The following is a 56,463-nucleotide window of genomic DNA, read 5'->3' as shown; positions in this document are numbered from 1 at the left end:
TCCGACCCGGTGATCCTCGACCTGATCGAGGCGGACCCGGAGGCGGCGCGCACGCCCGCGGGCCCGCACACGGCCGAGCTGATCTGCCGCTCCATCCAGGTCAAGGCCGACGTGGTCTCCAGCGACCTCAAGGAATCGGGCCTGCGGGAGATCCTCAACTACGGACACACCCTCGCGCACGCCATCGAGAAGAACGAGCGCTACAAGTGGCGCCACGGCGCGGCCGTCTCGGTCGGCATGGTCTTCGCCGCCGAGCTCGGCCGGCTCGCGGGCCGGCTCGACGACGGGACGGCCGACCGGCACAAGGCCGTCCTCGCCTCGGTGGGGCTGCCGCTGACCTACCGCGGCGACCAGTGGCCCAAGTTGCTGGAGACCATGAAGCTCGACAAGAAGTCCCGGGGCGACCTGCTGCGCTTCATCGTCCTCGACGGGCTGGCGAAGCCGACCGTCCTGGAGGGTCCCGACCCGGCCGTCCTCGTGGCAGCCTTCGGAGAGGTCACGGCCTGAGTCCACCAGGGCCGGTACGAACCCGCACGAACCGGTCTGAACCGGTCCGCGCCGGTCTGCGCCCGTCCGGGGAGCTGCCATCCCGCGACCGTGTGGCCCGGTGAGCCTCCGGGGTCATATAACGTTCTCGCATCAGTCGTGGTGGAACGATACGGAGTGGCAGCGGATGCAGCAGGGAGTGGGAGGCGGGGGCTGGGAGCCGTCGGGGAATCAGCACCCGGCGGCGCCCCCGCAGCCGCCGGTACGGCCGGTGGCGGGCTGGCCCGCGCCTCCCATGCCCGCCGGGCACGCCGCGCCCCTGGCCGCGCCGGTTCCGCCGGACGGGTTCACCGGGCACGTCCCGCTGCCGCCCGCCGTTCCCGGCACCGGCGGCGCCACCCTCGCGGTCCTGCTGATCGGCCCCGCGGGCGCGGGCAAGACCACGGTGGCCCGCCACTGGGCCGGCACCCGGCCCGTCCCCACCGCGCACATCAGCCTGGACGACGTACGGGAATGGGTCTGCTCGGGCTTCGCGGATCCCCAGGCCGGCTGGAACGACCACTCCGAGGCCCAGTACCGCCTCGCCCGCCGCACCTGCGGGTTCGCCGCCCGGAACTTCCTGGCCAACGGGATCTCCTGCATCCTCGACGACGCCGTGTTCCCGGACCGGCCGGTGGTGGGCCTCGGCGGGTGGAAGCGCCACGTCGGGCCCGCGCTGCTCCCGGTCGTCCTGCTGCCCGGCCTGGAGATCGTCCTGGAGCGCAACGCCGCCCGCTCCGGGAACAGGCGGCTCTCCGACGAGGAAGTCGCGCGGATCCACGGCCGGATGGCCGGCTGGTACGGATCCGGACTGCCGATCATCGACAACTCCCACCTGGACGTCGAGGGCACCGCCCGCGCCCTGGACGAGACCCTGGCCCGGGTCATCTCCCAGCCGGCCTACTGAACCGGCGCCCGGCACCGGGCCGGCCCCCGTACGGCCGCGCTCACCAGGCCGGATGCGCGCCGCGCTCGTAGGCTCGGAAACATGTCAGACGTGTACGCGGCCCGCCGGGGCCTGCTTCGCGACCGCTGTGCGGCCGCCGGAAACGCCGCCGCACTCATCACGCGTCCGGCGAACGTCCGTTACCTCTCCGGGGCGTCGCCGCTGGGCGCGGTCCTGCTCCTCGGTCCGGGGGGTCAGGACATGCTGTTCTGCGCCGGGCAGCCCACCGGGGAAGCCGACGAGGGGCGGCTCGACGAGAACCTGCGGCTCTCCGTGCTGGCCGGGCCCGGGGCGGATCCCGCCGTCGCGGCGGCCGACGCGGCCTCCGCGGCCCGCGCCGACTCCCTCGCCGTCGAGGAGCACCACCTCACCGTCGGCCGCCACCGCGCCCTGGGTTCGGTGGCGCCCGGACTGCGCCTGGCCGATCTGGGGACCGCGGTGGAACAGCAGCGCCTCGTCAAGGACGAGGAGGAGATCGCCTGCCTGCGGATCGCCGCCGAGATCGCCGACCAGGCCCTCGGGGAACTGCTGGAATCGATCCTGGTGGGCCGCACCGAACGGCACCTCGCGCTGGAGCTGGAACGCCGGCTCGTGGACCACGGGGCCGACGGCCCGGCCTTCCCGACCTCCGTCGGCACCGGCCCGCACTCCGGCCGCTCCCGGCACCGGCCCTCCGACCGGCGGGTCGAGGAGGGTGATTTCCTCTCCGTCTGCCTCGGCGCGAACTACCGGGGCTACCGCTGCGAGATCGGCCGTACCTTCGTGATCGGCACGACCCCCGCCGACTGGCAGATCGAGCTGTACGAACTCGTCTTCGCCGCCCAGCGGGCGGGCCGGGAGGCGCTGCTGCCCGGGGCCGCGTACCGCGATGTGGATCACGCGGCCCGTTCCGTACTCGACTCCGCCGGTCACGGGGAGGCCCTCGCGGCGTGGACCGGACACGGTGTCGGTCTCGAAATCGACGAGGACCCGCAGCTTGCACCTACGGCCATGGGTAAACTGGACGCTTGCGTGCCGGTCACCGTCGAACCGGGGGTTCACCTCCCTGGCCGGGGTGGTGTCCGGATCGATGACACGCTCGTCGTACGCCCCGAGGCGGACGGCGGTCCCGAGCTACTCACCATTACGACCAAGGAGCTGCTCGCGCTCTAGCCCGCCTCGCCGGGCTGTGCGCGCACCCGTGGTCTTCCAGTGCAGGAGATTCCCACACCGTGGCTTCCACGAACGACCTCAAGAACGGCATGGTGCTGAAGCTCGACGGGGGCCAGCTCTGGTCCGTCGTCGAGTTCCAGCACGTCAAGCCCGGCAAGGGCCCGGCCTTCGTGCGCACCAAGCTGAAGAGCGTCATGTCCGGCAAGGTCGTCGACAAGACGTTCAACGCCGGCACCAAGGTCGAGACGGCCACCATCGACCGCCGTGACATGCAGTTCTCCTACATGGACGGCGAGTACTTCGTCTTCATGGACATGGAGGACTTCGACCAGCTCATGGTCAGCAAGAAGGCCGTCGGCGACGCCGCCAACTTCCTGATCGAGGGCTTCACCGCCTCCGTGGCCCGCCACGAGGGCGAGGTGCTCTACGTCGAGCTGCCGGCCGCCGTCGAGCTGACCATCCAGCACACCGACCCGGGCGTCCAGGGCGACCGTTCCACCGGTGGCACCAAGCCGGCGACGCTGGAGACGGGCCACGAGATCCAGGTCCCGCTCTTCATCAACACCGGCGAGAAGATCAAGGTCGACACCCGCACCAGCGACTACCTCGGCCGGGTGAACAGCTAACCGTGGCTGCCCGGAGCAACGCGCGCAAGCGCGCTTTCCAGATCCTGTTCGAGGCCGACCAGCGCGGGGTCTCCGTGCGCGAGGTCCTCGCGGACTGGGTCCGCCACTCGCGGTCGGACACCGACCGCCAGCCCGCGGTGAACGAGTTCACCATGGAACTCGTCGAGGGGTACGCCGACAAGGTGGACCGCATCGACGATCTGATCGCCACCTACGCCGTGGACTGGGACCTCGACCGCATGCCGGTCGTGGACCGGAACATCGTGCGTCTCGGTGCCTACGAGCTGATCTGGGTCGACGGAACCCCGGACGCCGTGGCCATCGACGAGGCCGTCCAGCTGGCCAAGGAGTTCTCCACGGACGAGTCGCCCTCGTTCGTGAACGGACTGCTCGGCCGCTTCAAGGACCTCAAGCCGAAGCTGCGCCGCAGCGAGAGCTGACAGGCGCCGGTACGGCGAGAACGGAGGGCCCGCAGCGCACGCGCGCTGCGGGCCCTCCGTCGTACCCCCGGAGGCGCCGCAGGCCCCTGCGCGGGCATGAAAAACGGTGGGTGCCGGGAGCCTGTCGGCTCCCGGCACCCACCGGTAAACGTTTCTGCTGAGGCCTGGGGGACTAGATGTCCTCGTGCGCCACCGCGCGACGCGCGTCCGCGTCCAGCACGCCCCAGCTGATGAGCTGCTCGGTCAGGACCGAGGGCGACTGGTCGTAGATGACGGCGAGGGTGCGCAGGTCGTCCTGGCGGATCGAGAGCACCTTGCCGTTGTAGTCGCCGCGCTGGCTCTGGATGGTCGCCGCGTAACGCTGCAGCGGGCCGGCCTTCTCGGCGGGGACGTGGGCGAGGCGCTCCAGGTCCAGGCGCAGCTTCGGCGGCGGCTCGGCCGCTCCGCCGGGGGTCGTACCCGGCAGCAGTTCCTGCACCGGAACCCCGTAGAAGTCCGCCAGCTCGGCAAGACGCTGGACGGTCACCGCGCGGTCTCCGCGCTCGTAAGAACCGACCACCACGGCCTTCCACCGGCCCTGGGACTTCTCCTCGACACCGTGGAGGGAAAGGCCCTGCTGGGTGCGGATGGCGCGGAGCTTGGCCCCGAGCTGTTTGGCGTATTCGCTGGACATAACGCTCCCGGACGCTGTGACGACATGACCACGTGCGGCTCCGCCGCGCGGCTGGTAACTCACTGTGAGGTTACGCAGCGTTACTTGGATGCGTCAAGCCGAATGGTCTCCGACGCCCACGTAAGAGGGGTCCTGGTCTGCCCCGATGCCAGGTCGCGGGAATCCCCCTGGTACCGTGGAACGCGTACATCCGACGTCCTTTAAGGTCCGTCCCGTGAGGCGGAGAAGGAGGTCCTTTTCATGGACACTCAGCACGACCAGCAGGATCAGAAAACAGCCGCCGACGTCATGCGCCCCGTTCTCGAAGCGCAGGACATCGCCCGCGTTCTGACCCGTATCGCCCACGAAATCGTCGAACGCGCCAAGGGCGCCGACGATGTGGTGCTCCTCGGCATTCCCACCCGCGGGGTGTTCCTCGCCCGCCGGCTGGCCGCCAAGCTCGAAGAGATCACCGGTGCGAAGATCCCGGTCGGCTCCCTCGACATCACCATGTACCGCGACGACCTGCGGATGAAGCCGGCCCGGGCGATCGGCCGCACCGAGATTCCCGGCGACGACATCGACGGCCGCCTGGTCGTCCTCGTCGACGACGTTCTCTTCTCCGGCCGCACCATCCGCGCCGCCCTCGACGCCCTCGGCGACCTCGGCCGCCCCCGCGCGGTGCAGCTCGCGGTCCTCGTCGACCGCGGCCACCGCGAACTGCCGATCCGCGCCGACTACGTCGGCAAGAACCTCCCCACGTCGCTGCGGGAGAACGTCCAGGTCCAGGTCCAGGAGGAGGACGGCCGCGACGCCGTGCTGCTCGGCCAGCGGACCGACCGGGCAGCCGGGCAGTAGCCCCTGGCGACGGCCGGGCCCCCTCGGGGTCCGCGCCGGAGCCTGCCCTGCCCGCACCCCCAGCCAGCCCGTCTGCCCTCCCCAGGGCTTTGGCCTCACCCACGGCTTTGACCTCACCACGGCTTTGAATTCACCGACCTACGGAGCACCCGGATGAAGCGCCACCTCATCTCGGCCGCCGATCTCACGCGCGACGATGCCGTCCTGATCCTCGACACCGCCGAGGAGATGGCCCGCGTCGCGGACCGGCCGATCAAGAAGCTGCCCACCCTGCGCGGCCGTACGATCTGCAACCTCTTCTTCGAGGACTCGACCCGGACCCGGATCTCCTTCGAGGCCGCCGAGAAGCGCCTTTCCGCCGATGTCATCAACTTCGCGGCCAAGGGCTCCAGCGTCTCCAAGGGCGAGTCCCTCAAGGACACCGCCCAGACCCTGGAGGCCATGGGCGTCGACGCGGTCGTCATCCGCCACCACGCCTCCGGCGCCCCCTACCGCCTCGCCACCTCCGGCTGGATCGACGCCCCGGTGATCAACGCCGGCGACGGCACCCACGAGCACCCCACCCAGGCCCTGCTCGACGCCTTCACCATGCGCCGCCGCCTGGTCGGCAAGGACGCGGGGCTCGGTAAGGACCTGAACGGACGCCGGATCACCATCGTCGGCGACGTCCTGCACAGCCGGGTCGCCCGCTCCAACGTCCACCTGCTGCACACCCTCGGCGCCCAGGTCACCCTGGTGGCCCCGCCCACCCTGGTGCCCGTCGGCGTCGAGGCCTGGCCCTGCGAGATCTCGTACAGCCTGGACGCGGTGCTGCCGAAGTCCGACGCCGTGATGATGCTGCGCGTGCAGCGCGAGCGGATGAACGCCGCCTTCTTCCCGACCGAGCGCGAGTACTCCCGCCGCTACGGCCTGGACGGCGCCCGCATGGCGCGGATGCCCGAGCACGCCATCGTGATGCACCCCGGCCCGATGGTCCGCGGCATGGAGATCACCGCCGAGGTCGCCGACTCCGACCGCTGCACGGTCATCGAGCAGGTAACCAACGGCGTCTCGATCCGCATGGCCGTCCTGTACCTGCTGCTCGGAGGCTCCGAGCCCGCCGTCACCACCACCAGCACGCCCCGCACCGAGGAGAGCAAGTAAAGATGAGCAAGATCCTTATCCGTGGCGCGAAGGTACTCGGTGGCGACGTCCAGGACGTCCTGATCGACGGCGAGACCATCGCCGCCGTCGGCACCGGCCTCGACGCCGGCGACGCGACCGTCATCGAAGCCGAAGGCCAGGTCCTCCTCCCCGGCCTCGTCGACCTCCACACCCACCTGCGCGAGCCCGGCCGCGAGGACTCCGAGACCGTCCTCACCGGCACCCGCGCCGCCGCCTCCGGCGGCTACACCGCCGTCTTCGCCATGGCCAACACCTTCCCCGTCGCCGACACCGCCGGCGTCGTCGAGCAGGTGTGGCGCCTGGGCAAGGAATCCGGCTACTGCGACGTACAGCCCATCGGAGCCGTCACCGTCGGCCTGGAGGGCAAGCAGCTCTCCGAGCTGGGCGCCATGCACGAGTCCGCCGCCCGCGTCACCGTCTTCTCCGACGACGGCAAGTGCGTGGACGACGCCGTGATCATGCGCCGCGCCCTGGAGTACGTGAAGGCCTTCGGCGGCGTCGTCGCCCAGCACGCCCAGGAGCCCCGCCTCACCGAGGGCGCCCAGATGAACGAGGGCATCGTCTCCGCCGAGCTCGGCCTCGGCGGCTGGCCGGCCGTCGCCGAGGAATCGGTCATCGCCCGCGACGTCCTGCTCGCCGAGCACGTCGGCTCCCGCGTCCACATCTGCCACCTCTCCACCGCCGGCTCCGTCGAGATCATCCGCTGGGCCAAGTCCCGCGGCATCGACGTCACCGCCGAGGTCACCCCGCACCACCTGCTCCTCACCGACGAGCTCGTGCGCTCGTACAACCCGGTCTACAAGGTCAACCCGCCGCTGCGCACCGCGGCCGACGTCCTGGCCCTGCGCGAGGCGCTGGCCGACGGCACGATCGACATCGTCGCCACCGACCACGCCCCGCACCCGCACGAGGACAAGGACTGCGAGTGGGCCGCCGCCGCCATGGGCATGGTGGGCCTGGAGACCGCGCTCTCCGTCGTCCAGCAGACGATGGTGGAGACCGGACTGCTCGACTGGGCGGGCGTCGCCGAGCGGATGTCCTTCGCCCCGGCGCGCATCGGCAGCCTTCCGAACCACGGACGCCCCGTCTCGGCAGGTGAACCCGCGAACCTGACCTTGGTCGATACCTCGTACCGTGGTGTCGTGGACCCCGCACACTTCGCCTCCCGCAGCCGCAACACGCCTTACGAGGGCCGTGAGCTGCCGGGTCGCGTCACTCACACCTTCCTGCGGGGCCGGGCAACGGTCGTGGACGGGACGCTGGCGTGACACCTGCAGTAATCCAACTGGCCGCCGAGGCCGCCGAGCGACAGTCGGCGGAGGTGACGGACTGGGGCGCCCGCATCGCGTGGGTGATCGGTCTGCTCGTCTTCATCGCGTTCGTGTACTGGCTGATGCGGCAGGGCTGGAAATGGCGCGGCACCCTGCAGAGCGATCTGCCCGAGCTGCCCGCCGCCCCGGGCGGTCTCCCCGAACACCGGCTGGCCCTGACCGGCCGGTACCACGGGTCCACCACCGCCGGGCAATGGCTCGACCGGATCGTCGCCCACGGACTGGGCGTCCGCAGCCGGGTCGAGCTCACGCTCACCGACGCGGGCCTCGACGTGGTCCGTCCGGGTGCCACCGACTTCTTCGTACCGGCCGCGCAACTGCGCGGCGCCCGCCTCGACAAGGGAATCGCGGGCAAGGTACTCACCGAGGGCGGTCTCCTCGTCGTCACATGGGCGCACGGCGACAGGCTGATCGACTCCGGATTCCGCTCCGACCGCGCGGCGGAACACGCCGCATGGGTCGAAGCGATCAACGACATGAACCACTCAATCACCACGACGGAAGGCGCCGAACGATGACGACCTCCACCAGGGGAGCAGCCAAAGCTCCCGCCGTACTCGTCCTGGAGGACGGTCGGATCTTCCGCGGCCGCGCCTACGGCGCTGTGGGGGAGACCTTCGGCGAGGCCGTGTTCTCCACCGGCATGACCGGCTACCAGGAAACCCTCACCGACCCGTCGTACCACCGGCAGGTCGTCGTGATGACCGCCCCGCACGTGGGTAACACCGGAGTCAACGACGAGGACCCCGAGTCCTCCCGCATCTGGGTCGCCGGGTACGTCGTACGCGACCCCGCCCGCGTCCCCTCCAACTGGCGCTCGGTGCGCTCGCTGGACGAGGAGCTCGTCAACCAGGGCGTCGTCGGGATCTCCGGCATCGACACCCGCGCCCTGACCCGCCACCTGCGCGAGCGCGGCGCCATGCGCGTCGGCATCTTCTCGGGCGAGGCCTGGGAGGGCGTGCGCGACGAGGCGCTGCTGGCCAAGGTCCAGGCCGCCCCGCAGATGAAGGGCGCCGACCTCTCCGCCGAGGTCGCCACCAAGGAGACGTACGTCGTCCCCGCGATCGGTGAGAAGAAGTTCACCGTCGCCGCCGTGGACCTCGGCATCAAGGGCATGACCCCGCACCGGATGGCCGAGCGCGGCATCGAGGTGCACGTGCTCCCCGCCACCGCCACCGTCGAGGACGTGTACGCGGTCAACCCCGACGGCGTGTTCTTCTCCAACGGCCCGGGCGACCCGGCCACCGCCGACCACGCGGTCTCCGTCATGCAGGGCGTCCTCGCCCGCAAGACCCCGCTCTTCGGCATCTGCTTCGGCAACCAGATCCTGGGCCGCGCGCTCGGCTTCGGCACCTACAAGCTGAAGTACGGCCACCGCGGCATCAACCAGCCGGTCCAGGACCGCACCACCGGCAAGGTCGAGATCACCGCGCACAACCACGGCTTCGCCGTGGACGCGCCCCTCGACAAGGTGTCCGAGACCGCCTACGGCCGCGCCGAGGTCTCCCACGTCTGCCTGAACGACAACGTCGTGGAAGGCCTCCAGCTGCTCGACCAGCCGGCCTTCTCCGTCCAGTACCACCCCGAAGCCGCCGCCGGCCCGCACGACGCCGCGTACCTCTTCGACCGCTTCACGTCTTTGATGAACACCGCCCAGATGGAGGCCGATCGTGCCTAAGCGCACCGATATCCAGTCCGTCCTGGTCATCGGCTCCGGCCCGATCGTCATCGGCCAGGCCGCCGAGTTCGACTACTCCGGGACCCAGGCCTGCCGCATCCTCAAGGCCGAGGGCCTGCGGGTGATCCTGGTGAACTCCAACCCCGCCACGATCATGACCGACCCGGAGATCGCCGACGCCACGTACGTCGAGCCGATCACCCCCGAGTTCGTCGAGAAGATCATCGCGAAGGAGCGCCCCGACGCGCTGCTCCCGACCCTCGGTGGCCAGACCGCGCTGAACACCGCCATCTCCATGCACGAGCAGGGTGTGCTGGCGAAGTACAACGTCGAGCTCATCGGCGCCAACGTCGAGGCGATCAACAAGGGCGAGGACCGCGACCTCTTCAAGGGCGTCGTCGAAGCCGTCCGCGCCAAGATCGGCTACGGCGAGTCCGCCCGCTCGGTCATCTGCCACACGATGGACGACGTCATCCAGGGCGTCGACACCCTCGGCGGCTACCCCGTCGTCGTGCGCCCCTCCTTCACCATGGGCGGCGCCGGCTCCGGCTTCGCCCACGACGAGGACGAGCTGCGCCGCATCGCCGGCCAGGGCCTGATGCTCTCCCCGACCACCGAGGTGCTCCTGGAGGAGTCCATCCTCGGCTGGAAGGAGTACGAGCTGGAGCTGATGCGCGACACCAAGGACAACGTCGTCGTCGTCTGCTCCATCGAGAACTTCGACCCGATGGGCGTCCACACCGGTGACTCGATCACCGTCGCCCCGGCGATGACGCTCACCGACCGCGAGTACCAGCGGCTGCGCGACATCGGCATCGCGATCATCCGCGAGGTCGGCGTCGACACCGGCGGCTGCAACATCCAGTTCGCGATCGACCCGGTCGACGGCCGCGTCATCGTCATCGAGATGAACCCGCGCGTCTCGCGCTCCTCGGCGCTCGCGTCGAAGGCCACCGGCTTCCCGATCGCCAAGATCGCCGCCAAGCTGGCCATCGGCTACACGCTCGACGAGGTCCCCAACGACATCACCGAGAAGACGCCGGCCTCCTTCGAGCCGTCCCTCGACTACGTCGTCGTCAAGGCCCCGCGCTTCGCCTTCGAGAAGTTCCCGCTCGCCGACGCCACCCTCACCACCACCATGAAGTCGGTGGGCGAGGCCATGGCCATCGGCCGCAACTTCACCGAGGCCCTGCAGAAGGCCCTGCGCTCGCTGGAGAAGAAGGGCTCGCAGTTCACCTTCGTCGGCCCCACCGGCGACAAGGAAGAGCTCCTCGCCACCGCGGTCCGCCCCACCGACGGCCGCATCAACACCGTCATGCAGGCCATCCGCGCCGGCGCCACCCAGGAAGAGGTCTTCGAGTACACGAAGATCGACCCCTGGTTCGTCGACCAGCTCTTCCTCATCAAGGAGATCGCGGACGAGCTGGCCGCCGCCGACAAGCTCTACCCCGAGCTGCTCGCCGAGGCCAAGCGCCACGGCTTCTCCGACTACCAGATCGCCGAGATCCGCGGCCTGCGCGAGGACGTGGTCCGCGAGGTCCGCCACGCGCTCGGCGTCCGCCCGGTCTACAAGACGGTCGACACCTGCGCCGCCGAGTTCGCCGCGAAGACCCCGTACTTCTACTCGTCCTACGACGAGGAGTCCGAGGTCGCCCCGCGCGAGAAGCCCGCGGTCATCATCCTGGGCTCCGGCCCGAACCGCATCGGCCAGGGCATCGAGTTCGACTACTCCTGCGTCCACGCCTCCTTCGCCCTCAGCGACGCCGGCTACGAGACCGTGATGGTCAACTGCAACCCGGAGACCGTCTCCACCGACTACGACACCTCCGACCGCCTGTACTTCGAGCCGCTCACGCTCGAAGACGTGCTGGAGATCGTCCACGCCGAATCGCTGGCCGGCCCCATCGCCGGTGTCATCGTCCAGCTCGGTGGCCAGACCCCCCTGGGCCTCGCCCAGGCGCTGAAGGACAACGGCGTCCCGGTCGTCGGCACCCCGCCGGAGGCCATCCACGCCGCCGAGGACCGCGGCGCCTTCGGCCAGGTCCTCGCCGAGGCCGGCCTGCCCGCCCCCAAGCACGGCACCGCCACCACCTTCGCCGGCGCCAAGGCCATCGCCGACGAGATCGGCTACCCCGTCCTCGTACGCCCCTCGTACGTGCTCGGCGGCCGCGGCATGGAGATCGTCTACGACGAGGACCGACTGTCCTCGTACATCGCCGAGTCCACCGAGATCTCGCCGACCCGCCCCGTGCTGGTCGACCGGTTCCTCGACGACGCGATCGAGATCGACGTCGACGCCCTCTACGACGGCCACGAGCTCTACCTCGGCGGCGTCATGGAGCACATCGAGGAAGCCGGCATCCACTCCGGCGACTCGGCCTGCGCCCTGCCCCCGATCACCCTCGGCGGCTACGACATCAAGCGCCTGCGCGCCTCGACCGAGGCCATCGCCAAGGGCGTCGGCGTCCGCGGCCTGATCAACATCCAGTTCGCGATGGCGGGTGACATCCTCTACGTCCTGGAGGCCAACCCGCGCGCCTCCCGGACCGTCCCCTTCACCTCGAAGGCGACCGCCGTACCGCTCGCGAAGGCCGCCGCCCGCATCTCGCTCGGCACCACCATCGCCGAGCTCCGCGAAGAGGGCATGCTCCCGAAGACCGGCGACGGCGGCACCCTGCCCCTCGACGCGCCGATCTCCGTCAAGGAGGCCGTCATGCCGTGGTCGCGCTTCCGCGACATCCACGGCCGCGGCGTCGACACCGTGCTGGGCCCGGAGATGCGCTCCACCGGCGAGGTCATGGGCATCGACTCCGTCTTCGGCACGGCGTACGCCAAGTCGCAGGCCGGCGCCTACGGCCCGCTGCCCACCAAGGGCCGCGCCTTCATCTCCGTCGCCAACCGCGACAAGCGCACGATGATCTTCCCGGCCCGCGAGCTCGTCGCCCACGGCTTCGAGCTGATGGCCACCTCCGGCACCGCCGAGGTCCTGCGCCGCAACGGCATCAACGCCACCGTCGTGCGCAAGCTCAGCGAGGGCGAGGGCCCGGACGGCGAGAAGACCATCGTCCAGCTCATCCACGACGGCCAGGTCGACCTGATCGTCAACACCCCGTACGGCACCGGTGGCCGCCTCGACGGCTACGAGATCCGTACGGCCGCCGTGGCGCGCGGAGTCCCGTGCCTGACCACGGTCCAGGCGCTCGCCGCGGCCGTCCAGGGCATCGACGCGCTCAACCGCGGCGACGTGGGCGTCCGCTCGCTCCAGGAGCACGCGGAGCGGCTGACCGCGGCCCGCGACTAGTAGCCCGTACGAAAGGGGGGCACCGGCGACAGCGACCGGTGTCCCCCCTTTCATGAGGACCAAAGGGATATTTCGGACGATGTACAAACTGTTCTTCAACCTCGTCTTCAAGCGGATGGACCCGGAGCAGGCCCACTACACGGCCTTCCGCTGGATCCGCCTCGCGGCCCGCACGCCCGTGCTGCGCACCTTCGTCGCCGCGGCCCTCGCACCCCGCTACGCGGAACTGCGCACCGAGGCCCTCGGACTGCGGATGCACGGCCCCTTCGGTCTCGCGGCCGGCTTCGACAAGAACGCCGTCGCCATCGACGGCATGTCGATGCTCGGCTTCGACCACATCGAGATCGGCACCGTCACCGCCGAACCCCAGCCCGGCAACCCGAAGAAGCGGCTGTTCCGGCTGGTCCCGGACCGCGCGCTGATCAACCGCATGGGCTTCAACAACGAGGGCTCGGCGGCCGTCGCGGACCGCCTGGCCGCCCGCAATCCGGTCTTCAAGACGGTCGTCGGCGTCAACATCGGCAAGACCAAGGTCGTCCCCGAGGAAGAGGCCGTCGCCGACTACGTCGCCTCCACCGAGCGCCTCGCCCGGCACGCGGACTACCTCGTCGTCAACGTCTCCTCCCCGAACACCCCGGGCCTGCGCAACCTCCAGGCCACGGAGTCGCTGCGGCCCCTGCTGAGCGCCGTGCGCGAGGCGGCGGACCGCGTCGTGACCGACCGGCGGGTCCCGCTGCTCGTCAAGATCGCGCCGGACCTCGCGGACGAGGACGTGGACGCGGTCGCCGACCTGGCCCTGGAGCTGGGTCTGGACGGCATCATCGCGACGAACACGACGATCGCCCGCGAGGGCCTGGGCCTGAAGTCCGACCCCTCGCTGATCAAGGAGACCGGCGGCCTGTCCGGCGCGCCCGTCAAGGAGCGCTCCCTGGAGGTTCTGCGCCGGCTGTACGCCCGCGTCGGCGACCGGCTGGTCCTGGTCGGCGTCGGCGGCATCGAGAACGCCGAGGACGCCTGGCAGCGGATCCTGGCCGGCGCGAGCCTGGTCCAGGGCTACAGCGCCTTCATCTACGAGGGCCCCTGCTACGCCCGTGCCATCCACAAGGGCCTGGCCGCGCGCCTGGCCGCCAGCCCGTACGCGACGCTCGCCGAAGCGGTGGGCGCGGAAACCCGAAAGGCCGCCCTGTGACCTCTGCCCCCGTCATCCCCTTCGGTACGCGCCTGCGCGCGGCGATGGACGCCCGTGGGCCGCTCTGCGTGGGCATCGACCCGCACGCGGCGCTGCTGGCCTCCTGGGGCCTGAACGACGACGTCGCGGGCCTGGAGAAGTTCTCCCGCACGGTCGTCGAGGCGCTGGCCGACTCGGTCGCGGTCTTCAAGCCGCAGGCGGCGTTCTTCGAGCGGTTCGGATCGCGCGGCATCGCCGTACTGGAGCAGACCGTGGCCGACGCCCGTGCGGCGGGCACGCTGGTCCTCATGGACGCGAAGCGGGGTGACATCGGCTCGACGATGGCCGCGTACGCGGAGACCTTCCTTTCGCCCTCCTCGCCGCTGTTCTCCGACGCGCTGACGGTCTCCCCCTACCTCGGCTACGGTTCGCTGAAGCCGGCCGTCGACCTGGCGCGGGAGTCGGGGGCCGGTCTGTTCGTCCTGGCGCTGACCTCCAACCCGGAGGGCGCGGAGGTCCAGCGGGCGGTACGTGAGGACGGCCGCTCGATCGGCGCGACGATGCTGGCGCACCTCGCGGCGGAGAACGCGGGGGCCGCCCCGATGGGCTCCTTCGGAGCCGTGGTCGGGGCGACGCTGGGGGACCTGTCCTCCTTCGACCTGGACATCAACGGGCCGCTGCTCGCCCCCGGCATCGGGGCGCAGGGCGCTACCGCGGCGGACCTCCCGGCGGTGTTCGGCGCGGCCGTCCGCAACGTCGTCCCGAACGTGTCGCGGGGCGTCCTGAAGCACGGCCCGGACGCGGCCGCGCTGCGGGCTGCCGCCCATACCTTCGCGGAGGAGATCCGCGCGGCCGTGGCGGCCTAGCCCGTCGGCGGCGCCGCTGCGCGGGGCGAAGTCCCCGACCCACCCTTCGCCCGTTCCCCGGGGCTCCGCCCCGGACCCCGCTCCTCAAACGCCGGAGGGGCTGGATTTTGGCTGACGTCAGCCTGCGCGTGCGCGCGGCCGGATTGCCCGCAGGGCAATTCCAGCCCCGCCGGCGTTTGAGGCGCGGGGTCTGGGGCGGAGCCCCAGGAAGGGTCCTCGCCCCGCGCAGCGGCAACCGGTGTGCGGCCAGGGCGTAGGGCCCGGAGGGTGGGGGCTTCGGACCGGTGCGGTGCGGGGCGGGCCCGGGCGATCATGGGGTGGGGGGTCAGGCCCCCTACCCCGGACGGAGCGCCCCGCGTGCCCCCAGTACAGACCGTCGCCACCATCCGGCGGATCACGCCCGTCGGGGCCTACCACCACCTCGTCCTCGACGCCCCCGGCGTGACCGGCGTGCGCCCCGGCCACTTCGGAGCCCTCGCCATCGGCGGCCGGGACACGAGCACGCTGCTCCGCCGCGCGCTCTCCATCCACCGCGCCGACCCCGCCACCCGCACCGTCGAGTTCGTCTTCGCCGAGGCCGGCCGCGGGACCAGGGCGCTGGCCGCGCACCACCCCGGCGACACCGTGGACCTCATCGCCCCCCTCGGTACCCCCTTCCCGCTCCCCGACGGCCCGGTCGGCGCGGTCCTCGTCGCCGGCGGCTACGGCAGCGCCCCGATGTTCGCCCTCGCCGAGGAGATCCTCGGGCGCGGCGGCCGGGTCGCCTTCGTGCTCGGCGCGGCCACCGAGGACCGGCTGTTCGGCGTGGAGCGGGCCGAGGCCCTCGCCGAGCAGGTGTACGTGGTCACCGACGACGGTTCGGCCGGACGCCGGGGCCGGGTCACGGACGTGCTCCCCGAGGCCATCACGGTGACCGGCGCCACCGAGGTCCACTCCTGCGGCCCGATGGGCATGCTCAAGGCCGTCACGGAGGTCGCCACGGCCGCCGGAGCATCCAGTCACACCGCCGTCGAAGAGGCCATGGCCTGCGGGATCGGGATCTGCATGAGCTGCGTCCTGCCCGTCACCGGCCCCGACGGCGTCACCCGTTTCCTTCGCTCCTGCACATCCGGACCCGTTTTCGACGGCACCACCGTCCGCTGGGACGACGCCGGAACGCTGCCCGAGGACCTCGAAGGCGCGGCCGCCATGACCCCGAAGGCGAGCCACCGGTGAATCCCCTGAACCCCGAAGACGTGGACATGTCCGCGCCCCTCGGTGCCCGTGTCACCCTCCCCAACCCCGTCTCCACCGCCTCCGGCTGCGCCGGCTACGGCCGAGAGCTGCACCGGTTCACCCCCCTGGACGAGCTCGGGACCATCACCACCAAGACCGTGATGCCGTACGTCCGCTCCGGCCGCGCCACTCCCCGGATGGCCGAGACCCCCAGCGGGATGCTGAACTCCATCGGGCTCCAGGGCTCCGGCATCGACCGCTTCGTCGAGCACGAGCTGCCCTGGCTGGCAGAGCGCGGGGCGCGGGTCCTCGTATCGATCGCGGGGGAGCGTACGGAGGAGTTCGCCGAGGCGGCCGCCCGGCTGACCCGTCAGCCCGCAGTGGTCGGCATCGAGGCCAACATCTCCTGTCCCAACGTCGCGGACCGCGGCCTCGTCTTCGCCTGCGACGCCGATGCCTCCTTCGAGGTGGTCAAGGCGGTCAAGGCGGCGGCCGACCCCGCACTGCCCGTCTACGCCAAGCTGACCCCCGACGTGACGCGGATCACCGACATCGCGGCCGCCTGCACGGAAGGGGGCGCCGACGGGCTCTCGATGATCAACACGGTCCTCGGGATGACCATCGACACCGACACCATGCGCCCGGCCCTCGCCGGGGTCACCGGAGGCCTCTCCGGCCCGGCGATCCGGCCCGTCGCCGTCCGCTGCGTCTTCCAGGTGTACGGCGCGATGCTGGCCGGCGCCGTCCGGCGGGTCCCGATCCTCGGGATGGGCGGGATCGCCTCCGGCCGGGACGCGCTCGAGTTCGTCCTCGCGGGCGCTTCGGGCGTGGCGGTGGGGACCGCCCTGTTCAACGATCCGTCCGCGCCCCTGCGGATCCGCGACGACCTCCGCGCGGCACTCGCCGGACGCGGGATCGGGGCGTTCGAGGACGCCGTCGGACTGGCTCATCGCACTCTCTGACGAAATTCGAACGTCCTTCACCGGACAAATCCGGGGTGTTTTGTCCGTGATGTACGGTTCAGTGGAGGCTGACCAGGACTTTTCGTCCGTTCTCGCTGACTGGAGCGGTCATGGCCGCTAGTCTCCGAGCAGAGTGAACGAGCAGCGATCGAGCACCACCGCTGTTCGGGCGCTCGCCTGGTGTGATGCCTTCCGGCATTCCACTGGTCCGTATCCGACAGTTCGACATCCGAGGTGACGTAGGCGTGGCTCTTCCGCCCCTTACCCCTGAACAGCGCGCAGCAGCGCTCGAAAAGGCCGCCGCGGCTCGCCGGGAGCGGGCCGAGGTGAAGAATCGACTCAAGCACTCCGGCGCCTCCCTGCATGACGTCATCAAGCTGGGGCAGGAGAACGACGTCATCGGCAAGATGAAGGTTTCCGCTCTCCTGGAGTCCCTGCCTGGCGTCGGCAAGGTGCGCGCCAAGCAGCTCATGGAGCGCCTCGGCATCTCCGAGTCCCGGCGTGTCCGAGGTCTCGGTTCCAACCAGATCGCCTCTCTGGAGCGCGAGTTCGGCGGCAACGCCGCCTAAGGCGTCGTCCGAAGTTCTCCCGGCGTTCTCAGGCAGTCCCGAGAAGCTGGATAATCGCTCTATGGCAGCAGAGGTTCGTCCGCGGCTGACCGTGCTCTCCGGCCCTTCGGGGGTCGGCAAGAGCACGGTCGTCGCGCATATGCGCAAGGTTCACCCCGAGGTCTGGCTCTCGGTGTCGGCCACCACCCGCAAGCCGCGGCCCGGTGAGCGACACGGAGTCCACTACTTCTTCGTCAACGACGACGAGTTCGACAAGCTGATCGCCAATGGCGAGCTGCTGGAGTGGGCCGAGTTCGCGGGCAACCGCTACGGCACACCGCGCGGCGCAGTGCTGGAACGCCTGGAAAACGGCGAGCCGGTCCTGCTGGAGATCGATCTCCAGGGCGCACGGCTCGTGCGCGAGTCCATGTCCGAGGCGCAGCTCGTCTTCCTGGCTCCTCCGAGCTGGGACGAACTGGTCCGCCGGCTCACCGGCCGGGGCACCGAATCCGCGGAGGTCGTCGAGCGCAGGCTCGGTGCCGCCAAGATCGAACTGGCTGCCGAATCCGAGTTCGACACCACCCTGGTCAACACCTCGGTCGAGGACGTGGCGCGCGAGCTGCTAACGTTGATGAATGTCGTCTGATCGTTGACCGGTGTTCAATCGGTCCGGACGGTCCGAATCCGACACATCTAGGTCTTACCCCATCTTCGGAAGGTAGAGCGTGTCCTCTTCCATTACTGCGCCCGAGGGCATCATCAACCCGCCGATCGACGAGCTGCTCGAGGCCACGGACTCGAAGTACAGCCTCGTGATCTACGCGGCCAAGCGCGCGCGTCAGATCAACGCGTACTACTCGCAGCTCGGTGAGGGCCTGCTCGAGTACGTCGGCCCGCTGGTGGACACCCACGTCCACGAGAAGCCGCTTTCGATCGCGCTGCGCGAGATCAACGCGGGTCTGCTGACCTCCGAGGCCATCGAGGCCCCGGCTCAGTAAGGCACGAGTTTTCCTTTCACCACAGGCCCGGCAGAACATCTGCCGGGCCTGTGGTGTGTCATAGGTGTTCACAGGTGTCGTGGTGCCGTACAGGTGTGACGGCGGTCGTCAGCCGAAGGGGCGTGTGTGGTGGGTAAGCCGAAGGTCGTGCTCGGAGTCAGTGGCGGGATCGCCGCTTACAAGGCGTGCGAGCTGCTGCGCCGGCTGACCGAGTCCGGGCACGACGTACGCGTGGTGCCGACGGCGGCGTCACTGAACTTCGTCGGGGAGGCCACCTGGGCCGCCCTCTCCGGGAACCCGGCCTCCACCGAGGTCTGGGAGAGCGTCCACGAGGTGCCGCACGTGCGCATCGGGCAGAGCGCCGACCTCGTCGTCGTCGCCCCGGCCACCGCCGACATGCTCGCCAAGGCCGCCCACGGGCTGGCCGACGACCTGCTCACCAACACCCTGCTCACCGCGCGCTGCCCCGTGGTGTTCGCACCCGCGATGCACACCGAGATGTGGGAGCACCCGGCCACCCGGGAGAACGTGGCCACGCTGCGCCGCCGCGGCGCCGTGGTCATCGAGCCGGCCGTCGGCCGGCTCACCGGCAAGGACACCGGCAAGGGGCGGCTGCCCGACCCCGAGGAGATCTTCGAAGTCTGCGCGAGCGTATTGAGAAGGCACAGCCTCGCCCGCGGGGTGGCCGAGCCCGACCTCGCCGGCCGGCACGTGGTGATCAGCGCGGGCGGCACGCGCGAACCGCTGGACCCGGTCCGCTTCCTCGGCAACCGCTCCTCCGGCAAGCAGGGGTACGCCCTCGCCCGTACGGCCGTGGCCCGCGGGGCCCGGGTCACCCTGGTCTCCGCCAACACCGCGCTCGCCGACCCGGCCGGGGTGGACCTCGTACGGGTGGGAACGGCCCTGCAGCTGCGCGAGGCCGTGCTCAAGGCCGCCGCGGACGCCGACGCGGTGGTGATGGCCGCGGCCGTGGCCGACTTCCGGCCCGCCGAGTACGCGGGCGGGAAGATCAAGAAGAAGGACGGGCAGGACCCCGCACCGGTCGCCCTCGTACGCAATCCGGACATTCTCGCGGAGATTTCCGCCGACCGGGCCCGGGAGGGTCAGGTCGTGGTGGGTTTCGCGGCCGAGACCGACGACGTACTCGCCAACGGGCGGAGCAAGCTCCTCCGCAAGGGGTGTGACCTTCTCGTCGTCAACGAGGTGGGTGAAGCGAAGACCTTTGGTTCCGAGGAGAACGAAGCGGTCATCCTGTCCTCCGACGGAAGCGAGCTCGCCGTCCCCTACGGTCCGAAGGAAACGCTCGCAGACGTGATTTGGGATCAGGTGGCACCGCGCATCGGAGCGCGACGCGCCTGAGCGGAGGCTCTTTCCGCAGACTGATCCTTGAGTAAGAATGGAGTGTCGCAGGTCACACGGCTCCCATAGGGCGAGACGGGTGGTCCGGCGAACGGTGGCGACCGATAAACTGCAGCCGGAACGTGATCGGGCGCAGCCTCCGATGTGGTTCCACCAATATTTCAGCCAGCAGCCGCTGCAACCCCAGGGAGCGTTGTGTCCCGTCGCCTGTTCACCTCGGAGTCTGTGACCGAGGGTCACCCCGACAAGATCGCTGACCAGATCAGCGACACCATTCTCGACGCGCTCCTCACCGAGGACCCGACCTCGCGCGTCGCCGTGGAGACCCTCATCACCACCGGTCTCGTCCACATCGCGGGAGAGGTGACGACGAAGGCCTACGCGCCGATCGCGCAGCTCGTCCGCGACAAGATCCTCGAGATCGGCTACGACTCCTCGAAGAAGGGCTTCGACGGCGCCTCCTGCGGCGTGTCGGTGTCCATCGGCGCGCAGTCCCCGGACATCGCGCAGGGCGTCGACACCGCGTACGAGAAGCGGGTCGAAGGCGACGAGGACGAGCTCGACAAGCAGGGTGCCGGCGACCAGGGCCTGATGTTCGGGTACGCCTGCGACGAGACCCCCGAGCTCATGCCGCTCCCGATCCACATCGCGCACCGCCTGTCCAAGCGGCTGTCCGAGGTCCGCAAGAACGGGACCATCCCGTACCTGCGTCCCGACGGCAAGACCCAGGTCACCATCGAGTACGACGGCGACAAGGCCGTCCGCCTCGACACGGTCGTCGTGTCCTCGCAGCACGCGGCGGACATCGACCTGGACTCGCTGCTCGCCCCGGACATCCGCGAGTTCGTGGTCGAGCACGTGCTGAACCAGCTCGTCGAGGACGGCATCAAGCTCGACACCGAGGGCTACCGCCTGCTGGTCAACCCGACCGGCCGCTTCGAGATCGGCGGCCCGATGGGCGACGCCGGCCTGACCGGCCGCAAGATCATCATCGACACCTACGGCGGCATGGCCCGTCACGGTGGCGGCGCCTTCTCGGGCAAGGACCCGTCCAAGGTCGACCGCAGCGCCGCCTACGCCATGCGCTGGGTCGCCAAGAACGTCGTCGCCGCCGGTCTGGCCTCGCGCTGCGAGGTCCAGGTCGCGTACGCGATCGGCAAGGCCGAGCCCGTCGGCCTGTTCGTGGAGACCTTCGGCACGCACAAGGTCGACGTCGAGAAGATCGAGAACGCCATCGGCCAGGTCTTCGACCTGCGCCCGGCCGCGATCATCCGCGACCTCGACCTGCTGCGCCCGATCTACGCCCAGACCGCCGCCTACGGCCACTTCGGCCGCGAGCTGCCGGACTTCACCTGGGAGCGCACCGACCGCGTGGACGCCCTGCGCACCGCTGTCGGCCTGTAGCACCGCGTAGTACCCGCCTGATCGACGGACGGCCCCGGACCCTTGCGGTCCGGGGCCGTCCGCGTGCGGCGCCCCGTCCGCCGTTGTCGGTGGGGTTTGGTAAGAATGCGGGTGTGAGCAGCACCAATGACGCGGGGGAGCAGAGCGGGCCGGGCGGTCCGCCGGAGCAGCTCGCGCTGATGCGGGAGATGGTCGCCGAGGCGAAGGCCAAGGCGCCCAAGGCCAAGCCGCGGACCTGGCGCGGGGCCTCCGTGGCCGAGGAACTGCCCGTGGCCCGGGTCCTCGTGAACAAGGGCGTGCTCCACCTCGACCGCCTCTTCGACTACGCCGTCCCCGCCGAGCTCGCCGAGTCCGCCCAGCCCGGCGTCCGCGTCCGGGTCCGCTTCGGCGCGGGCTCCCACCGGGTCCACGGCGGCCGCCGCGAGGGCGGCGGGCTCATCGACGGCTTCGTCATCGAGCGCCGCGCCGAGTCCGACTACAACGGAGCCCTCGCCGCCCTCGCCCAGGTGGTCTCGCCCGAGGTCGTCCTCGGCCCGCGCATGCTCGCCCTCGCCCGCGCCGTCGCCGACCGGTACGCCGGCAGCCTCGCCGACGTGCTCCAGCTCGCGCTGCCCGCGCGCAGCGCCCGCGCCGAGGCCAAGCCCTCGCCCGAACCGCTGCCCCCGCCCGCCGCGCCCGAGCCCGCCGGCTGGGAGCGGTACGGAGCCGGCCCCGGCTTCCTGCGGGCACTCGCGGGCGGCGGAACCCCGCGTGCCGTGTGGACGGCCCTGCCCGGCCCCGGCTGGGCCGACGAGCTGGCCCGCGCCATGGCCGCCACCCTCGCCTCCGGACGCGGCGCCCTCGCGGTGGTCCCCGACGGGCGCACCGCCGCCCGGGTCGACGCGGCGCTCACCGCCCTGCTCGGCGAGGGGCGGCACGCGCTGCTGACCGCCGAGTCCGGGCCGGAGAAGCGCTACCGCCAGTGGCTGGCCGTCAGCCGGGGCTCGGTGCGGGCCGTGGTCGGCACCAGGGCCGCGATGTTCGCTCCCGTACGGGACCTCGGGCTCGTCGCCGTCTGGGACGACGGAGACTCCAGCCACAGCGACGTCCACGCCCCCTTCCCGCACGTACGGGAGGTGCTGGAACTGCGTGCGGTCACCGACGGCTGCGCCTTCCTGGTGGGCAGCACCAGCTGCACCGTGGAGGCCGCGCAGCTCGTCGAGTCCGGCTGGGCCCGCCCGCTGGTCGCCGACCGCGAGACGGTACGCACGTACGCGCCCCGGATCCGGACCGTCGGCGACGAGCTCCTGGCCCGTGACGGAGCCGCCCGGGCCGCCCGGCTGCCGAGCCTCGCGTGGGAGACCGTACGGGAGGGCCTGAAGGCGGGGCCCGTGCTCGTACAGGTGCCCCGGCGCGGCTACGTGCCCCGGCTGGCGTGCGAACGGTGCCGGACGCCGGCTCGGTGCACGGTCTGCGCGGGACCGCTCGAGGCGCCCGACACGCGGGACCTGCACTGCGGGTGGTGCGGGCGGGCCGAGCCGGCCTGGCACTGCGAGGAGTGCGGATCGTTCCGGCTCCGGGCCCAGGTGGTGGGCGCGCGGCGGACCGCCGAGGAGCTGGGGCGGGCCTTCCCGGCCGTCCCCGTACGGACCTCCGGACGCGACCACATCCTGGACGAGGTGCCGGACCGGCCCGCGCTGGTGGTGTCCACGCCCGGCGCCGAGCCGGTCGCGGCGGGCGCCGGGTACGCGGCGGCGCTGCTGCTGGACGGCTGGGCCATGCTGAGCCGGCCCGACCTGCGGGCGAGCGAGGACGCGCTGCGGCGGTGGATCGCGGCGGCCTCGCTGGTACGGGGGGACGGGCAGGTGGTGGTCGTCGCCGAGCCGACGCTGCGGCCCGTCCAGGCACTGGTGCGGTGGGATCCCGTCGGGCACGCGGTCCGGGAACTCGCCGAGCGGGCGCAGCTCGGGTTCCCGCCGGTCTCCCGGATGGCGGCGGTCGCCGCCGGCAGCGCCGAGGTCGTCACAGCGTTCCTGGCGGGGGCCGGGCTGCCGCCGGACGCGGAGGTCCTGGGACCGGTGCCACTGCCCGGGCTCCGGGGGGAGCCGTCCGCGGGGGAGCGTGCGCTGGTCCGGGTCCCGCCGGGGAGCGGGGCCGCGCTGGCGGCCGCGCTGAAGGCGGCGCAGGTGGCTCGGATGGCGCGGGGGGTTCCGGCGGCGGAGGCGGTCCGGATCCGGATCGATCCGCTGGACATCGGCTAGGCGCGGCCTGCCCGCTTGGCCTGGGCAGGTCCGGGCTGGACAGGCGGGGCCTGGCCCGGACAGGCGGGCCCTTCGGGGCCGTCCCCTACCCGCCCTTCGCCCGTTCCCCGGGGCTGGGCCCCGGACCCCGCCGGCGGGGCTGGATGCATTCAGCCCGTCCGGCGTTTGAGGACCGGGGTCCGGGGCGGAGCTCCGGTTTCGGGAAGGGGCGGGGTGGGGGAAGCCGCCCGCAGGGCGACGGGCGGGACCCGCCGGGGACGACGGAAGCCCCCGGCGGGGCGGCCTCGTGGGTCGCTCCGGCGGGGGCTGGAGGCCGTCGGGGGTCGGCGTCCCGGCGGCTGGGGGTCAGCCGTTGCGGGGGCCGGGGAAGGCGCCGGGGCGGGACGCGCCCGCCTCCTCGCGCACCGGCTGCGGCGGCACCGAGCGCGCCGCCGGGACGGTGGGCAGGGGGCCCAGGGTCCGGGGCGTCGTGCCCTCGGCCAGCGGCTCCCGCTCGGCGGACTCGGCGCTCTGCGCCCGCCGGGCGCCGTAGCGCCGGTGGACGGCCTGCTTGGTGACGCCGAGCGCCGAGCCGACCGCGTCCCACGAGAAGCCGAGCGAGCGGTCGAAGTCCACCGCGGCGGTGACCAGCGTCTCGACGCTGTCCCGCAGCTCCTGCGCGAGGCGGACGGTGGGCGCGGGTGCCCGGCCATAGACGACGAAGCCCGTGGAGGGGCCTGAGCGGCGCGGGCGGTAGACGTTGCCGAGCTGGGCGGTGAGCGTACGCAGAGCATCCACCTGCCGGCGAACCCGCTCGATGTCCCGCACCAGGAGGTGCAGGCTGGCCCGTGCTTGGGCGTCGTGGGTGGCGTGGTCGGCCATGAAGAAGCCTCTCGAACCGGTGCTGAAGAGCGGATAGGGCCGCAGACACCGTTCTGTTTCGCGGCCCGTTTCGGTCAATCTCTCTTGACCAACGCGCTACCCGGTGGGCAGGTCACGCTGTGGGGGCGTGTCGGCATATGCGAGGAGCGCGCGTGTGTGCGTACGCCCCCTCGGGCGGGCACCGCGACGCAGGTGGGACCGTGGGCGGACAGACCATAGACTGATGTGCTGCTGACAGCCGAGATAGCGAGGTAGACCCCAGTGAAGCTCGTCTTCGCAGGCACCCCCGAGGTCGCCGTGCCCGCCCTGGACGCTCTGATCGCCTCCGGGCGCCACGAGGTCGCCGCCGTCGTCACCCGGCCCGACGCGCCGGCCGGCCGAGGCCGTCGCCTCGTCGCCAGCCCCGTCGCCGAACGCGCCGAGGAAGCCGGCATCGAGGTGCTCAAGCCCGCCCGGCCGCGCGACCCGGACTTCCAGGCCCGGTTGAGGGAGATCGGGCCCGACTGCTGTCCGGTGGTCGCGTACGGGGCGCTCATTCCCAAGGGTGCCCTGGACATCCCCAAGCACGGCTGGGTCAACCTGCACTTCTCGCTGCTGCCCGCGTGGCGCGGTGCGGCGCCCGTACAGCAGTCGATCATGGCGGGGGACGAGGTCACCGGCGCCTCCACCTTCCGGATCGAGGAGGGGCTGGACACCGGCCCCGTCTTCGGCATCCTCACCGAGGAGATCCGGCCCACCGACACCAGCGGCGACCTGCTGACCCGCCTCGCCTTCGCCGGTTCCGGGCTGCTGGTCGCCACCATGGACGGCATCGAGGACGGCACCCTGCGAGCGGTCGAGCAGCCCGCCGACGGGATCTCGCTCGCGCCGAAGATCACGGTCGAGGACGCCCGGGTCGACTGGAACGCGCCCGCGATGCGCGCCGACCGGCTGGTGCGCGGCTGCACGCCGGCGCCCGGCGCCTGGACGGTCTTCCGGGGCGAGCGGCTCAAGCTGATCTCGGTCGGACTGGTCGCGGACCGGACCGACCTGAAGCCGGGCGACCTCAGCGTGGCCAAGAACAACGTCTACGTCGGCACCGGCTCGCACGCCGTGGAACTGCTCTGGGTGCAGCCGCAGGGCAAGAAGCCGATGAAGGCCGCCGACTGGGCGCGCGGGGTGCGGATCGCTCCTGGTGAGCGCTTGGGCGGCGGGGCCGACGTAGGCTGATTTTCGTAGTGAGTAGTCCGTAGTCCGTAGTCCGTGTGCGTAGTCCGTAGTGCGTGGTTCCTGGTTTGTAGTTCCTGGTTCCTGGTTCCTTGTACTTCGGTTCTTGCAGTTCTTCCCGTAACCCCCGGAGCACCTTTCACGTGAGCGAGCAGCCTCGTAGCAAGCCGGCCAAGACGGCCAAGCCGTACCGCAGGCCCAAGAAGGACCCCGTCCGGATGTTGGCCTTCGAGGTGCTGCGGGCGGTGGACGAGCGTGACGCGTACGCGAACCTCGTGCTGCCCCCGCTGCTGAAGAAGGCCCGCAAGGACGAGACCTTCCAGGCGCGGGACGCTGCGCTGGCCACCGAGCTCGTGTACGGGACCCTGCGCCGCCAGGGCACGTACGACGCGGTCATCAAGGCCTGCATCGACCGGCCGCTGCGCGAGGTCGACCCGCCGGTGCTCGACGTGCTCTCGCTCGGCGCGCACCAGCTGCTCGGGACGCGGATTCCCACGCACGCGGCGGTGTCCGCGAGCGTGGAGCTGGCCCGGGTGGTGCTCGGCGACGGGCGGGCGAAGTTCGTCAACGCGGTGCTGCGGAAGATCTCCGCGCATGACCTGGAGGGGTGGCTGGAGAAGGTCGCCCCGCCGTACGAGGACGACGCGGAGGAGCACCTCGCGGTGTTCCACTCGCACCCGAGGTGGGTCGTCAGCGCCCTGTGGGATTCGCTGGGCGGCGGCCGCGCCGGGATCGAGGACCTGCTGGAGGCCGACAACGAGCGGCCCGAGGTCACGCTGGTGGCGCGGCCCGGGCGGTCCACCGCACAGGAGCTGCTGGAAGCGGTGGGCGAGGACTCGGCGCTGCCCGGGCGCTGGTCCCCGTACGCGGTCAGGATGGCCGAGGGTGGCGAACCGGGCGCCCTGGAGGCGGTGCGCGAAGGCCGCGCCGGTGTCCAGGACGAAGGCAGCCAGCTGGTGGCGATGGCCCTGGCGGCCGTCCCGGTCGAGGGCCGCGACGAGCGCTGGCTGGACGGCTGCGCGGGCCCGGGCGGCAAGGCGGCGCTGCTCGCCGCGCTCGCCGCCCAGCGAGGGGCGTTCCTGCTGGCCTCCGAGAAGCAGCCCCACCGTGCCCGGCTGGTCGAGCGGGCGCTCGCCGGCAACCCCGGCCCGTACCAGGTCATCACGGCCGACGGAACGCGCCCGCCGTGGCTGCCGGGTTCCTTCGACCGCGTCCTGATGGACGTGCCCTGCTCCGGCCTGGGCGCACTGCGCCGCCGGCCGGAGGCGCGCTGGCGCCGCCGGCCGGAGGACCTGGAGAGCTTCGCGCCGCTCCAGCGCGGGCTGCTGCGCGAAGCCCTGTCGGCCGTCCGGGTGGGCGGCGTCGTGGGCTACGCGACGTGCTCCCCGCACCTGGCGGAGACCCGGGTGGTCGTGGAGGACGTGCTGAAGGGACGGGGCGCGGGTGCGGCCCCGATCGCGGCGGAACTGATCGACGCACGCCCGTACATGCAGGAGGTCCCGGCCCTGGGCGACGGCCCGGACGTACAGCTGTGGCCGCACCTGCACGGGACGGACGCGATGTACCTGGCGCTGATCCGCCGGACCGGGTAGCCGGGCAGCCGGGTAGCCGGGTAGCCGAGGTCGCGTTACGCGACGGCGGTTCCCTCCAGCTCGACCAGCTGGCCGGGGATCGCCAGCCGCGTCACGCCGAGCATGGTGGTGGTCGGCGCCACCCCGGCGGCGCCCAGCCGCGCCGCCAGCACGCCGTAGTGCCGGAAGAGCACGTCGACGTCGGTCGTGTAGACGTTGAGGCGGACGAGATTCGCCAGGGACATGCCTGCCTCGGCGAGCACGGCCTCCACGTTGTCGATGCTCAGCGCCAACTGCGCCGCCATGTCCCCGTCGTGCTCGGGCTTGCCGTCCGCGTTCATCGCGGTCTGCCCCGAGAGGTACAGGGTCCGGGTCTGGCCGGAGACGACCTCGCCCTGGTTGAAGCCCATGTCGACCGACCAGGTCACCGGGTTGACTGCGGTTCGTTGCATTGCCATGTCTGGTCTCCATCGGGTGGGTGGTGGTGTGGGTGCGTGGTGTGGGTGCGTGCGTGGGGGTGGGGGTGCGGTGGCCCCGTTGGCGCCGCCGGTTGTTCTGTTGACGAGCCTCGCAGCGAATCACGACACCCTCTGTCGTGTATTCCGATAATGTTTTTGCATGCGCGCAGACCGGTTGGTCTCGCTGGTGCTGCTGTTGCGTCAGCGCGGTCGGCTGACTGCGGACACGCTGGCCCGCGAGCTGGAGGTGTCCACCCGTACGGTGCTGCGCGACATCGAGGCGCTGTCGGCTGCCGGGGTGCCGGTCTACGCGGAACGCGGCCGACACGGTGGTTTCGCGCTGTCTCCCGGATTCCGGACCGAGCTCACCGGCCTGAACCACGAAGAGACCCTTGCCCTGCTGGCCGCCGGGTCGGGGCGCGGCGAGCAGGTGTTCGGCCTGGGCTCGGCGCTCGCTTCGGCGATGCGCAAGGTGGTCGACGCACTGCCCGAGAGCCACCGGGCCACGGCGAGCGACGCGGCCCAGCGATTTCTCGTGGACCCGGAGGCCGATCTGCTCTCGCGCCGGCTCGTCGCCGAGGAGGTGCCCGGAACCACGATGGTCGAGGTCCGGCGCGCGGTGCTCGCCGGACACAAGCTGCGGATCCAGTACGCGGCCACGGGCGAGCCGCCACAGTGGCGCACGGTGGACCCGATCGGGCTGGTCACCGTACGGGACCGGGGCTACTTGCTGGCCACGAAGTCCGGCGAGGACCGCACCTACCGGCTGTCGCGCGTGCTGGCCGCCGAGGAACTCCCCGAAGCGGCACAGCGACCGAACCGGGTCGACCTGGACCGGATCTGGCGGGAACGCTCCGCGCAGTTCCTCTCCGGCGGCGACCACATCGTCGTGCTGGTCCGGGTGAACCCGGCGCGGCGGGAAGACCTGCTGAACACCGCACTGGCGGTCCGTGCGGAAGAGCCCGACGCAGACGCGGACGGCTGGCTGCGCCTGGAGGTGACCTTCCAGGATTCACGACATGCCCAGTGGGCCCTGTGGCAGCTCGGCATGGACGGGGAAGCCCTGGCCCCGCAGTCGTTGCGCACGTTGCTGCACGACCGGGCTGCGGCGGTCGCGGCACGCTATGGGGGGTTGCCTCGGGGGGCGGGGGGGAGCGAGGAGGGGGCGGTGGGCTGCGGGTGAGTGTGCTTGTGCTGCGGGTGGGGTGGTGGCTTTGACAGTGGTTCGGGGGGCGTCCCGGTAGTCCAGTGTTCTTTCGGCGTGGGCCGGTCCCTCAAGGGCGCTCCCTTCGGTCGCGTCGCTTCGCGATGGCCTTCGGCCACCCTTGACCGACCGACCCACGCCGAAAAGCCACAAGACTTCCGGGATCCCCCCGGGGAACGGCCGGGAGGGAAGTGTGGGGAGGAGCGGCCTCGTCTGACATGCGCAGCCCCCAAGGGCCGGTGGTCATCTGGACACGGCCCCGGCAGGACCGTGACCTCGGCCGGTACGAACGCGCGGGGCGATCAGAGCATCCAGGACCGGGCGCCTGAACACCCTTCCCGTGACCGTCGACCGCCACCATGAGCGAGAGAGTGACGAGAAGGGCTTCAGGGTCGGTGGGCGCGACAGATTGCTACACACTCCCACTCGGCCAAGCGACTACCGACCGTCCGTGGCTGATCTAGGGAGGTCTTCTGTCAACTATCGGAGAGGTTGTCGCGGAGATCCTCGGCGCGGAGGAGATCGTCGGCCAGGGAGATGCGGTCGGTGGCCGGGAGGGGGATCTGGTCGGCCTCGGACAGGAGGCGGGCGGCTAGAGGGGTGTCGCCCAGGTGGACGGCCATGGCGGCGCGGAGGATCAGGGCTTTGACGCGGGACGGGGGAGGCACGTCGGAGGAGAGGAGGCGGTCGAGGATCTTGGCGGCGGCTGCGTAGTCCTCTTTGGAATCCCCGAGGAGTGAGGCCATGTGGAGGGCTTTGGCCACCGGTTCCTTCGGAACCGGTGAGTGGTGGAAGTCTTCGCTGATCGGTTGGCCGATGCGAATGCTGTTGCCGCCCGGGTCGGCCATGATGAACTGCCGCATCCCGTAGGTGGTGTCCTTCAGCGGACCGATCCGGGGGAGGCCACGGGTCGGGATCCTGCCGAGTTCTTGCTTCAGTCCCTTGCGGAACTTCGCGTACAAGCCATCGACGTCGTCCGTCGTGATGTAGCACGCGCCGTACGAAGCGGCCGGCTCGAAGCCTTTCAATGCCGCGAACTGCAACTCGACTTCACCGTGCTGCACGACGGCATAGGCGTACGGACGTTCTTGGTAGAACGTGACCTCGAAACCTATGGCCTTGTAGAAGTCGACTGTCTCAGGGATGGACCTGCAGGGGAGCATCGCGGCTAGTTTCTCGTTCATCCTCCGACCGTAGAACCAGCATCTCAACTAGTCAAACTTGATTAGTTCCTTCCCTCTTCGCCCCTCGGCCACGGACGGTCGGTAGTCGCTTGGCCGAGTGGGAGTGTGTAGCGATCTGTCGGGCCCACCGACCCTGAAGCCCTTCTCGTCACTCTCTCGCTCATGGTGGCGGCCGACGGTCACGGGAAGGGTGTTCAGGCGCCCGGTCCTGGATGCTCTGATCGCCCCGCGCGTTCGTACCGGCCGAGGTCACGGTCCTGCCGGGGCCGTGTCCAGATGACCACCGGCCCTTGGGGGCTGCGCATGTCAGACGAGGCCGCTCCTCCCCACACTTCCCTACCGGGACGCCCCCCGAACCACTGTCAAAGCCACCACCCCACCCGCAGCACAAGCACGCCCACCACCACCCCCGCTCCCGCCCTCCACCCCCAGTTCCGGGGTAGTGGCCGGAAGGCGTTGGCGGCATGGCACGCTTGGGGCATGGCCGTTCAGATCAATCCCAGCATCTTGTCCGCCGACTTCGCCCGGCTCGCCGAAGAGGCGAAGGCCGTTCAGGGGGCCGACTGGCTGCATGTCGACGTCATGGACAACCACTTCGTCCCGAACCTCACCCTCGGCGTGCCGATCGTGGAGTCGCTGAGCCGGGCCACGGACATCCCGCTCGATCTGCACCTCATGATCGAGGACCCCGACCGCTGGGCCCCCCAGTACATCGAGGCCGGTGCCGGCTCCGTGACCTTTCACGCCGAGGCCGCCGCCGCGCCCGTGCGGCTCGCGCGGGAGATCCGGGCCAAGGGGGCGCGGGCGTCCATGGCGCTGAAGCCCGCGACGCCGATCGAGCAGTACGAGGACATCCTTCCCGAGCTCGACATGCTGTTGATCATGACCGTGGAGCCCGGCTTCGGCGGTCAGCCCTTCCTCGACATCATGCTGCCCAAGATCCGCCGGACCCGGGAGCTGATCTCCAAGCACGGCCTGGAGCTGTGGCTGCAGGTCGACGGAGGGGTCTCCGCCACGACCATCGAGCGGTGCGCGGAGGCCGGCGCGGACGTGTTCGTGGCGGGCAGCGCGGTCTACGGAGCGGTCGATCCGGCGGCAGCCGTACGCACGCTGCGTGACCAGGCGGGTGCGGCGATCGCCGCTGCGCCCTGGGCTTGCAACCACTGAACCAAGGCTTGGTGAACAGCTCGGTGAACGGGAGCTGTCCAGGCTGATCAACGGCCGTCGGATCTGACAGGATGAACGGCGAGTCGAGAGTGTGAACACGAGAGTGTGAACAGCAGTGAGGAGAACGCGGTGTCTGCAATGTCGGCGGGACGGTCAGCCCTGCGGATGGGACCCGCGGAGCTGGTGCAGGCGGCGGCCATGGCGCGCCGCTTCTACCTGGAGGGGAAGTCCAAGATCCAGATCGCCGAGGAGTTCGGCGTGAGCCGCTTCAAGGTGGCCCGGGTCCTGGAGACCGCCCTGGAGCGCGACCTCGTACGCATCGAGATCCGCGTGCCGGCCGAGCTGGACGCGGAGCGGTCCGACGCGCTGCGCGCCCGGTACGGGCTGCGGCACGCCGTGGTCGTGGAGTCCCCCGCCGATGCCACCGAGGACGCGCCGGACCCGGAGAACCTGGGTGCCGTGGCCGCCGATCTGCTGGGTGAGCTCGTCAACGAGGGGGACGTGCTCGGCCTCGCGTGGGGGCGGTCGACCATCCACATGGCCGCCTCCCTGCACCGGCTGCCTCCCTGCACCGTCGTCCAGCTGACGGGCGTGTACGACGCCGGTACGGCCGAGCGCGGCTCCGTGGAGGCCGTGCGCAGGGCCGCGCAGGTGTCGGGCGGGGACGCGCACCCGATCTACGCGCCGATGCTGCTGCCCGATCCGGCCACCGCGGCCGCCCTGCGGAACCAGACGGGGATCGCCCGGGCCTTCGAGTACTTCGACAAGGTGACGGTCGCCGCCGTCTCCATCGGGTCCTGGGAGCCGGGCATCTCGACCGTCCACGACATGCTGAGCGACGAGGAGCGGGCGCACTACGCCTCGCTGGGCGTCGCCGCCGAAATGTCCGCCCACCTGTTCGACGCCGAGGGGCGTCGGGTCGGGCGGGACCTTGGCGAGCGGTGCATCACCGTGGAGGCCGACCGGCTGCGCCGGATCCCCGAGGTCGTCGCCATCGCCGGCGGGCTGCGCAAGGCGTCCGCGATCGGGGCGGTGCTGCGCTCGGGGCTCGTGACGAGCCTGGTCACCGACACTGCCGTCGCGGACTACCTGCTGACCGAATCGGAGCCCGGTTTGCGGCCGGCGCTGGAGCGGGCCGACCCCGACGAGTGATTGTTCGGATTGGTCCGATTGTCCGGACGAATGCCGGTCAAACGCGGGCACGTGATGTTCGCCGATGCGGATGGTGCCGTAATTGAGATCCGAACGGCGGACCGTTGGGCGGCCTGCTGGGCGCATACTGGGTGCAATGACAAAGTCCGCAGTACCTCGCCGCCACCTGCCGTCCAGCCCGTTCAAGGCCCCCGTGGAAGCGCCGCTCCGGCACTTCAGCGTCGGCGACCGGGTTACTCACGATGAGCACGGCCTCGGCCGTGTCGTCGCCGTTGAGGAGGGGATCGCTGTCCTCGTTGAATTCGGGCCTGAGGTCCGTAAGCGCATCCTGAGTCCGTACACCAAGATGGCCGCCCTCTGAAGCCATCGCGCGATTCGCGGGCGAATCGGATATTTGGCACGATCGGTGCATGATCTTTCGGAACGTGCCCCGATCGTTGCTGCGTGTGCTGGGGGCCGTGTTCCTCTGCGCGGCGCTGGTCGGTGCGGTGGGTTGCAGCGGGAAGAAACCCGCGCCTGCCGCGGCCACCAGTACGAGCGCGAGCGCCGGCTCCGGCGTTGACGTTGCCCCGAGCGGGGCGGCGAGTTCCGCTGTGCCGACGCCCGGATGGGCGAAGGGGATGGCGACGGTACGGGCCTCGGCATTGCCGCAGCAGGCCCGGGACGTCCTTGCGCTGATCGACAAGGGCGGGCCGTACCAGTACCGGCAGGACGGGACCGTCTTCGGCAACTTCGAGAAGGTCCTGCCGCAGAAGAAGCGCGGCTACTACCACGAGTTCACCGTGAAGACGCCCGGTGAGCGGGACCGTGGGGCCCGGCGGATCGTGACCGGTGGGGGCGGGGAGTTCTTCTACACGGACGACCACTACGAGACCTTCAAGGCGGTTCTCCGATGACTCTGGACCCGCGGCCCCTGGACCCCGCGCTCGAAGCGGCCGAGGCCGCCGGCTGGGCGACCGTACGGCTGGATCTGGGCGGCGTACGGAGCAAGGCGGAGCTGATGCGGCGCGTGGGGCTCGCGCTGGAGGTTCCCGAGTACTTCGGGGGGAACTGGGACGCGCTGGCCGATGCGCTGAGGGATCTGTCGTGGTTGCCGGCTGCGCCGGGGCGGCTGTTCGTGGTGACCGCCTGGCGGGCGTATGCGGAGGCTCGGCCTGCGGACTGGGAGACGTTGAGCGAGATCCTGGAGGAGGCCGTCGATTTCTGGCGGGCCGAGTCCGAGGACGAGGGTGCGGGGCCCGGACTGACGGTGCTGCTCGCCGAGTCCGGCCCGGGGCCGGCTGCCGGGGCGCCGCCCCGGACCCCGCGCCTCAAACGCCGGCGGGGCTGATTTTGCCCCGGCGGGGCCGGATGGCGCGCCGGGGCTGAAGGATTCGTGGCTCCGCCCCGGACCCCGCGCCTCAAACGCCGGCGAGGCTGGATTTGCCCGGGGCTGGAGCTGTCCCCGGCGGAGCTCAGGGGCTCCGCCGGGGGCTGGTGGGTCAGGACTTCGGGATCCAGGGTGGGGTTTGGCCCCAGGACCAGACCGGGATGTCGGCCGCGTCGACCGGGGGTGGGTTGGGGCCCGAGTAGATCAGGGCCATGCGGGTGCCCCATTCGATGTAGTACGCGAAGACCGCGCGGAACTCCGGGTCCGTGGGGAGGCCCACCTCGTCGGCCGTGTCCGTCAGGAGGTCCACCCAGCGGCGGCGCTGCTGCTCGGTGATGCCGCGGCCCAGGTGCTTGGTGGCCATGTGCTGGTGGCCGCCGTGGGCGGCGGTGTACTGCTTCGGGCCGCCGAAGACCTCCGCCAGCCAGACCGCGACGTGCTGGGGATGCTCGGAGTCCATGCCCGCGAAGACCGGGGCGAGGATCTCGTCCTGCAGGGCTCGGGCGTAGAAGACGTCCGTGAGGCGGTTCATCGCCTCCGCGCCGCCCATCCATTCGTAGATGGTGGGCGTGGTGTCCGGTGTGGTGCTCATGACGGGGTGGAAGCCTTTCCGGGGCCGGCCACCTTGGTGACGAGGTAGTGCTGCATTTCCTCGATGGCCGTGACGTACGGGCGGATCGCGCTGAAGAACGCGGGGAAGTGCTCGCCCTTGCGGAATCCGTTCAGGTGGGCGTCGATCGAGGTCCAGCGGATGCGGAGGATGTAGCGCTCGGGCTCTTCCTCGCAGCGGGCGAGTTCGTAGTCGATGCACTCCGGCGAGGCGGCCAGGGCCTCGGAGGCCCTGACGTACGCCTCTTCGAAAGCCGGCTGATCGTCCAATGCGATCCGGTAGCGGATGTATTCGACGGTGGTGGTCATGGTGCGGGCCTCTCCCTGGGGTCGGGCGTTGATCGCCGGTGGTCCGTGCCAGGCTTGCGCGATCTTGCGGGCGCGGGGAGATCTTTCGCCGTTATGACCCGGACTTCTGGGAGTCGGCGAGGTCCGGACCCTCCGCGCGGACCTGCTGGACCCGGTCCAGGGACTCGCGCAGGTCCGTCAGCCAGGTGTCGGTGTTGCGCCCGACCAGGCGGACGCACCAGGCCAGGGCGTCGGCGCGGCTGCGGGCGACGCCGCCCGCGACCAGGGTGTCGAGGACCTGGCGCTCGGGCTGGCGCAGGCGGGTCATGACGGGGACGGCGAGGTGGGTGAAGAGGGTCTGCTCCTCGCCGGACCGGGCGGCCCAGGACACCTTGCGGCGGTAGAGCTCCTCCGCCTCCCGGGCGACGTCCATGCGCTGTTCGCGGGTGCGCTCGCGGAAGGCGGCGACCGATTCGTTGTCGGGGATCGCGCCGACGACGGTGATCTCCTCCCGGTCGACCGTGACCGAGAGGAGCGAGGTGTAGACGTCCACCGGCAGGTGCTCGGCGAACCAGGTGCGGAGCTGTTCGTTCTGCTCGGTTGTAATCATGTAATCAACGGTGCGTCCGGTCGCTCCTTGATCGCAAGTGGGTCGGCTCCGTGTTCGCTCTCAGCCCATCGAGCGGTAGCGGTGGATCAGGGAGACCGCCATGGCTCCCTCGCCCACGCCCGAGGCGACCCGTTTGACCGAGTGGGCCCGTACGTCCCCCGCCGCGAAGACCCCGGGGACGCTGGTCTCCAGCGGGTACGGGGCGCGCTCCAGGCTCCACTCCGCCGGGAGTTCGCCGCCGTTGGAGATCAGGTCCGAGCCGGTGAGGACGAACCCGTACTCGTCCCGCTCGACCACCCCGGCCAGCCACCCCGTGTGCGGGCGGGCGCCGATGAAGGTGAACATGAAGCGGGCCGGGATCTCCTTGTCCTCGCCGGTCTCGGAGTCGTGGAGGGTCAGGCGTTCGAGGTGGTCCTCGCCGTGCAGGCTGACGACCGTCGTGCGGACCCGCACCTCGATGTTGGGGGTGCGCTCGATCTCGTCGATCAGGTAGCGGGACATGCTGTCGTCGAGCGAGGCCGCGCGGACCAGGATGGTGACCCTGGCGGCGTACTTGGCGAAGTGCACGGCGGCCTGGCCGGCCGAGTTGGCCCCGCCGACGATGAACACGTGCTGCGAGATGCACGCCGAGCTCTCGGTGGTCGCCGCGCCGTAGTAGAGCCCGGCGCCCTCGAATCGGTCGGCGCCGGGGGCGTCCAGGCGGTTGTACGAGACCCCGGTGGCCAGGAGCACCGTCTCGGCGCTGATCTCCGTACCGTCCGCCAGGGTCAGGATCTTCGCCGGGTCGTCGCGGGTCAGCGAGGTCACCTCCACCGGGTGCAGGATCTCGGCTCCGAAGCGGGAGGCCTGGATGGTGGCGCGGCGGGTCAGGTCGCCGCCGGAGAGACCCGAGGGGAAGCCCAGGTAGTTCTCGATCAGGCTGGAGGTGCCCGCCTGGCCGCCCGGGGCGCGGGAGTCCAGCATGAGCGTGGACAGGCCCTCGGAGGCCGAGTAGACGCCGGCCGCGAGGCCCGCCGGGCCCGCGCCGACGATGACGCACTCGTAGTGCGGGCGCGAGGCGGTGGTGGCCAGCCCCAGGCGCTGGGCGAGCTGCGTGTCCGTCGGCGCGGAGAGCACCGACCCGTCCGGGAAGCGGACCAGGGGCAGCGCGGCGTCGGGCTGGGCGGCGGCGATCACGGTCAGCGCCTCGGGGTCCCGCTCGACGTTGAGGAAGCGGAAGGGCTGGCCGTTGCGGGTGAAGAAGTCCCGGACGGCGTGGGTGCCGGGGGAGACCAGGTGACCCGCGACGATGATCCCGTCGTACGCCGGGCGGTAGGTGGCGAGCCAGTCGGACAGGAGGTCGTCCAGGACCGGGAAGAGCCGCTCGTGCGGGGGGTCCCAGGGCTTGAGCAGGTAGTAGTCCAGGCGGACCCGGTTGATGGCGGTGATCGCCGCGTCCGTCTCGGCGTACGCGGTGAGGAGCACGCGTCGGGCGTCGGGGAACCGGCTGACGGCCTCCAGCAGGAACTCGACCCCGGTGACGTCCGGCATCCGCTGGTCGACGAGGAAGAGCGCCGGGTCGTGGCCGCGCTCGTCGAGGGAGTCCAGGATCTTGAGGGCGTCGGCCGCCGAGGAGGCGCCGAGCACCCGGTAGCGGTCGCCGTACGCGCTGCGCAGGTCGCGGCGGACGGCGCGCAGCACCTGCGGGTCGTCGTCCACGGCCAGGATGACGGGCTTGCGGTTCTCCGCGCGCGCCGCGGCTTCGGCGGTCGCGGTGGCGGTGCTCGTGGGCGCGGTGCTCGAAGGCGCGCTGGTCGTGGGCGTGCTGCTCGTCGGCGTGCTGCTCGTGGGCGCGGTGCCCGCGGCAGCGGCGCTCTCCGGGGCCGCGCTCACGCCGGGTCCAGCATCAGCTTGTCGGCGTAGCACCAGGCCCAGTCCTCGCCGGGCTCGTGGGAGGCCGCGATGGGGTGCGCGGTGGTCCCGTAGTGCCTGGTGGCGTGACGGTTCTTCGAGGAATCGCAGCAGCCGACGTGCCCGCAGCTCAGGCACATCCGCAGGTGCACCCAGGTGTCACCGGAGACGAGGCACTCCTCGCAGCCCTCGGTGCCGGGTTTCACCGGACGTATCGACTCGATGTGGGTGCACAACAGGTCCATCGTCATCGTCCCCGTCCCTCTCTCGCGCGATCGCGCTCTCGCGCTTCGCGCCCGTGATTGCAGCGCGCCCGTGATTCCGGCGCGTCCAGACCATAAGGCGGGGCCCCGACGACGGTTCAGGTATTCGGCCGAAGTCAGGTAGTCCGGAAGCTACTTCATGACATCGCCGGACGACTTCCTGAGGTGCCCCCATGACCTGGGCGACTACCTCACGAAGTCGCACACCAGCGCTTTGACGGGAACCCCCGGCGCGGCCAGTGTGGGGGACGCCAACGACAACAGGCGGCGCCTGGAGGAATCCGTGAGCAGAAAGATTCTGGTCATTGTCTCCGAACACGGTTACTGGGCCGAGGAACTGATCGGCCCCGTATCGCAGTTCGACGAGCAGGGCTATGAAGTCGTATTCGCCACGCCGACCGGAAAGCGTGCCCACGCTCTCCCGCCGAGCCTCGACGCGAACTACATCGATCCTCCGCTGGGACGCTCGGTCACCACCGAGGAGAACGCCCGGCTGGGCCGGGAGTTCGAGCAGTCGAGCCGACTCGACTCCCCCCTCGACATCGAAGCGTGGGCCCCCGAGCGCCCGTACACGAGCGACTCGGCCTATCTGCCCAAGCTGGAGCAGTACCACCGCGATCTGGACAAGCTCCAGGCCGACATCGCCGGTTTCGACGCCGTGCTCATCGTGGGCGGCAGCGGTCCGATCGTGGACCTCGCCAACAACGAGCGCGTGCACGCCCTGATCCTCGCCTTCAAGAACGCGGGCAAGGTCGTCGCGGCCGAGTGCTACGGCGTCGCCTGCCTGGCCTTCGCCCGGGACTGGGGCGACCGCCGCAGCATCATCTGGGGCAAGCACGTGACCGGCCACTGCAAGGAGTACGACTACAAGGACGGCACCGGATTCCTCGGCACCGATTTCAACATGGGGCCGCCGCCGTATCCGCTGGAGTACATCCTGCGCGATGCGACCGGGCCGCGCGGCGCGTACCACGGGAATTTCGGCCATCCCCTTTCGGTGATCGTCGACTTCCCGTTCGTGACCGGTCGTTCGACCCCCGACTCGTATCTCACGGGGCAGAAGATCGTGGAAGTCCTGGAGAACGGTCTCACCCGGTACGGCTGGTAATTCCGGTAACTCCGGCACGACGGTAAGCAAAGGAGGGGGAGTTCGATGGGTTCTGGAGCCACTCCCGGACGGGAAAGGCTGATCGAGCAGTTCAAGGCCGACGGCCTGGACGTCATGTTCGGAAATCCGGGGACGGTGGAACAGGGATTCCTCGACGCGGTCGACGCGGCGGAGGACTTCCACTACGTCCTCGCCCTCCAGGAGACCGTGGCCGCCGGCATCGCCGACGGCTACGCCCGGGCCACCGGCGGGGCGGCGCTGCTCCAGCTCCACTCCGGGGTGGGGCTGGGCAACGGCATCGGCATGCTCTACCAGTCGCTGCGCGGCCACACCCCGCTCGTCGTCGTCGCCGGTGACGCCGGGGTGCGCTACGACGCCATGGACGCGCAGATGGCGTCCGACCTGGTGGCGATGGCGAAGCCGGTGACCAAGTACGCGACCCGGGTCACCGACCGGCATTCCGTGCTGCGCACCATCCGCCGGGCGGTGAAGATCGCCCTGACCCCGCCGCGCGGCCCGGTGTTCGTGGCGCTGCCGATGGACGTGCTGGACGAGCTCAACTCCGAGCTCGTACTGCCCGCCACGGTGCCCCTCACGGACGTGGCCCCCTCGGCCGCCTCGGTGGGGCGGGCGGCCGAGCTGCTGGCCTCCGCCGAACGGCCGGTGGTCCTCGTCGGGGACGGGGTCTCGCTCTCCGGGGCGCAGCGCGAACTCGTCGCCGTCGCCGAGCTGCTCGGCGCCGACGTGTACGAGGTCGACTCCTCCGAGGTGAACATCGCGGCCTCGCACCCGCTGCGCCGCGGTCAGACGGGCCACATGTTCGGCCCGCACAGCAAGGAGCTGATCGGGGACGCGGACGGGGTGCTGATCGTCGGCACCTACGTCTTCCCCGAGGTGTTCCCGGAGCTGGAGAGCCCCTTCCGGGCCGGTGCGAGGGTCGTGCACATCGACCTGAACGCCTACGAGATCGCCAAGAACCATCCGGTGGACCTCGGGCTCGCCGCCGATCCCCGGCAGGCGCTGCGCGCGCTGGCCGGCGTACTGGAACACGTGCTCACCCCCGCGCAGCGGGCGGCGGCGGCCGGGCGGCTGGACGCGCGGACCCGGGAGCGGGTGCGGGCGGGCCAGGCCGAGCGGGAGGCCAGGGACGCGGACGGGTCGCCGATGGCGGTGTTCCTGCGGACCCTGGCCGAGCGGACGGGCGGGGACCTGATCGTCTTCGACGAGGCGCTGACCACCTCCCCGCTGGTCACCCGGTACCTGCCGCCGGAGCGGCCGGGCGACTACCACCTCACCCGGGGCGGATCGCTGGGCGTGGGCTTCCCGGGCGCGGTCGGCGTCAAGCTGGCCCGGCCGGAGCGGCTGGTCGTCGGTTTCGCCGGCGACGGCGGCTCGATGTACACCTACCAGGCCCTGTGGACCGCGGCCCGGCACGGCATCGAGGCCAAGTTCGTGGTCTGCAACAACCGCAAGTACCGGCTGCTGGACGACAACATCGCCCAGTACTGGCGGGAGCGGGAGATCCCGCAGCACGGTTTTCCGGGCTCCTTCGACCTCTCGCACCCCGAGATCGACTTCGCCGCCCTGGCCCGGTCGCTCGGGGCGGGCGGGATGCGGGTGGAGAAGCCCGACGAGGCGGTCGCCGCGGTGGGCCGGATGCTCGCCCACCCCGGGCCGTTCCTCGTGGACATCCAGATCTGACACGGCCGGATCCGACAACGCCGGATGTGAGCACCGCCGGATCCGACGCACCACACCCGCACGGACCCACGCAGAGCACGGACAGACAGGAGGAGACCGCATGCCCGCCGAGCGGCTGACCGAGGACGCGATCCGCGTCTTCGCCGAGAAGTGGTACGTGGCCCTGGACCAGCACGTCCGGCCGGACCAGGTGCTGGCCCTGATCACCGAGGACCTGGAGTTCAAGGTCCCGGAGGACACCTTCCTCGGCCACCAGGGCTTCGGCCGCTGGTACGAGGCGGTCACGAACCGCTTCTTCGACGAGGTGCACACGGTCACGAAGGTGGAGCCCGTCATCGAGGGCGACCGGGCGGTCGTCCGGGTCCTCGTCAACTGGCAGGCCAAGATCTGGGACCCGCCGGCCGCCCGCAGCGTGTGGCTGGGCTTCGACGCCGACCAGACCTGGACCGTGGTCGCCGGCCCCGACGGGCCGCTGATCCGGCAGTACACCGTCAACGAACTGGCGCCCATGCCCGGTTCCGCCTCCCTCTGAGTGCCGTAGGAGAAGCGACGATGACCGAAGTGACACGGGAGCGGGTCGAGGCGGCGTACCGCGCCCTCGGCTCCGGCGACCGGGCCAGGATCCTGGAGTACTACGCGGAGGACCTGCGCTGGCAGGTCCCCGGCAACCACCCGCTCGCCGGCTGGTACGAGAGCCTGGACGCCTTCCTGGAGCTGATGGGCCAGACCCACAAGCTCACGGGCGGCACCTTCCGCATGGACATCGAAGCGGTTCTCGTCGGCGAGGACTGCAGCGCGGACGTCTGCCGCAACGTCGCCGTGCGCGGCGGCGCCGACGAGTCGAGCCGCTCCCCGTACGAGCGGATGGACTACCCGGTCTTCCACTTCATGCGCTGGCGCGACGGCCGGATCGTCGAGGGCCACGACGGCCTCTTCGGCGACACGGCCACCGCCTTCAGCCAGTTCTGGGCGCCCTTCGCCCCGGACGGAACCCGCAGGGACCAGTAGGGGGTTGAGCGCCATGGACGCGCGGCAGATCTTGCAGAAGTACTACGAGTACGCCAACGCCGGTGACTGGGACAGCTGGTGTGACCTGTTCGCCGAGGACCAGGTCATGGACGAGCAGCTCGCCGGCCACATCGAGGGCCTGGAACTGCTCCGGTCGATGATGAAGGGCATGGGGACGATGTACCGGGTCTTCCGCAACGAGCCCGTGCACTTCCTCGTCGACGGTGAGAAGGCCGCGGCCGTCTCCCACCTGACCGCGGTCACCCCCTCCGGGGAGGAGATCGAGGCCGAGGTCATGAACTTCTTCCGGATCGTGGACGGAAAGATCGCCTACATGGCGAACTACCACGACACGGTTCCCTTCCAGGTGCTCGGCCAGGGCTGAGGGGGCGCGCGATGGCCGTGGATGAGTACGACTACATCGTCGTGGGATCCGGCACCGCCGGCAGCGTCCTCGCGAACCGCCTCTCCGAGGATCCGGACGTCACCGTCCTGGTCCTGGAGGCGGGAGCGGGCCGCATCCCTCCCGAGGTGGACGATCCGTCCTCCTGGTACAAGCTGCTCGGCGGGCCCGTCGACTGGGGCTACACCAGCGTCCCGCAGCCCGGTCTGGACGGCCGCCGCACGTACGAACCGCGCGGCAAGGCCCCCGGGGGCAGCAGCAACCTCTACATCATGATGCACATCCGGGGCCACGCCTCGGACTTCGACAACTGGGCCTATCAGGGTGCGGCCGGCTGGGCGCACGAGGACGTACTGCCCTACTTCTCGCTGCTGGAGGGCCAGGAGGACGTCACCGCGCCGACCACCGGCACCCGCGGGCCGCAGCGGATCACCCACGCGGGGCGGCACGGCCCCAACCCGGTCTCCCGCGCCTTCATCGACGCCGCCGTCGAGCTCGGCCACGAGGAGATCGCCGACTTCAACACCGACGGGCCGCGGCGCGGGCTCTTCGGCACCGGCTGGCACCACATCGACGTGGCCGACGGTCGCCGCCAGGGCGTCCTCGCCGCCTACCTGGAGCCGGCCCTCGACCGCTCCAACCTGACCCTGCGCACCAGTGCGCAGAGCACCCGGCTGCTCTTCGACGGGGACACCTGCACGGGTGTGGAGTACGTCCAGCTCCAGGCTCCCGCGGAGATCCCGGGGCGGACCGTGCGCGACGGCCACAGTGCGGCGGCCGAGCCCGGGCCGCACACCGTCCGGGCCCGCCGGGAGGTGATCGTGGCCGCCGGGGCGATCGAATCGCCGAAGCTGCTGCTGCTCTCCGGGATCGGGCACCCCGAGCAGCTGCGCGAGCACGGCATCGGGACCGTCGCCGCCCTGCCCGGGGTCGGGGAGAACTTCCACAACCACGTCCTGACCGGGCTGATGGCCGAGGTCACCCAGGAACTGCCGCCGCCCGCACAGAACCTGTCGGAGAGCGCGCTGTTCCTCTCGTCCCGGCCGGGGCTGCCGGCGCCGGACCTGCAGATCGCCTTCGTGCACGTGCCGTTCGACGTGATCGTCGGCCGGGACCACCCGAACACGGTGTCCATCCTGCCCGGGGTCGTCCGTCCCGTCTCGCGGGGCTGGATCAGGCTGGCGAGCGCCGATCCGCTGGCCCACCCGCTGATCAACCCGAACTACCTGGGCGACCGCTGGGACCTGGAGCGGATGGTCCAGGGCGTCAAGACCGCCCGGGAGCTCTTCGCCACCTCCGCCTTCTCGCCCTGGTACAAGCAGGAGCTCCAGCCCGGACCCGGCTACGTGTCCGACGAGGACCTGCGCACCTTCGTGAAGCAGAAGTCGGAGAGCTACCACCACCAGGCCGGCTCCTGCCGCATGGGCATCGACGACCTCGCCGTCGTCGACCCCGAACTGCGGGTGCACGGCGTACGGAACCTGCGCGTCGTCGACGCGAGCGTGATGCCCGCCGTCCCGTCGGGCAACTGCCACACCGCCATCGCGATGATCGCCGAGCGCGCGGCGGACTTCCTGAAGGGGGTGTCCCGTGTCTGACGTGGTCCTGCGCGAGGGTGCGCTGACCGGAACCCGGATCGCGGTCCTGGTCGAGAGCGACTTCTACGAACCGGAGATCTTCTACTACGGCCGCCGGTTCGCGGAGGAGGGCGCCGAGGTCGACTTCCTGACCCGGCTGTGGGGCAACGACTCCATCACCTTCTCCGGGCACGAGTACCGGGCGCCGTTCACCGCGACGCAGTCCCTGGAGGGGCTGAGCGACGAGGAACTGCGCCGGTACGCGGCGATCATCGTGCCCTCGGGCATGGTGGCCGACCGGCTGCGGTACACGGAGGACGTGGACGTACTGGCGCCGGCGACGGAGCTGCTGCGCCGGGCCTTCGAGGAGCCGACGGTCCTCAAGGGGATCATCTGCCACGGCATGTGGCTGGCCGCCTCGATCCCGGACAAGGTGCGCGGCCGCAAGGTCGTCTGTCACAACAACCTCATCGGCGACGTCCGCAACATGGGCGGCGAGTACGTGGACGAGGACGTGGTGGTCGACGGCGACCTGGTCACCGGCCGCACCGGGGCCCACCACCACCTGTTCGCCCGCCGGATCATCGAGCTGATCGCCGCCGACCGGGGCGCGCGGGGCGCTCGCGGCGCAGGGGGCGTACCGGGCGCGCGGGGCACGGCCTGATGGCCCCGATGGTCTGGTCGCACGTGGGACTGAACTGCGCCGACCAGAAGACCACCGAGGACTTCTACACCCGGTACTTCGGCTTCGCCCGGGCCCGGGTGGTCGACCTCGGAGACGCCCGGATCATCTTCCTCCGCCAGGGGGACGTGTACCTGGAGCTCTTCGCGGCGGGCACCGAGCCGCCCGCCCGGGAGTACCACGACGGTCCGGCGGCGCCGGGCCGGATGCGCCACCTGGCCTTCCAGACCGACAGCGTGGACGCCTTCCTGGCCACGCTCGGCGACGCGGCCGAAGTGACCCTGGGGCCACTGGACTTCGACGACTTCATCTGCGGGTGGCGGACCGTGTGGGTCCGCGATCCCGACGGGGTGATCGTCGAGGTCAGCCAGGGATTCGAGGACGAGCAGGGACACGAGGACGAGCACGGCCACGAGGACGACCGTGCGCCGATGGGCTCCCACCACGACAAGGACGGTGCATGACATGGCGGACGCCGTGAGCTTCTCCTTCTCCGACACGATCGCCGGCTACGTCGGCCGCTTCGACTCCGAGTCCAGGCTGCTGCGGCTGAAGACCTCGGACGGCCGCGAGTTCGACGTCTCGCTGGCCGGGGACCCCAGCGCCGAGCTGGTCCGCAACCTGGACGAGCCGTACATCGACGCCTCCGGGCACATCGACGAGATGCTCTCGCCGGGACGGTTCCTCTACGTCTACGGGGTGCACTACCCCGAGCAGGGCGGCCGCTTCGAGGCCAAGCGCCTGGTGTTCCTGGGCCGCGGGGCCGAGGACTACCGCTTCGAGGAGCCCAGCTGGTGGATCAAGCAGATCGAATCGCTGGCCGACTTCTACAAGCGGGCGCAGTTCGGCGACGGGCCGGTGGACTTCACCGAGTACCGCACCGAGATCCGGCTCGGCGGTGACAAGACCGCCAGCCACGTCCAGGAGACCGACACGATCTCCCGCCTGGTCTACGGCATGGCCTCCGCCTACCTGCTGACCGGCAAGGACGAGTACCTGGAGGTCGCCGAGCGCGGCACCGAGTACCTGCGCAAGCACATGCGCGTCGTGGACAGCGAGGAGGACGTGGTCTTCTGGTACCACGGCATCAGCGTCGACGGGGACAGCGAACGCAAGCTGTTCACCTCGGAGTTCTCCGACGACTACGACGCGATCCCGATGTACGAGCAGATCTACGCGCTGGCCGGCCCGATCCAGACCTACCGGATCACCGGCGACATCCGGATCAAGAACGACGCCGACGCCACCATCCGGCTGTTCGACAAGTTCTTCAAGGACCCGGAGCAGGGCGGCTACTACTCGCACATCGACCCGATCCTCTTCAGCGCCGACCACGAGTCCCTCGGGGAGAACGCGGAGCGCAAGAACTGGAACTCGGTCGGCGACCACGCGCCCGCGTACCTGATCAACCTGTACCTGGCGACCGGGGAGCAGCGCTACGCGGACTTCCTCGAGTACACCTTCGACACGATCGCGGACAAGTTCCCGGACTACAAGAACAGCCCCTTCGTCCAGGAGCGCTTCTTCCGCGACTGGTCCCACGACACCGCGCACAGCTGGCAGCAGAACCGTGCCGTCGTCGGACACAACCTCAAGATCGCCTGGAACCTGATGCGGATGAACTCGCTGAAGGCCAAGCCGGCCTACGAGGAGCTCGCCCGCAAGATCGGCGAGATCATGCCGGCCGTCGGCAGCGACGTGCAGCGCGGCGGCTGGTACGACGTGGTCGAGCGCGTGAAGTCGGGGGACGAGGAGACGTATCGTTTCGCCTGGCACGACCGCAAGGCCTGGTGGCAGCAGGAGCAGGCGATCCTCGCCTACCTCATCCTGAACGGCACCGTCGGCGGCGACGCGAACCTGCGCGAGGCCCGGCAGGCCCAGGCCTTCTACAACACCTTCTTCCTCGACCACGACGAGGGCGCCGTCTACTTCAACGTGCTCGCCAGCGGTACGCCGTACCTGCTCGGGACCGAGCGGCTCAAGGGCAGCCACTCGATGTCCATGTACCACTCGGCGGAGCTCTGCTACCTGTCCGCCGTCTACAACAACCTGCTCATCAACGGCCGGGAGATGGACTTCCACTTCCAGCCCGACCCGACGAACCTGCCCGACCGCGTGCTGCGCGTCTCGCCCGACCTGCTCCCCGCCGGCTCGGTGCGGATCGCGTCCGTCGAGATCGACGAGAAGCCGTACACGGACTTCGACGCCGACGGACTCACCGTCCGGCTGCCCGACGTCCAGGGCCGGGTCAAGGTCAAGGTCCGGCTGCGCCCGACCGCCCAGTAGCGCTCAACGGGGGCGCCCCACTCAGAGGGGAAAGCAATGACCCTGAACGTGAAGGAACGCCGCAACAAGACGGGCATCGTGCTCGTCGCCACCGGCGAGATCAACAGTGAGACCTCCGGATCGCTGCTGCAGACACTGCTGCCGCTGGTCCGCGAGGGCCGGCCGCTGCGCATCGACCTGACGGCCGTCACCTACGTCTCCAGCGCCGGGCTGCGCACGCTGCTCGTCGTCTACCGCGAGGCCCAGCACGCCGGGGTCGCCGTCACCCTCTACGGGGTGAGCGAGGAAGTCCGGTTCGTCATGTCGGCCACCGGATTCCTCGACTTCTTCTCGACCGGGGAGGCCGAGGCGGCCGCCGCCAAGACGGCCGCCAAGACGCCCGCCAAGACGGCCGCCAAGGCCGCGCGATGAGCGAGCCGGCGTCCGAACAGGTGCTGCGCGTCGACGCGTACCCGACCCACGAGGTGGGCGGGTACCGCGTCCGCGCCGGCAAGCCGTTCCCCTTCGGGGCCAACGTGGTCCCCGGCGGGGTCAGCTTCTCCGTCTTCTCCGACCAGGCCACCTCCATGACCCTGGTCATCTACAAGCGCGGAGAGCCCGAGCCGACGGCCGAGCTGGAGTTCCCCCAGGAATTCCGCACCGGCAGCGTCTTCGCCATGACGGTCTTCGGCCTCGACCACGAGAACATCGAGTACGGGTACCGGGCCGACGGACCCTACGACCCCGTCACCGGGCACCGCTTCGACGCCCGCCAGGTGCTCTCCGACCCGTACGCCCGGCTGATCGCCGGCCGGGACGTGTGGGGCGTGGAGCCGGACCGCAGCCGCGGCTACCAGTACCGCTCCCGCGTCTGCCTCCAGGACTTCGACTGGGGCGACGACACCCCGCTGGGCATCCCCGCCGAGGACCTCGTCGTGTACGAGACCCACGTGCGCGGCTTCACCCGGCACCCCTCCTCGCAGGTCACCGCCCCCGGCACCTTCGCGGGGCTGCGGGAGAAGATCCCGTACCTGAAGGAGCTCGGGATCAACTGCATCGAGCTGCTGCCGGTGTTCGAGTTCGACGAGAGCGACAACCCGCGCACCAACCCGGAGACGGGCGAACAGCTCTTCGACTACTGGGGCTACAACACCGTCTCCTTCTTCGCCCCCAAGGCCGGCTACGCGGCCACCGGACGCTACGGCATGCAGGGCGACGAGTTCCGCACCCTGATCAAGGACCTGCACGCGGCCGGCATCGAGGTCATCCTCGACGTCGTCTTCAACCACACCGCCGAGGGCAACGAGCAGGGCCCCACCATCTCCTTCAAGGGGCTCGACAACGCCACGTACTACATGCTCACGCCCGAGGGGTACTACTTCAACTTCAGCGGCACCGGCAACACCGTCAACTGCAACCACCCCGTCGTGCGCAACTTCGTCCTCGACTGCCTGCGCCACTGGGTCGCCGACTACCACATCGACGGTTTCCGCTTCGACCTCGCGGCCATCCTCGGCCGCTCCCCGGACGGCACCCCGCTGCCCAACCCGCCGCTGCTGGAACTGCTCGCCTACGACCCGGTGCTGCGGCACACCAAGCTCATCGCCGAGGCCTGGGACGCCGGCGGCCTCTACGAGGTCGGCAACTTCCCGGCGTACGGCCGCTGGGCGGAGTGGAACGGCAAGTACCGCGACACCGTGCGCAGCTTCCTCAAGGGCGACCCCGGGGTCACCGGGGAGCTCGCCACCCGGCTCGCCGGCTCGCCCGACCTGTACTCCAGCCGCGGGACCTCGGCGTCGGTCAACTTCCTGACCGCGCACGACGGTTTCAGCCTGGCCGACCTGGTCTCGTACAACGACAAGCACAACGAGGCCAACGGCGAGGGCAACAACGACGGCGGCAACGACAACGCGAGCTGGAACTGCGGGGCCGAGGGGCCGACCGACGATCCCGAGGTGGGCGCGCTGCGGCTGCGCCAGATGAAGAACGCCCTGGCCATCCTCTTCACCAGTCAGGGCATCCCGATGCTGCTGTCCGGCGACGAGGTGGCGCGCACCCAGCAGGGCAACAACAACACGTACTGCCAGGACAACGAACTGTCCTGGTTCGACTGGAGCCAGGTCGACGAGAACTCCGAACTGCTCCGGTTCACCCGGGAGATGATCGCCTTCCGCAAGCGCCACCGCGAACTGCGCTCCACCTCCCACCCCACCGGACAGCTCCGCGACACCCTCGGACTGCCCGACATCAGCTGGCACGGGGAGCGGGCCTGGCAGCCCGACTGGTCGGCGGAGAGCCGGCTGCTGGCGGTGGCCCGCTGCGGCACCGGTGACGACGACGTGGTGTACGCGGCCATGAACTCCCACTGGGAAGCGCACGACCTCGAACTGCCCGCCCTCCCGGGCGGCCGCAGCTGGCACCTGTTCGCGGACACCGGGGCCGAGGCCCCGCACGACATCCGCACCCCCGGCGCCGAACTCGAACTGGAGAACGCCGGCAAGTACCTGATCGGCCCGCGCTCGGTCGTGATCCTGGTCGGCCGCACGCCCGACACCGAGCTCTAGCCCGCGCTCTAGTGCTGTGACCCACGCACCGAAGGAGACCTGACATGCCGCTTTCCGTGTCCCTGAGCATCGAGGGCGACACCACCGTGATCGAGCTGGAGGGCGAACTGGACGCCAAGACCGCGCCGGACTTCCACCAGACCATCGAGAAGGCCGCCGGTCACGGCACCAGCACCGTCGAGATCCGCATGGCCGGGGTCGGCTACATGGCCAGCGCCGGACTGCGCTCCCTGGTCTTCGCCCAGCAGAAGGTGGGGGAGCACGTCACCATCAAGGTGGTCGGCGCCATCGAGCCCGTGTCCCGGACCATCCGGACGGCCGGTCTCGACCGCAGCATCGTGCTCACCGACGACTGAGTCCGATGGACGAGGCGGTCAAGACGGCGAGGATGTCCGCCGAGCTGGAAGTACCCGCCACCCTGGGGGCATTGGGCGACATCGCCGCGCTCGTCCTGCGGCTGGCCGGCGGGGCGGGCCTGGGCAAGGGCGCCTCGTACCGGATCCGGCTGGCCGTGGACGAGCTGGCCACCAACATCGTGATGCACGGGTACCGGGGCGGCGACGGACGGATCACCGTCCGGGGCCGCTCCGGGCCGGGCCGGGTACAGATCTCCATAGAGGACCGCGCCCCGGCCTTCGACCCCGTCCAGGGGCGACTGCCGCCCGAGCCGCACACCGCTCCCGAGCGGCGGCGGATCGGTGGACTCGGCATCCACCTCGCACTGACCAGCGTGGACGAGTTCGACTACGTACGCAGGGACGGCCGCAACATCAGCACGCTGACTGTGATGGCTGAGGGGACGGACCCATGCCCTCCACGACCGTGATCATCCTCGACGAGTATCCGCCACCACCCCTCGAACTCCTCGGAGCGCTGGAGGAGATGGGCGCGGAACTCGTCCCGCGCACGCTGGCCGACCTGCTGGCCGGCCCCCTGGAGGAGCTGCCCGAAGCGGACGTGCTGCTCGCCCCCGCCCAGGCCGACGGGGAGTCCGTACGGACCGTCGTACGCAGACTGCGCCGCTGGGGCGGGGCACCCATCGTGGTCGTCTGGACCGTGACGGAGTTCGCCGCCCTGGAGGAACACGTCCGGATCGGCCACGACTACCTCGTACCGCCCTTCCTGCCCGCCCTCGTCGGGGCCCGGCTGCACAGCTGCTCGGAGCGCGCCGGACTCGGCCGCACCCTGCGCGAAGCCGACGCCCGCGCCGAACTGATGGGCTACGAGAAGGAACTGGAGATCGGGCGCGAGATCCAGGCCGGGTTCCTGCCGGAATCACTGCCGGTCCCCGAAGGCTGGGAGATCGACGTGTGCTTCCGGCCCGCCCGGCAGGTCGCCGGAGACTTCTACGACGTCTTCGAGCTCTCCCGCGGCCGGCGCCTGGCCTTCGTCGTCGCCGACGTCTGCGACAAGGGGGTCGGAGCCGCGCTCTTCATGGCGCTCATCCGCTCCCTGCTGCGGCACACCGCCGAGAACAGCGGCCTCCAGCACCTGGTGGCCGCCGGCCGCACCGGCAACAGCCGGCGCATCCCCGTGGTGGGTGCCACACCGCTGCTCAACGCGGTCACCGCGACCAACGGCTACCTGACCCGCAACCACCTGCGGCAGGGCTACTTCGCCACCCTCTTCTTCGGGGTGCTCGACCCGCTCACCGGATCCCTCGTCTACATCAACGGCGGCCACAACCCGCCGCTGCTGCTGGACGCGGACGGGGGCGAGCCGCGCACCCTGGAGGTCACCGGACCCGCCGTCGGGGTGCTCCCGGACTGTGTGTACACGCTCGGCTACGCCCAGTTGAACCCGGGTGACACGCTCTTCGTGTTCACCGACGGAGTGCCCGAGGCGCGCTGCCCCAGCGGCAGTTTCCTCGGCGACGAGCGGATGCTGGAGCTGCTGGCCGGCCCCCCGGTCAGCGGCAGGGAGGTGGTCGACCGGATGGACACGGCCGTACGCGAACACACGGGAACAGCCGAACAGCACGACGACGTCACCATGCTGGCCCTGCACCGGCCACGCGCGGCGCGGGGGCCGCACGCGGACGGCGCCGATCGCCAGGTCGTGGCCTGATGACCCTGACCATCGTGGTGCACTCGTACCGCGGCGGTACCGGAAAGTCCTCGGTACTGGCGAACCTGGCCCTGCTCCTCGCGGGCGAGGGACGCCGGGTGGGGGTGATCGACACGGACATCCAGTCGCCCACCCTGGACCTGCTCTTCCGGCTGCGCCCCGGCCCCTCGCTCGCCGACTACCTGCTCGGCCGGTGCGAGATCGAGGCCGCCGCCCAGGAGGTCCAGCGCGGACGACCGGGCGGCGGCCGCGGGAGCCTGTACGTCGTGCCGGCGCGGACCGGTACGGCGGCCCTGCGGGAACTCATGACCACCGGCTACGACGTGGGGCTGCTGCCCGAGGGCTTCGACCGGCTGGCCGTGCACCACGCCCTGGACGTCCTGCTGCTCGACACCCATGCCGGGCTCAACAACGAGTCGGTCACCGCGATGGCCAGCGCCGACGTACTGCTGATCATGGCCCGGGCCGACCGGATCGACCTCCTCGGCGTCGAGGAGACCATCGCCCTGACCGGCCGGCTCGCCTGCCGGCGGACCCTGGTGATGAGCATGGCGCCCGAGGGCATCGACCGGGCGGCAGCCCGGCGGCGGGCCGAGGAGGTCTACCGGACCCCCCTGGCCGGAATCCTGCCCTACGTGCCGGAAATGGCCGCGCTCTACGGGGAACGCATATTCTCCGAAGCCCATCCCGACCACCCCCTGGTCGGTGAATTCCGCACCATCATCTCGGCGTTGGACGCACGTGACGAAGTATCGCGTGCCTGACGTCTCCCCCTTACGCCCCTAGCGGGGGGCGTGTTGAATCGGCAGCGAATCGCGCAGCCAGATGAAGGAGAAGAGTCATGAAGATTCTCGTCGTCATGACGGCCAAGGCCACGCTCCATCTGCTGGACGGGGAACAACACCCCTCGGGTTTCTGGGCCGAGGAATTCGCCGTTCCCTACACCCTCTTCAAGAACGCGGGTCACACCGTCGACGTGGCGACGATCGCGGGCGAGACCCCGACGGTCGACCAGACCAGCATCGACCCCCAGTTCCTCCAGTGGGTCCGCCCCCAGGGCTCCGCGGACACGGACGCGGCCAGCGCCGCGGAGTACAGCCGCGTCATAGAGAACACCCCGCAGCTGAGAAACCCGATCGCCCTGGAGACCCTGGGCGAGAAGGACATCGCCGACTACGACGGCATCTACATCAGCGGCGGCCACGGGGCCATCGGCGACCTGCCCAAGTCCGACGAGCTCGCGCAGATCCTGCGCTGGGCCATCGCCCAGGACAAGCCGCTGGCCACCGTCTGCCACGGGCACACCGCCCTGTTGGCCCTGCGCGACGGCGAGGGCCAGTGGCCCTTCGCGGGCTACCGGATGACCGCCTTCTCGCACAGCGAGGAGCTCGTCACCAACATGGCCGGCCGCCTCCCGCTGATCCTGGAGGCCGAACTCACCCGGCTCGGCGCCCGCTACGAGAAGGCCGAAGCGATCTGGGACTCGCACGTGGTGGTGGACCGCAAGCTCACCACCGGCCAGAACCCCTACTCCTCCAAGGCCCTCGCGGAGACGTTCTTACGTCAGCTCGCGCAGGCCTAGCGCCCTGCCCCTCGCACCCGAAACCGGAAGGCAGCCACAGCCATGACCAAGCGCGCGCTCAGCGACCAGCCCTTGGCCAACCCCGGGAAACTGTTCATCGGCGGCACCTGGGTCCCCGCCCGGGACGGCCGTACCGAACCGGACATCAGCCCCGTGGACGGCCAGGAGATCGTGCCGGTGGCCCAGGCGGCCGCCGCCGACGCGGACGCGGCCGTGGCCGCCGCCCGCACGGCGTACGAGGAAGGTCCCTGGAGCAGACTGTCCGCGCAGGAACGCGCGCTGCGGCTGAACCGGGTCGGGGAGCTCATCGAGCGCGACCTGGAGGAGATCGCCCTGCTGGAGACGGTGGACATGGGCAAGCCGTTCGCCTTCTCCTCCACGGTCGACGCCCCCATGGCCGCCCAGCTCATGCACTACTACGCCGGCGCCGTGACCCGGGTGGACGGCTCCTCCCGGGCCCCGGCCGGCGGGCAGCTCGCGTACACCCTGCGCGAACCGCTGGGCGTGGTCTGCGCCATCACCCCCTTCAACTTCCCGCTGCTCCTGTCGATGACGAAGATCGCCCCGGCCCTCGCGGCCGGGAACACGGTGGTCCACAAGCCCTCGCCCGCCACCCCGCTCACCGCCCTGAAGATCGCCGAGCTGTTCCAGGAGGCGGAGATCCCGGACGGCGTGCTGAACGTCATCACCGGTCCGGGCGTGGAACTGGGCGAGACCCTCACCGGCCACCCGGGCATCGACAAGATCGCCTTCACCGGCTCCACCTCGGTCGGCCAGTCGATCATCCGCAAGGCGGCCGGCACTCTGAAGAAGGTGACGATGGAGCTCGGCGGCAAGTCCGCCAACATCGTCTTCGCCGACGCCGACCTCGACGCCGCCGAGGAGCTCGCCTTCTTCGGCATCTACTACAACAAGGGCGAGATCTGCACCGCCGGCTCCCGGCTGCTGCTGCACCGCCCGATCCACGACGAGATGGTCGAACGGCTCGTGGCCCGCGCCGCCGCCCTGCTGCCCGGAGACCCGCGCGACCCGGCCACCCTCTTCGGACCGCTCGCCCACCGCGGACAGTTCGACAAGGTCAGCTCGTACATCGAGGTCGGCGAGAAGGAAGGCGCCGTCCTGCGCATCGGCGGCACCGGCTGGACCCCCGAAGGGGCCTCCTCCGAAGGCCTGTACTTCCTGCCGACCATCTTCACAGGCGTCGACAACTCCATGCGGATCGCCCAGGAGGAGATCTTCGGACCCGTCCTGTCGATCATCCCCTTCGACACCGAGGAGGACGCCGTACGCATCGCCAACGACAGCGCGTACGGCCTCGCCGCCGGCGTCCACACCAAGGACCTGCGGCGCGCCCACCGGGTCGCCTCGCAGATCAAGGCCGGCACGGTCTGGGTCAATTGCTACAACCAGTACGACCCCGCCGTGCCCTACGGCGGCTACAAGGCCTCCGGCTACGGGCGCGAGTGCGGCCCCGAGTCCCTGGAGAGCTACACCCAGACCAAGTCGGTCTGGATCGGAATGGACTGACACCCGCCTGATCCCCCCGCACCCACCTGAGGAGCCCTCATGCGGATCGGCATCATCGGCACAGGCCGGATCGGATCGACCCTGGCCAGGATCCTCGTGGCGGCTGACCACCAGGTCGTGCTCGCCAACGCCCGGGGCCCGCAGAGCCTCGCGGCCCTCCTCGGCGAACTGGGCCCCGCGGCCTCGGCGGCGCACCCCGCCGAGGCCGCGGCCCGGGCCGAAGTCCTCGTACTGATGCTGCCGTTCGACAGCGTCCGGGGGCTGCTGGAGCAGGAAGCCGTACGGGACACCGTGCTGGTGGACGCCACCAACGCGTTCAGCGGCCCCGGCGCCCCCCGGGATCTCGGCGACCGGGGATCCAGCGAACTCGTCGCCGAATGGTATCCGGGGACCCGGATCGTCAAATCCCTGAACACCATGCATTTCGAGACGCTCGCCGTCGCCGGCACCGCGCCGGGCCCGCGTCTGGCCCATTTCACGGCGGGCGACGACGGAAAAGCCAAAGAAATTGTCGCGGGAATCATCACGGATCTCGGATTCGCTCCCGTGGACACCGGCCCGCTGCACTCCGGAGGAATTCTCCAGCAGCCCGGCGGGCCCCTCTTCAACCGGCCGCTCACGGAAGCGCAGGCGCTGGCATGGACCTCTCACTGAATGTCAACGGAAGACCCGAGCAGTTCGCGGCGCAGCCGAACGAACTGCTCGTGGAACGGCTCCGCGACGGCCTCGGACTGACCGGCACCAAGGTCGGCTGCGACACCGGACAGTGCGGAACCTGCGTCGTCCGGCTCGACGGCCGCTCCGTCAAGAGCTGCCTGATCCTCACCGCGGCGGCCGCCGGCTCCGCGGTGACCACCATCGAGGGGGTCACCACCCCCGGCGGTGAACTCAGCGGCCTCCAGGAGGCCTTGCGCCAGGAGCACGGAACCCAGTGCGGCTTCTGCACCCCGGGGATGGTCATGGCCCTGGGCGAACTGGTCGACGGCACGGCCGACCGCGAGGCGCCCACCGAGCCCGAGATCCGCGAGTGGCTCACCGGCAACCTGTGCCGCTGCACGGGCTACCACAGCGTCGTACGGGGCGTGCAGCGCGCCTGCTCCGCCGCCCGCGCGGACGCCCCCGCGCAGCCGGCCACCGCCGCCGCGTCCGGACAGGAGGGGTGACGGAGATGACCACAGTGACGGGGGAGACCTCGCCCCAGGGGGGCGGAGTGCTGGGACAGCCGCTGGACAGCCGCGAGGATCCGCAGCTGCTGCGCGGCGAGGCCACGTACGTGGGTGACATCGACCTGCCGGGCACCGCCCACATGGCGATCCTCGGCAGCTCCGTGGCCCACGCGAAGATCCTCTCCATCGACACCAAGGCCGCCGAGCAGCTGCCCGGCGTGCTGAAGGTGGCCACCGCGGCCGACTTCACCGACGTCATGCCGCTGCCCTGCATCTGGATACCCGGCGGGGTCGAGAGCCACTTCCCGCCCCACCCCTACGGACTTCCCGGCTCCCGCCCGGTGCTGTCCGGCGACACCGTGCGCCACGTCGGCGACCCCATCGCCGTGGTCGTCGCCGAGACCCCGCGCCAGGCCGCCGCCGCGCTCGCCGCCATCTCCGTCGAGTACGAGCCGCTGACCGTGGTGACCCGCGCCGACGAGGCCCTCGCCGAAGGCGCTCCCCAGCTCCACGAGGCCGTCCCCGGCAACCTGAACGCGTACTGGACCTGCGGCGACAAGGACCGCACCGACGCGGCCATCGCCGCGGCCGAGGTCACGGTAGAGCTCGATCTTGTCAACCAGCGCACCATCAACAGCCCCATCGAGCCGCGCGGCGCGGTCGGCGACTACAACGCCGCCACCGGCGAGTACACGCTGTACGCCTCCACCCAGGGCCCGCACAACCACCGCTTCCTGCTGTCCGCCCTGGTCCTCGGCATCCCCTTCAACAAGCTCCGGGTCGTGGCCCCGACCGTTGGCGGCAGCTTCGGGACCAAGGGGTACCTGTACCCCGACATGCCGCTGGTCCTGCTGCTCTCCAAGGCGCTCGGCAGGCCCGTGAAATGGGTCGACACCCGCACCGGGCTGATGAACTCCACCGTCCAGGGCCGCGACCACCGCCAGCACGTCACCCTGGCCGGCACCCGCGACGGCCGGATCACCGCCGTGCGCTGCACGAGCTACGCCAACCTCGGCGCCTACCCCTCCACCATCGGCCCCGGTGTCGCCACCGCCCTGATGGGCCGCTCCATCAGCGGCATGTACGACATCGACGCCGCGTTCTGCGAGGTGTACGCCGCCTTCACCAACACCGTCTCGCTCGGCGCCCAGCGCGGCAGCGGGCGCGCCGAGGCCGCGTTCCTGATGGAGCGGCTCGTGGACCGCTACGCCTCCGAGATCGGCATGGACCCGGCGGCGGTGCGCCGCAAGAACCTGGTGCCCAAGGAGAAGTTCCCGTACGACAACGGCCTGGGCTGGACCTACGACTCGGGCGACTACCAGCTCAACTTCGACCGGGCCATCGAGCTCTCGGGCTACGCCGACATGCCCGCCCGCAAGACCGAGGCCCGCGCCCGCGGCAAGCGGCTCGGCGTCGGCATCGCCTCCTACGTGGCGATCTGCGGGGTCGGCCCCTCCACCCGGATGTCCAAGGAGGGCATGCTCGGCGGGACCTGGGAGAGCGCGAACATCCGCGTCCACCCGACCGGCGAGGTCACCGTCACCGTCG

General features: G+C 70.7%; 58 protein-coding genes (2 of these 58 running past the window's edge). 49 read left to right on the top strand and 9 right to left on the bottom strand.

The features are described 5' to 3' along the window. The 5 genes from aroB to nusB form a co-directional block, all read left to right on the top strand. A protein-coding gene (gene aroB, locus OG247_RS09220) for a 3-dehydroquinate synthase (RefSeq protein WP_327251780.1) crosses the window boundary here: on the top strand, positions 1-507 show its 3' end. The gene continues 585 nt to the left of window position 1, outside the view; the window shows 507 of its 1,092 coding nt (coding positions 586-1,092); its start codon lies off the left edge, out of view; the stop codon is at positions 505-507. 166 nt (positions 508-673) lie between these two features. Continuing rightward, complete coding sequence (locus OG247_RS09215) at positions 674-1,432, top strand: AAA family ATPase (protein WP_327251779.1); 759 nt, start codon at positions 674-676, stop codon at positions 1,430-1,432. A gap of 81 nt (positions 1,433-1,513) precedes the next feature. After that, positions 1,514-2,623: an aminopeptidase P family protein gene (locus OG247_RS09210; RefSeq protein ID WP_327251778.1), complete on the top strand. Its 1,110-nt coding sequence runs from the start codon at positions 1,514-1,516 to the stop codon at positions 2,621-2,623. Positions 2,624-2,682: 59 nt separating this feature from the next. After that, a complete protein-coding gene (gene efp / locus OG247_RS09205) occupies positions 2,683-3,249 on the top strand; it encodes an elongation factor P (protein WP_327251777.1) in 567 nt (188 codons plus the stop codon). Between the two features lie 2 nt (positions 3,250-3,251). Next, the gene (nusB, locus tag OG247_RS09200; protein ID WP_214948214.1) at positions 3,252-3,689 is read left to right on the top strand and encodes a transcription antitermination factor NusB; all 438 of its coding nucleotides are present in this window, start codon (positions 3,252-3,254) and stop codon (positions 3,687-3,689) included. A 172-nt stretch (positions 3,690-3,861) separates the two neighbouring features. On the opposite strand, the gene bldD is transcribed toward nusB, so the two are convergent. Beyond that, the gene (bldD, locus tag OG247_RS09195) at positions 3,862-4,362 is read right to left on the bottom strand and encodes a transcriptional regulator BldD (protein WP_069929708.1); all 501 of its coding nucleotides are present in this window, start codon (positions 4,360-4,362) and stop codon (positions 3,862-3,864) included. A 240-nt stretch (positions 4,363-4,602) separates the two neighbouring features. On the opposite strand from bldD, the gene pyrR reads away from it, so the two are divergent. From pyrR to OG247_RS09115, 16 genes are all read left to right on the top strand, one after another. After that, positions 4,603-5,199: a bifunctional pyr operon transcriptional regulator/uracil phosphoribosyltransferase PyrR gene (gene pyrR / locus OG247_RS09190; RefSeq protein WP_327251776.1), complete on the top strand. Its 597-nt coding sequence runs from the start codon at positions 4,603-4,605 to the stop codon at positions 5,197-5,199. A gap of 153 nt (positions 5,200-5,352) precedes the next feature. Next, positions 5,353-6,342: an aspartate carbamoyltransferase catalytic subunit gene (locus OG247_RS09185; RefSeq protein WP_327251775.1), complete on the top strand. Its 990-nt coding sequence runs from the start codon at positions 5,353-5,355 to the stop codon at positions 6,340-6,342. Positions 6,343-6,344: 2 nt separating this feature from the next. Further along, the gene (locus OG247_RS09180) at positions 6,345-7,631 is read left to right on the top strand and encodes a dihydroorotase (RefSeq protein ID WP_327251774.1); all 1,287 of its coding nucleotides are present in this window, start codon (positions 6,345-6,347) and stop codon (positions 7,629-7,631) included. Beyond that, on the top strand, positions 7,628-8,212 hold the full coding sequence (locus tag OG247_RS09175) for a PH-like domain-containing protein (protein ID WP_327251773.1): 585 nt from the start codon (positions 7,628-7,630) through the stop codon (positions 8,210-8,212). Before OG247_RS09180 ends, OG247_RS09175 begins: the two co-directional genes overlap by 4 nt. Then, positions 8,209-9,372, top strand: a complete 1,164-nt coding sequence (gene carA / locus OG247_RS09170; protein WP_327251772.1) for a glutamine-hydrolyzing carbamoyl-phosphate synthase small subunit — start codon at positions 8,209-8,211, stop codon at positions 9,370-9,372. The genes OG247_RS09175 and carA overlap by 4 nt, the downstream gene beginning before the upstream one ends. After that, a complete protein-coding gene (gene carB / locus OG247_RS09165; RefSeq protein ID WP_327251771.1) occupies positions 9,365-12,673 on the top strand; it encodes a carbamoyl-phosphate synthase large subunit in 3,309 nt (1,102 codons plus the stop codon). The genes carA and carB overlap by 8 nt, the downstream gene beginning before the upstream one ends. Positions 12,674-12,752: 79 nt before the next feature. Continuing rightward, positions 12,753-13,862 (top strand): quinone-dependent dihydroorotate dehydrogenase, encoded by a 1,110-nt coding sequence (locus tag OG247_RS09160; protein WP_327251770.1) that lies wholly within the window; start codon positions 12,753-12,755, stop codon positions 13,860-13,862. After that, positions 13,859-14,707 (top strand): orotidine-5'-phosphate decarboxylase, encoded by an 849-nt coding sequence (pyrF, locus tag OG247_RS09155; RefSeq protein ID WP_327251769.1) that lies wholly within the window; start codon positions 13,859-13,861, stop codon positions 14,705-14,707. Before OG247_RS09160 ends, pyrF begins: the two co-directional genes overlap by 4 nt. 357 nt (positions 14,708-15,064) lie before the next feature. Further along, entirely contained in the window at positions 15,065-15,922 is an 858-nt protein-coding gene (locus OG247_RS09150; protein WP_327251768.1) for a dihydroorotate dehydrogenase electron transfer subunit, read from the top strand. Beyond that, positions 15,919-16,884, top strand: a complete 966-nt coding sequence (locus tag OG247_RS09145) for a dihydroorotate dehydrogenase (RefSeq protein ID WP_327251767.1) — start codon at positions 15,919-15,921, stop codon at positions 16,882-16,884. The genes OG247_RS09150 and OG247_RS09145 overlap by 4 nt, the downstream gene beginning before the upstream one ends. A 245-nt stretch (positions 16,885-17,129) precedes the next feature. Beyond that, positions 17,130-17,453 carry an integration host factor, actinobacterial type gene (mihF, locus tag OG247_RS09140; RefSeq protein WP_243334344.1) on the top strand — a complete coding sequence of 108 codons (324 nt, stop codon included), beginning with the start codon at positions 17,130-17,132 and terminating at the stop codon, positions 17,451-17,453. 61 nt (positions 17,454-17,514) lie between these two features. Next, on the top strand, positions 17,515-18,078 hold the full coding sequence (gene gmk, locus OG247_RS09135; RefSeq protein ID WP_327251766.1) for a guanylate kinase: 564 nt from the start codon (positions 17,515-17,517) through the stop codon (positions 18,076-18,078). 79 nt (positions 18,079-18,157) lie between these two features. Then, the gene (gene rpoZ, locus OG247_RS09130) at positions 18,158-18,430 is read left to right on the top strand and encodes a DNA-directed RNA polymerase subunit omega (RefSeq protein WP_004948662.1); all 273 of its coding nucleotides are present in this window, start codon (positions 18,158-18,160) and stop codon (positions 18,428-18,430) included. Between the two features lie 129 nt (positions 18,431-18,559). Next, entirely contained in the window at positions 18,560-19,789 is a 1,230-nt protein-coding gene (gene coaBC, locus OG247_RS09125; protein WP_327251765.1) for a bifunctional phosphopantothenoylcysteine decarboxylase/phosphopantothenate--cysteine ligase CoaBC, read from the top strand. 195 nt (positions 19,790-19,984) lie between these two features. Beyond that, positions 19,985-21,193: a methionine adenosyltransferase gene (gene metK, locus OG247_RS09120; protein ID WP_327251764.1), complete on the top strand. Its 1,209-nt coding sequence runs from the start codon at positions 19,985-19,987 to the stop codon at positions 21,191-21,193. A 113-nt stretch (positions 21,194-21,306) separates the two neighbouring features. Further along, a complete protein-coding gene (locus tag OG247_RS09115) occupies positions 21,307-23,433 on the top strand; it encodes a primosomal protein N' (protein ID WP_327251763.1) in 2,127 nt (708 codons plus the stop codon). A gap of 345 nt (positions 23,434-23,778) precedes the next feature. Here OG247_RS09115 and OG247_RS09110 read toward each other — a convergent pair whose 3' ends face one another. Next, complete coding sequence (locus OG247_RS09110; protein ID WP_327251762.1) at positions 23,779-24,294, bottom strand: hypothetical protein; 516 nt, start codon at positions 24,292-24,294, stop codon at positions 23,779-23,781. Positions 24,295-24,555: 261 nt separating this feature from the next. On the opposite strand from OG247_RS09110, the gene fmt reads away from it, so the two are divergent. Next, a complete protein-coding gene (gene fmt / locus OG247_RS09105; protein ID WP_327251761.1) occupies positions 24,556-25,503 on the top strand; it encodes a methionyl-tRNA formyltransferase in 948 nt (315 codons plus the stop codon). 140 nt (positions 25,504-25,643) lie between these two features. Beyond that, positions 25,644-27,092, top strand: coding sequence for an RsmB/NOP family class I SAM-dependent RNA methyltransferase (locus OG247_RS09100; RefSeq protein ID WP_327251760.1), 1,449 nt, complete (start codon positions 25,644-25,646; stop codon positions 27,090-27,092). Positions 27,093-27,127: 35 nt separating this feature from the next. On the opposite strand, the gene OG247_RS09095 is transcribed toward OG247_RS09100, so the two are convergent. Next, positions 27,128-27,523, bottom strand: coding sequence for a RidA family protein (locus tag OG247_RS09095; protein WP_327257397.1), 396 nt, complete (start codon positions 27,521-27,523; stop codon positions 27,128-27,130). Positions 27,524-27,689: 166 nt separating this feature from the next. Between OG247_RS09095 and OG247_RS09090 the strand changes: the two genes are divergently transcribed. Next, positions 27,690-28,712: a helix-turn-helix transcriptional regulator gene (locus tag OG247_RS09090; protein ID WP_327251759.1), complete on the top strand. Its 1,023-nt coding sequence runs from the start codon at positions 27,690-27,692 to the stop codon at positions 28,710-28,712. Between the two features lie 497 nt (positions 28,713-29,209). Here the strand turns inward: OG247_RS09090 and OG247_RS09085 are convergent, their stop codons facing one another. Beyond that, positions 29,210-29,917, bottom strand: a complete 708-nt coding sequence (locus OG247_RS09085) for a bleomycin resistance protein (RefSeq protein ID WP_327251758.1) — start codon at positions 29,915-29,917, stop codon at positions 29,210-29,212. 480 nt (positions 29,918-30,397) lie between these two features. Here OG247_RS09085 and rpe point away from each other — a divergent pair, with 480 nt between their 5' ends. The 5 genes from rpe (at position 30,398) to OG247_RS09060 (ending at position 33,566) form a co-directional block, all read left to right on the top strand. Further along, positions 30,398-31,084: a ribulose-phosphate 3-epimerase gene (gene rpe / locus OG247_RS09080; RefSeq protein WP_327251757.1), complete on the top strand. Its 687-nt coding sequence runs from the start codon at positions 30,398-30,400 to the stop codon at positions 31,082-31,084. Positions 31,085-31,222: 138 nt separating this feature from the next. Continuing rightward, the gene (locus tag OG247_RS09075; protein ID WP_243334549.1) at positions 31,223-32,236 is read left to right on the top strand and encodes a sugar-binding transcriptional regulator; all 1,014 of its coding nucleotides are present in this window, start codon (positions 31,223-31,225) and stop codon (positions 32,234-32,236) included. 136 nt (positions 32,237-32,372) lie between these two features. After that, on the top strand, positions 32,373-32,597 hold the full coding sequence (locus tag OG247_RS09070; RefSeq protein ID WP_112452447.1) for a hypothetical protein: 225 nt from the start codon (positions 32,373-32,375) through the stop codon (positions 32,595-32,597). 49 nt (positions 32,598-32,646) lie between these two features. Further along, positions 32,647-33,132 carry a ribonuclease gene (locus OG247_RS09065; RefSeq protein ID WP_327251756.1) on the top strand — a complete coding sequence of 162 codons (486 nt, stop codon included), beginning with the start codon at positions 32,647-32,649 and terminating at the stop codon, positions 33,130-33,132. Further along, on the top strand, positions 33,129-33,566 hold the full coding sequence (locus OG247_RS09060) for a barstar family protein (protein WP_327251755.1): 438 nt from the start codon (positions 33,129-33,131) through the stop codon (positions 33,564-33,566). The genes OG247_RS09065 and OG247_RS09060 overlap by 4 nt, the downstream gene beginning before the upstream one ends. A 151-nt stretch (positions 33,567-33,717) precedes the next feature. Here the strand turns inward: OG247_RS09060 and OG247_RS09055 are convergent, their stop codons facing one another. The 5 genes from OG247_RS09055 to OG247_RS09035 form a co-directional block, all read right to left on the bottom strand. Next, positions 33,718-34,197, bottom strand: coding sequence for a group II truncated hemoglobin (locus tag OG247_RS09055; protein WP_327251754.1), 480 nt, complete (start codon positions 34,195-34,197; stop codon positions 33,718-33,720). Then, complete coding sequence (locus OG247_RS09050; protein ID WP_327251753.1) at positions 34,194-34,523, bottom strand: putative quinol monooxygenase; 330 nt, start codon at positions 34,521-34,523, stop codon at positions 34,194-34,196. Before OG247_RS09050 ends, OG247_RS09055 begins: the two co-directional genes overlap by 4 nt. Positions 34,524-34,614: 91 nt before the next feature. Further along, a complete protein-coding gene (locus OG247_RS09045) occupies positions 34,615-35,112 on the bottom strand; it encodes a hypothetical protein (RefSeq protein ID WP_327251752.1) in 498 nt (165 codons plus the stop codon). Between the two features lie 60 nt (positions 35,113-35,172). Then, on the bottom strand, positions 35,173-36,816 hold the full coding sequence (locus OG247_RS09040; RefSeq protein ID WP_327257396.1) for an FAD-dependent oxidoreductase: 1,644 nt from the start codon (positions 36,814-36,816) through the stop codon (positions 35,173-35,175). A 164-nt stretch (positions 36,817-36,980) separates the two neighbouring features. Next, the gene (locus OG247_RS09035) at positions 36,981-37,253 is read right to left on the bottom strand and encodes a UBP-type zinc finger domain-containing protein (protein ID WP_250741351.1); all 273 of its coding nucleotides are present in this window, start codon (positions 37,251-37,253) and stop codon (positions 36,981-36,983) included. A gap of 295 nt (positions 37,254-37,548) precedes the next feature. Between OG247_RS09035 and OG247_RS09030 the strand changes: the two genes are divergently transcribed. The 20 genes from OG247_RS09030 to OG247_RS08935 form a co-directional block, all read left to right on the top strand. Further along, positions 37,549-38,373, top strand: coding sequence for a type 1 glutamine amidotransferase domain-containing protein (locus OG247_RS09030; protein WP_274547903.1), 825 nt, complete (start codon positions 37,549-37,551; stop codon positions 38,371-38,373). A 45-nt stretch (positions 38,374-38,418) separates the two neighbouring features. Continuing rightward, complete coding sequence (locus OG247_RS09025; RefSeq protein WP_327251751.1) at positions 38,419-40,074, top strand: thiamine pyrophosphate-binding protein; 1,656 nt, start codon at positions 38,419-38,421, stop codon at positions 40,072-40,074. 100 nt (positions 40,075-40,174) lie between these two features. Then, positions 40,175-40,606 (top strand): nuclear transport factor 2 family protein, encoded by a 432-nt coding sequence (locus OG247_RS09020; RefSeq protein WP_327251750.1) that lies wholly within the window; start codon positions 40,175-40,177, stop codon positions 40,604-40,606. Between the two features lie 20 nt (positions 40,607-40,626). Beyond that, complete coding sequence (locus OG247_RS09015) at positions 40,627-41,082, top strand: nuclear transport factor 2 family protein (protein ID WP_266910467.1); 456 nt, start codon at positions 40,627-40,629, stop codon at positions 41,080-41,082. Positions 41,083-41,095: 13 nt separating this feature from the next. Then, positions 41,096-41,467, top strand: coding sequence for a nuclear transport factor 2 family protein (locus OG247_RS09010; RefSeq protein WP_327257395.1), 372 nt, complete (start codon positions 41,096-41,098; stop codon positions 41,465-41,467). A gap of 11 nt (positions 41,468-41,478) precedes the next feature. Further along, entirely contained in the window at positions 41,479-43,083 is a 1,605-nt protein-coding gene (locus tag OG247_RS09005) for a GMC family oxidoreductase (RefSeq protein ID WP_327251749.1), read from the top strand. Further along, positions 43,076-43,726 carry a DJ-1/PfpI family protein gene (locus tag OG247_RS09000; protein ID WP_327251748.1) on the top strand — a complete coding sequence of 217 codons (651 nt, stop codon included), beginning with the start codon at positions 43,076-43,078 and terminating at the stop codon, positions 43,724-43,726. The genes OG247_RS09005 and OG247_RS09000 overlap by 8 nt, the downstream gene beginning before the upstream one ends. Positions 43,727-43,734: 8 nt before the next feature. Continuing rightward, positions 43,735-44,208 (top strand): VOC family protein, encoded by a 474-nt coding sequence (locus OG247_RS08995; RefSeq protein WP_327251747.1) that lies wholly within the window; start codon positions 43,735-43,737, stop codon positions 44,206-44,208. A 1-nt stretch (position 44,209) separates the two neighbouring features. After that, positions 44,210-46,030, top strand: a complete 1,821-nt coding sequence (locus OG247_RS08990; protein WP_327251746.1) for an AGE family epimerase/isomerase — start codon at positions 44,210-44,212, stop codon at positions 46,028-46,030. Between the two features lie 36 nt (positions 46,031-46,066). Then, the gene (locus OG247_RS08985; protein ID WP_327251745.1) at positions 46,067-46,441 is read left to right on the top strand and encodes an STAS domain-containing protein; all 375 of its coding nucleotides are present in this window, start codon (positions 46,067-46,069) and stop codon (positions 46,439-46,441) included. Then, positions 46,438-48,573 (top strand): glycogen debranching protein GlgX, encoded by a 2,136-nt coding sequence (gene glgX / locus OG247_RS08980; RefSeq protein ID WP_327251744.1) that lies wholly within the window; start codon positions 46,438-46,440, stop codon positions 48,571-48,573. Before OG247_RS08985 ends, glgX begins: the two co-directional genes overlap by 4 nt. Before the next feature lie 44 nt (positions 48,574-48,617). Further along, the gene (locus OG247_RS08975) at positions 48,618-48,929 is read left to right on the top strand and encodes an STAS domain-containing protein (protein ID WP_327251743.1); all 312 of its coding nucleotides are present in this window, start codon (positions 48,618-48,620) and stop codon (positions 48,927-48,929) included. A 5-nt stretch (positions 48,930-48,934) separates the two neighbouring features. Next, positions 48,935-49,399 (top strand): ATP-binding protein, encoded by a 465-nt coding sequence (locus OG247_RS08970; protein WP_327251742.1) that lies wholly within the window; start codon positions 48,935-48,937, stop codon positions 49,397-49,399. Beyond that, entirely contained in the window at positions 49,381-50,640 is a 1,260-nt protein-coding gene (locus tag OG247_RS08965; RefSeq protein WP_327251741.1) for a PP2C family protein-serine/threonine phosphatase, read from the top strand. The genes OG247_RS08970 and OG247_RS08965 overlap by 19 nt, the downstream gene beginning before the upstream one ends. Next, entirely contained in the window at positions 50,640-51,404 is a 765-nt protein-coding gene (locus tag OG247_RS08960; RefSeq protein WP_327251740.1) for a MinD/ParA family protein, read from the top strand. The genes OG247_RS08965 and OG247_RS08960 overlap by 1 nt, the downstream gene beginning before the upstream one ends. A gap of 77 nt (positions 51,405-51,481) precedes the next feature. After that, positions 51,482-52,222, top strand: a complete 741-nt coding sequence (locus OG247_RS08955; protein ID WP_327251739.1) for a type 1 glutamine amidotransferase domain-containing protein — start codon at positions 51,482-51,484, stop codon at positions 52,220-52,222. Between the two features lie 42 nt (positions 52,223-52,264). Continuing rightward, entirely contained in the window at positions 52,265-53,749 is a 1,485-nt protein-coding gene (locus tag OG247_RS08950; protein ID WP_327251738.1) for an aldehyde dehydrogenase family protein, read from the top strand. 39 nt (positions 53,750-53,788) lie between these two features. Beyond that, on the top strand, positions 53,789-54,403 hold the full coding sequence (locus OG247_RS08945) for an NADPH-dependent F420 reductase (protein WP_327251737.1): 615 nt from the start codon (positions 53,789-53,791) through the stop codon (positions 54,401-54,403). Then, entirely contained in the window at positions 54,388-54,912 is a 525-nt protein-coding gene (locus tag OG247_RS08940) for a (2Fe-2S)-binding protein (protein WP_327251736.1), read from the top strand. Before OG247_RS08945 ends, OG247_RS08940 begins: the two co-directional genes overlap by 16 nt. A gap of 5 nt (positions 54,913-54,917) precedes the next feature. Next, positions 54,918-56,463, top strand: partial view of a xanthine dehydrogenase family protein molybdopterin-binding subunit gene (locus tag OG247_RS08935; protein WP_327251735.1) — the 5' portion only. Its footprint extends 860 nt past the window's final position; 1,546 of the gene's 2,406 nt are visible here — the first part of the coding sequence; it begins with the start codon at positions 54,918-54,920; its stop codon lies off the right edge, out of view.

It is taken from the genome of Streptomyces sp. NBC_01244, from assembly GCF_035987325.1.
Lineage (GTDB): Bacteria > Actinomycetota > Actinomycetes > Streptomycetales > Streptomycetaceae > Streptomyces.
This window is presented reverse-complemented; position numbering and strand designations above follow the sequence as displayed.

Bases quoted from the DNA above. Each gene is read 5' to 3' on its own strand.
- OG247_RS09215 (WP_327251779.1), top strand. From the start codon at position 674: ATGCAGCAGGGAGTGGGAGGCGGGGGCTGGGAGCCGTCGGGGAATCAG.
- OG247_RS09210 (WP_327251778.1), top strand. From the start codon at position 1,514: ATGTCAGACGTGTACGCGGCCCGCCGGGGCCTGCTTCGCGACCGCTGT.
- bldD (WP_069929708.1), bottom strand. From the start codon at position 4,362: ATGTCCAGCGAATACGCCAAACAGCTCGGGGCCAAGCTCCGCGCCATC.
- pyrR (WP_327251776.1), top strand. From the start codon at position 4,603: ATGGACACTCAGCACGACCAGCAGGATCAGAAAACAGCCGCCGACGTC.
- OG247_RS09185 (WP_327251775.1), top strand. From the start codon at position 5,353: ATGAAGCGCCACCTCATCTCGGCCGCCGATCTCACGCGCGACGATGCC.
- OG247_RS09180 (WP_327251774.1), top strand. From the start codon at position 6,345: ATGAGCAAGATCCTTATCCGTGGCGCGAAGGTACTCGGTGGCGACGTC.
- carA (WP_327251772.1), top strand. From the start codon at position 8,209: ATGACGACCTCCACCAGGGGAGCAGCCAAAGCTCCCGCCGTACTCGTC.
- OG247_RS09160 (WP_327251770.1), top strand. From the start codon at position 12,753: ATGTACAAACTGTTCTTCAACCTCGTCTTCAAGCGGATGGACCCGGAG.
- gmk (WP_327251766.1), top strand. From the start codon at position 17,515: ATGGCAGCAGAGGTTCGTCCGCGGCTGACCGTGCTCTCCGGCCCTTCG.
- OG247_RS09110 (WP_327251762.1), bottom strand. From the start codon at position 24,294: ATGGCCGACCACGCCACCCACGACGCCCAAGCACGGGCCAGCCTGCAC.
- OG247_RS09095 (WP_327257397.1), bottom strand. From the start codon at position 27,523: ATGCAACGAACCGCAGTCAACCCGGTGACCTGGTCGGTCGACATGGGC.
- OG247_RS09090 (WP_327251759.1), top strand. From the start codon at position 27,690: ATGCGCGCAGACCGGTTGGTCTCGCTGGTGCTGCTGTTGCGTCAGCGC.
- OG247_RS09085 (WP_327251758.1), bottom strand. From the start codon at position 29,917: ATGAACGAGAAACTAGCCGCGATGCTCCCCTGCAGGTCCATCCCTGAG.
- rpe (WP_327251757.1), top strand. From the start codon at position 30,398: ATGGCCGTTCAGATCAATCCCAGCATCTTGTCCGCCGACTTCGCCCGG.
- OG247_RS09075 (WP_243334549.1), top strand. From the start codon at position 31,223: ATGTCGGCGGGACGGTCAGCCCTGCGGATGGGACCCGCGGAGCTGGTG.
- OG247_RS09070 (WP_112452447.1), top strand. From the start codon at position 32,373: ATGACAAAGTCCGCAGTACCTCGCCGCCACCTGCCGTCCAGCCCGTTC.
- OG247_RS09065 (WP_327251756.1), top strand. From the start codon at position 32,647: ATGATCTTTCGGAACGTGCCCCGATCGTTGCTGCGTGTGCTGGGGGCC.
- OG247_RS09060 (WP_327251755.1), top strand. From the start codon at position 33,129: ATGACTCTGGACCCGCGGCCCCTGGACCCCGCGCTCGAAGCGGCCGAG.
- OG247_RS09055 (WP_327251754.1), bottom strand. From the start codon at position 34,197: ATGAGCACCACACCGGACACCACGCCCACCATCTACGAATGGATGGGC.
- OG247_RS09050 (WP_327251753.1), bottom strand. From the start codon at position 34,523: ATGACCACCACCGTCGAATACATCCGCTACCGGATCGCATTGGACGAT.
- OG247_RS09045 (WP_327251752.1), bottom strand. From the start codon at position 35,112: ATGATTACAACCGAGCAGAACGAACAGCTCCGCACCTGGTTCGCCGAG.
- OG247_RS09035 (WP_250741351.1), bottom strand. From the start codon at position 37,253: ATGACGATGGACCTGTTGTGCACCCACATCGAGTCGATACGTCCGGTG.
- OG247_RS09025 (WP_327251751.1), top strand. From the start codon at position 38,419: ATGGGTTCTGGAGCCACTCCCGGACGGGAAAGGCTGATCGAGCAGTTC.
- OG247_RS09020 (WP_327251750.1), top strand. From the start codon at position 40,175: ATGCCCGCCGAGCGGCTGACCGAGGACGCGATCCGCGTCTTCGCCGAG.
- OG247_RS09015 (WP_266910467.1), top strand. From the start codon at position 40,627: ATGACCGAAGTGACACGGGAGCGGGTCGAGGCGGCGTACCGCGCCCTC.
- OG247_RS09010 (WP_327257395.1), top strand. From the start codon at position 41,096: ATGGACGCGCGGCAGATCTTGCAGAAGTACTACGAGTACGCCAACGCC.
- OG247_RS09005 (WP_327251749.1), top strand. From the start codon at position 41,479: ATGGCCGTGGATGAGTACGACTACATCGTCGTGGGATCCGGCACCGCC.
- OG247_RS08995 (WP_327251747.1), top strand. From the start codon at position 43,735: ATGGTCTGGTCGCACGTGGGACTGAACTGCGCCGACCAGAAGACCACC.
- OG247_RS08990 (WP_327251746.1), top strand. From the start codon at position 44,210: ATGGCGGACGCCGTGAGCTTCTCCTTCTCCGACACGATCGCCGGCTAC.
- OG247_RS08985 (WP_327251745.1), top strand. From the start codon at position 46,067: ATGACCCTGAACGTGAAGGAACGCCGCAACAAGACGGGCATCGTGCTC.
- glgX (WP_327251744.1), top strand. From the start codon at position 46,438: ATGAGCGAGCCGGCGTCCGAACAGGTGCTGCGCGTCGACGCGTACCCG.
- OG247_RS08975 (WP_327251743.1), top strand. From the start codon at position 48,618: ATGCCGCTTTCCGTGTCCCTGAGCATCGAGGGCGACACCACCGTGATC.
- OG247_RS08970 (WP_327251742.1), top strand. From the start codon at position 48,935: ATGGACGAGGCGGTCAAGACGGCGAGGATGTCCGCCGAGCTGGAAGTA.
- OG247_RS08965 (WP_327251741.1), top strand. From the start codon at position 49,381: ATGCCCTCCACGACCGTGATCATCCTCGACGAGTATCCGCCACCACCC.
- OG247_RS08960 (WP_327251740.1), top strand. From the start codon at position 50,640: ATGACCCTGACCATCGTGGTGCACTCGTACCGCGGCGGTACCGGAAAG.
- OG247_RS08955 (WP_327251739.1), top strand. From the start codon at position 51,482: ATGAAGATTCTCGTCGTCATGACGGCCAAGGCCACGCTCCATCTGCTG.
- OG247_RS08950 (WP_327251738.1), top strand. From the start codon at position 52,265: ATGACCAAGCGCGCGCTCAGCGACCAGCCCTTGGCCAACCCCGGGAAA.
- OG247_RS08945 (WP_327251737.1), top strand. From the start codon at position 53,789: ATGCGGATCGGCATCATCGGCACAGGCCGGATCGGATCGACCCTGGCC.
- OG247_RS08940 (WP_327251736.1), top strand. From the start codon at position 54,388: ATGGACCTCTCACTGAATGTCAACGGAAGACCCGAGCAGTTCGCGGCG.